The following is a 57083-nucleotide window of genomic DNA, read 5'->3' as shown; positions in this document are numbered from 1 at the left end:
GCTCGCGTACAAAGGCCACTTGCTCGGTAATTTTATCAAGGCGGGTGGTAATCATTACCGCGGTATTTGCCCCTTCGCTGGCACGGCTTTCGATAAACGCCGTTAGCGCTTCTTGCCAGCCTGCGAGTAGCTCTTTGCTAATGGCGTCGGCGTCTTGCTCTGGAGTTTCCATTACGCTAGGCCAGCGCAGTATGTCTACTGGGTTAATTTGCCCGCCCGCTTGCTGCTGTACCCATTCGGCATTTTGAATAAGTTGCTCGGCTAAGGCTTTATTTAACTGCAGTTCGCCGCGGCTGGCTTGGTCGGCCTCGAAGCGTAGGTTACATTCAACTTTACCGCGCTGTAGGGCCTTGCGGATTTTGTCACGCAGCACAGGCTCTAGGGAGCGAAACTGTTCTGGCATGCGCCAGTAAGTTTCTAGGTAACGTTGGTTTACGCTGCGAATTTCCCATGTTGCACTGCCCCAATCGCCTTTAAGTTGGTGGCGTGCGTAGCCTGTCATGCTGTGGATCATAGTTGAATGCCCTTAATAAATTTGCTCGATTATAGCGGCTATTGGGCGCTTAGTCAGTCTAGGCGTGACCAAGTGCGATAAAAGCCTATATAATAGTCGCGAATTTTAAATTACAGGGTTATTACCATGCGTCCGAACGGAAGAGCTGTTGAACAAATGCGTCCAATTACTATTACTCGAAACTACACGGCGCACGCCGAGGGTTCTGTTTTGGTCGAGTTTGGCGATACTAAAGTGCTATGTAATGCCTCGGTAGAAGATGGTGTGCCACGTTTCTTAAAAGGTAAAGGCCAAGGTTGGATTACCGCTGAATATGGTATGTTACCGCGCTCTACCCATAGCCGTATGGGACGCGAAGCTGCTCGTGGTAAGCAAAGTGGTCGCACTCAAGAAATCCAACGTTTAATTGGTCGCTCACTGCGTGCTGCAGTTGATTTAGAAACGCTTGGCGAATACACCATTGTAGTGGATTGTGATGTTATTCAAGCCGATGGCGGCACGCGTACTGCGGCTATTACTGGTGCTTGCGTAGCCTTGCAAGATGCCATTTGGTGGATGATGGAGCAGAAGAAACTAAAAGTTAGCCCTCTTAAGCAGCTTATTGCTGCAGTATCGGTAGGTGTGGTTGATGGCAAAGTAGTGTGTGACCTTGAATACACCGAAGACAGCGTAGCCGAAACCGACATGAACGTTGTTATGTGTGAAGACGGCAACATGATTGAAGTGCAAGGCACTGCAGAGGGTGCACCGTTTAGCCACGAAGAATTATTAGAAATGCTGGCCTTTGCTAAAGAGGGTATTAGCCAAATTAACATTGCCCAGCGCGAAGCCCTAGCTAAGTAATTGAGAGAGAAAAATGAAAGCTTATCAACGAGAGTTTATTGAATTTGCTTTAGCCAAAGGCGTATTAAAGTTTGGCGAATTTACCTTAAAGTCTGGCCGAGCTAGCCCGTACTTCTTTAATGCTGGTTTATTTAACACAGGCCGAGATTTAAACCGTTTAGGCAAGTTTTACGCTGCGGCGCTACAAGACTCAAATATTGATTATGACTTGGTATTTGGCCCAGCTTATAAAGGTATTCCTATCGCAACCACAACAGTTGTAGCTTTAGATGAGCACCACGGTAAAGACGTGCCTTACTGCTTTAATCGCAAAGAAGCTAAAACTCATGGCGAAGGCGGCAGCTTGGTTGGCTCTGAGTTAGCTGGCAAAGTAATGTTGGTGGATGACGTAATTACAGCTGGCACTGCGATTCGTGAATCTATGGACATTATTAATGCTCACAACGCTGAGTTAGCCGGTGTGCTTATTGCCTTAGATCGCCAAGAGAAAGGTAAAGGCGAGCTGTCGGCAATTCAAGAAGTTGAACGCGATTACAGCGCTACGGTTATTTCGATTGTTAAGTTGGCTGATTTAATCACCTACTTAGAAGAACAAGGTGATAATCAAACAGCACTAGAGGCAGTGAGCGCTTATCGCGAGCAATACGGCATTGCTTAGCATTTATAATATCTAAACCTAAGGCGGCTTTGTTAAGTCGCCTTTTTTGTACCTAAAATACGTTAATTATCATTAGCGTATTGATGGTTTTGTTTTTAAAAGATAGAGTAGCGTGGCTTGGGGTTTAATACCTCACTAATTCGGATATTTGCATGTAATTCAGAGAACTAAGGAAGTCTCATGTCTGTTGAACTAAATGCCACCAAAACTCAAATCTCTATCCTCGTGTCAAACGCCTTAACCGCCATTAAAAACCGCAACACCGACGCTCAGTGGGAGCAAAAAGTGAAAGCGGTTGCCGATAAATTAGCGCATTTAAGTAAAACCATTAAAACCTCTAAAAGTAATGTGCAGCACTTTGGTAAGGCTCAACAAAAACAGGCTGCGCCGCAGCATCGTTTTAGCGCTAAGCAATCAACCAATAGCAAATTGGCTAATATGAATGGCTTAGAAGAGGCTGTGAACAGCGCGATGAAGAAGATTGCAAAACAGCTTAAGGATGAGTCGGTTAAATCTCCGTTTAAAGACAAAAAAGCTTATGAGTTGATGGACATGTTAGCCGGTGAGGTTAGCTCTTATGAACAGCTGTTAAGCTCTTTAGAAAGCTTGGCTAAAAGCGCGTCTACTGCAGCTAATACCAGCAATACCATGGTGATTCAAAACAATACCAGCTTGCTTAAAGCGCAGGGGGTAAGCGGGCCTAGCGTTCTTATGCTGGTGGCATTATCGCTACGTGTTGTTGCGATGATGATAGCCACCAAACAAAACTAGCCACTGACTTATTGGCTGCTTAAAGGCTGTTTAGTCTCTGCCTAAGCAGCCTTGGTTTCGCTAATCTCGTTCGCTCTCGCGCTCCGACATTCTTGCGCCTACTAAGCTTGCTACCAATATTGCCATGTAGAACTGGCCAAACACTGCTTCGCTAAAAGTAAAAAAGCGGGAGATAGGCGTATTAGGGGTGATTTCGCCGTACCCTAGGGTAGTTAGCGTAACAAAGCTAAAGTAGATGAAGTCGGTCATTTGGGTGCTCCAATGCTCTTTGGGCACCCCGTTAAATGCGTCATTTAACCAAAAGTTTAAAATGGTATATAAATGCGCCCAGCCTAGGCCTATCAATAAAAAGATACAGATTGCACCCACGATCTTGTTGCTATCTATGTGGCCGGTAAATAGCACCTGTTTCAAAGCTGTCCAGGTAGTTAATACCAAATAACAGAACACAATGGTGAGGTATAAACTCACTAAGCCTTCTGCTTCAAACCAATAACTAAAAAATGCTAGTACCGAGGTGGTGAATAAGAAGCCGATGCCCGTTACATACCATAAGCGTTTGCCTTTGGCCTGCCACACTCCAGCGGCTAGCACCAGTACCATGGCTATTTGTAAAAACCTAAAACCGTCTCCTTGCCAGAATTGATCTAAGCAAGCGGCGAGAAAGATATAACCCACCAAAGCAATGGTAAGAAAGTAGAAGTTGTTCTTTTTGCTCCAATCCATGAGCTTTTTCATGTAGCTAACCTATATCAATGGTTTAGTTAATAATTTAGCAAATTTGCTGACGAACTGCTTAACAATTACTTGCTTGATTAAAGCTTGCGATAACTCTCAACTTTGCGTTTTGGTGGCGGTGCATTTTGATGTAAATCAAGCCAAGATTGCTTAGCTAAAACAGATGAAAAGCTAGCTTCTACACTGTAATTATCACCAGTTACACGGGAGAGCTGATATGCGATTTAATCAACTAAAACTGCTACTGGAGCACTTTGTATCGTGCCGCGAAGCAATGATGGCCTTATATCGGCGCTTGGAGTTAAATAGCGATGCAGAGAGAGTGCGCATGTTACTGGCTTACCTGCAGCATCAAGAGCGAGAAAACGCCGAGCATTTACAGGATTTTATTAGCCTGGCCAAACCTGAGTTGTTAGAGACTTGGACCGACATTCGCGTGGAAAAAGATTTATTGGATTATATGGCTAAACTGAGTCAACCAGCCGATATTAGCAGTGATGATGTAAGCAATTTAGCCTTGGAGCTTAGTGAGCAGTCTTTAAGCTTATTACGCTTAGCTAAAGATGAGTTAACCATGTTAGGGGCGAGGCAGTTTTTAGCTAACTTGATTGAACATCAAGAAAAACGCCAACAGCAAATGGTGCATGCCACCCATCGCTTAGATGATATCTAGGCGAATATAGAATACAAAAAAGCACAGCCTAGGCTGTGCTTTTTATTTGGTATAAAGCAGCCTATTAGCTGGCGACTTTATCCAAGTGAACATCCATTTGTGGGAATGGAATTTCGATGCCAGCATTATCTAGAGCCACTTTGATGTTTTCGTTTAGGTCAAAGTAAGCTCCCCAGTAATCAGCGCTATTTACCCATGGGCGAACGACTAGGTTCACTGAGCTGTCGGCCAATTCGCTTACACCAATAGTGATGTCTGGATCTTTTAATACACGAGAATCTGCTTCACATACTTCGCGCAATATCGCTTTAGTTTTAGCTAAATCGGCGTTGTAGCTAACTCCAACCACCAAGTCTACACGACGGGTAGGATGGGTAGAGTAGTTAACAATGTTACCGCCTAATACCGCGCCATTTGGTACAACAATTTGTTTGTTGTCAGGCGTTTTTAACACGGTGGTGAAGATTTGCACTGATGCTACCGAGCCCGCTGTACCCGCAATCTCTACAAAATCACCGGCTTTGAATGGGCGGAAACCAATAATAAGTACACCTGCTGCAAAGTTAGACAATGACCCTTGCAAGGCCAAACCAACAGCTAAACCAGCGGCACCAATAATGGCAACAAACGAAGCAGTTTGAATACCAATGCGTGATAGCGCAGCAATAATCACAAAGGCAATAATGATGTATTTCACCATTGAGCCAACAAAGTGACTAATGGTTGTGTCTAATTTGCGTGCGTTCATTAGTTTTTCTACGCTTGACGCCATTACGCGCGCAACGATCATACCAACAAACAAAATGGCGATAGCAGCAGCAATGTTGATTGCGTATTGCATTAGCAGGTCTTGGTTGTTCTCAAACCAACTGGTACCTTCGGTAAATACGTCCATGTGTTAAGCCTTCTTATGGAGTGAAATTAGCTACAAATTTAGCAGCTTTTTTAATACAAACAAGTGTCTAGATTTTTTACAGAAAGGTTTAAGGCCTGCCGGGGGATTTAGCAGGCCTATTAAGCGCTTAGCTTTGCACTAGCTGCTGCTTTAAAAAGCCCCAGTGAGTGTCAAATTGGGCGGTAGGTTCTAGCTTAAATTCACTGCGCACGTATTGGCTAATGCGTCCTTCGGTATAGGCCAGTAACAAGGTAGCTAGGCTGTTTTCTTCAATTAAGAAGCCTTGTCCTTCACGTAACCTACGCTCGCGTAATACTTGTTTAAGTTGCACTTCAATTTTGTCGAACAAAATACTGACTCTAGCACGCAAACGCTCGTGCTCACCTTGTAAGGCATCGCCAGTTAAAATGCGGCTTAAGCCTGGGTTACGCTCGGCAAAGCCCAGTAACAGCATGAGTATGTGCTGGCAGCGATTTAAGGTGTCTTTTTGTTCTTCCTGAATCAGATTAATGCGTGATAGCAAGGTTTCTTCGATAAACTCTATTAGCCCTTCAAACATCCTAGCTTTGCTGGGAAAGTGACGATACAAAGCAGCTTCTGATACGCCTACTTCTTTGGCTAGGCTTGCAGTGGTGATGCGTTGTCCGTGGCTGGTCTCTAACATGCGCGCTAGCGCCTGCAGAATTTGTTCGCGGCGATTGCTTTTTGGTTTTCCCGCCATGGTTATGGTAATCCTTTTTATTAGTCTATTAGCGTACTACTTGAGAACCGTTTACTTTGTACCGGAATGGCCAAATCCACCTTCACCACGCTGGCTAGCGGCAAAATCGTCTACTATCTCGAAGCTAGCTTGTACCACAGGCACAAATACTAACTGGGCGATGCGCTCGCCCGGTTCGATGGTAAAAGTAGTTTGTCCGCGGTTCCAACAAGACACCATTAATTGTCCTTGGTAGTCGGAATCGATCAGTCCAACGAGGTTACCCAGAACAATGCCGTGCTTATGGCCAAGGCCAGAGCGCGGTAAAATGGTGGCAGCAAGAGTAGGATCGGCAATATGAATCGCTAAGCCAGTAGGAATTAGCTCGGTTTGGCCCGGGGCTAATGTTATGGCTTGGTCTAAGCAGGCGCGTAAATCCATACCTGCTGAACCTGGTGTCGCGTATTCTGGCATTGGAAAAGTAGTGCCAATTCTTTGGTCTAGTATTTTTAGTGCTATTTGTTTCATTTTTTTGTTTTGATTATTGTGCAGCGTACTGCTTGGCGATTAATGCCATTAATTGTTGTGCCAATTCTGATTTATCAGCGAGGTCTAATTGCTGATGGCCAGTTGGCCAAAATACCGATAAGGCATTTTGCTCACTATTAAAGCCTTGTTCGGGCTTTGATACGTCGTTGGCGGCGATCATGTCTAGGTTTTTTCGCGCCATTTTGTCTTGTGCGTAATGTGCTACGTCTTGTGTTTCAGCAGCAAAACCCACCGTAAAGGGTTTGTTAGCTAAACCAGCAATGGTGGCTACAATATCTGGATTTTTCACTAAACGTAACTGCATTTCGTCGCTGTTGTCGGTTTTCTTGATTTTTTGTTCAGCAACATCGGCTACGCGGTAGTCGGCGACAGCTGCGCAAGCGATAAAAATATCACAGCTTGCGACTTGATTTAGTGTTGCGTCTAGCATTTGCTGGGCAGTATTTACCGCCACCTTATTAACGCCAGCTGGTGTAGTTAAGTTCACTGGGCCTGAGACTACCGTCACCTTGGCGCCAAGTTGTTCGGCAGCAGCGGCTAAAGCAAAACCCATTTTACCGGAGCTGTGATTGCTTATATAACGCACCGGATCAATCGCTTCTCGAGTTGGGCCTGCGGTAATCATCACATTTACGTCTTTTAGTAGCGCAGGGGCTTTGGGAGCAAAAAACTCTTTAATGTGAGTGAGCAATTGAGCGGGCTCAAGCATCCTACCAGGGCCTACATCGCCACAGGCTTGTTCGCCTTGGGCTGGGCCCCATATGTGCACTTGGCGTTGCTTAAGCTGGCTTAAATTAGCCTGAGTAGCAGCTGCTTGGTACATTTGTTGGTTCATTGCTGGCGCAATGGCAATGGGGGCGGCAGTTGCTAGCATCAATGTGCTTACTAACTCGTCGGCCAAACCATGGGTAAACTTAGCAATGCTATTGGCGGTAGCGGGCGCCATCAATACTAAGTCTGGCCATTTGGCGTAGGCGATGTGACCCATCGATGCCTCTTGAGCTGGGTCGACTACTTCCAGGCCTACTGGTTCGCCAGATACTGCCTGTAGCGTTAAGGGAGTAATAAAGTGAGTGGCGTGGTTGGTCATTACCACTTTTACTTCTGCGCCTTGCTCTTTTAGACGACGCACCAACTCTGGCATTTTGTATGCCGCAATCCCGCCTGTAATCGCGAGTAGAATCTTCTTGCCCGTTAACATGCTGATACCGCTTCGATAATCTCAGTTTGATATCGGCAAGCCTATCACAAAACTTAAGATCTCCGCATACACAAGCCAGCAGTTTCGACTACGCTTGTTTTTATTGATTCATTCATTATTTATTAGAATGCATGGCAATTTGTGATTGGCCGGCCGAACAACGGCCAAGAGAAAAGTTATTAAATAGTGGTGCCCAAAGTTTAAGTGATGCTGAGTTACTGGCGATTTTTTTGCGAGTAGGATGTGCCGGACTAGATGCAGTGAGTTTAGCTCAGCATTTACTCGCTCAGTTTGGCTCTTTGCGAGCGGTATTAGCTGCCGATCATCAGCAGTTTTGCGCAGAAAAAGGTTTGGGTAGTGCAAAATTTGCACAATTGCATGCTTCGATAGAAATGAGTCGACGTTATTTGCTGGCCGATATTAGTGAAAATAGTGTGTTAGATAGCGCCGAATCGGCAAAAAACTACCTTTCTATGGAATTATCTCACCAACAACGTGAAGTATTTGCAATATTGCTATTGGATAATCAGCATCGAGTGGTACAATTCGCGCCGCTATTTTTCGGAACGATTGATGCCGCCAGTGTTTACCCACGGGTGGTGGTACAGCGAGTATTAGAAAAAAATGCTGCTGCAGTAATATTTGCCCATAATCACCCCTCGGGTGTGGCAGAGCCAAGTTTGGCTGATAAGCAAATTACTACCAAATTAATCAAGGCCTTAGCACTGATTGATGTGCGAGTTTTAGACCATGTTGTAGTCGGCTGTGGAGAGACTGTGTCTTTCGCCGAGCGCGGTTGGATCTGATCTTTGTTCAATTTTTAGTTGATCTAGGGTTCTATTTCCTGTATAAAATGCGGCCTTTCTGTCGTCCCGGGCGACGGCCTAACGGGGCATGAACAGATGCTCGAGCAGAAGTACATATTTGGAGAAGACTGACATGTCTAGAGTATGCCAAGTTACTGGTAAGAAACCAGCTGTTGGTAACAACGTATCACACGCAAAAAACCGCACTCGTCGTCGTTTTTTGCCTAACCTTCAATCTCACCGTTTTTGGGTTGAGACTGAGAAACGTTTTGTTAAATTACGCGTATCAACTAAAGGTATGCGCATCATCGACAAAAAAGGTATCGACGCTGTTTTAGCTGAGATGCGTGGTCGTGGTGAGAAGGTATAAGGAACTAAGAAATGGCTAAAGGTATTCGCGAAAAAATTCGTTTGAACTCATCAGCTGGCACTGGTCACTTCTACACCACTGATAAGAACAAACGTAACATGCCTGAAAAAATGGAGATCAAAAAATTTGATCCTGTTGTTCGTAAGCACGTTATGTACAAAGAAGGCAAAATCAAATAGATTTTGGCTTTAATGAATCAAGAAGCTCAGCTTAGGCTGGGCTTTTTTTTGCCTGTTTTTTAGTGGCTACAACAACCTAGTGCCCTTTACTCACCAAAGACTTCCCGCTTATGATGCTCCTAATTAAAGGAGAATCTCGATGAAAATGAGCCGCAGAGGCTGGAATAACATCATCATATTTGCTGTTGCCTCGATGATTTTGATTTTCAAATACGTAGAAATGAATGAGCAAACCGCCCCAAGTGAGCAAGCAGCTGTTGGTCAGCTATTGCCGCAAGGAGCCACCATTTTACGAATTGAATTGCCTGAAGTAGTAATAGAGCGGGTTGGCACTCAATGGCGCAGTGAACCGCCTCTAGAGCGTTCGGTAGCTGTTATTGATGCATGGTTACATATTCAACTAGAACCTTGGCAGGATGCTTTAGGTGGCGCAGCAACTAGCCGTAGCATAATGGTTTACCTAGCCAACTCAGCCGTGCCGCTTGAACTAACCTTATTTAGCTTGGGCGAGCAGCATTGGCTTACCAACTGGCAAGGCCAGCTTTTGTCTGTGGATAGCGACAGCTACCATGCTCTTTTCCCAACGATGAGTTCACCCGATGCCTGAGTTACCAGAGGTAGAAACCAGCTGCCGTGGAATTAGCCCGCATATTGAAAAGCAAGTAATTAGCGAAATAGTGGTTCGCCAGCCTAAATTACGTTGGCCAGTGCCAGAGCTCATCCAATGCTGTGTGGGTTTAGTTATTTTGTCGGTAACGCGGCGGGCAAAATATTTGCTGCTGGAAACAGAGGCTGGCCACATCATAATTCACTTGGGCATGTCGGGTAGTTTGCGAATTGTTGAGCAAGGCCTAGCAGCCGAAAAACATGACCATGTAGATATAGTACTGGCAAATAGAAAAGTGCTTAGGCTTAACGATCCTCGTCGTTTTGGCTGTGTCTTGTTTAGTCAGCTACCCATTGAGCAACATAATTTGTTGATTAATTTGGGGCCAGAGCCCTTACATGATGAGTTCTCAGCTAAGTATTTAATTGAGCAAGCCAGCAAGCGCAGTGTGGCGATTAAGCAATTTATTATGGATAACAAAGTGGTAGTGGGCGTAGGTAATATCTACGCCAACGAGGCTTTGTTTAGAACGGGCATCCACCCTAAACGTGCCGCTAACAAAGTGAGCAAAGTGCGCCTAGAGCTGCTTAGCGACAACATTAAACAAGTGTTGGCAGAAGCCATAGAACAAGGCGGCACTAGCCTCAAAGATTTTACCAATGCCGATGGCAAGCCTGGCTACTTTAAACAAACCTTAGCGGTATATGGTAGAGAAGGCGAAGCTTGCGATACTTGCGGGGAGCTGATTAAGGCTTTACGTATTGGCCAGCGCAATACCTTCTTTTGCCCACATTGTCAGCGCTAGCTTTTTTATTTAGCGAGTTTTTCACTAACGGCTTTAGCAACGTGCGGCGCAACAAAGCGTTCTATTTCGCCGCCATGTTTGGCCACTTCTTTAATCAGGGTGGAGGAAATAAAACTCACCCCCTCGCCTGGTGTAAGAAATACGCTTTCTAAGTTGGGATCCAGTTGGCGGTTCATGTCGGCCAGCTGCATCTCATACTCAAAGTCTGAGCCAGTGCGCAGGCCGCGCAACAATACGTTGGCATTTTGTTGTTTGGCTAAATCTACCAATAAGCCGGTAAAACCAATCACTTCTATATTGGTATTGGCACTAATCGTTTGCTCCAGCAACTTAACCCTTTCTTCTAAGCTAAACAGAGGTTGTTTACTGGGGCTGGCGGCAACCGCCACAATTACTGTGTCAAACATACGCGCCGCGCGTTGGATTAAATCGCTATGGCCGTTGGTCACTGGATCAAAGGTGCCAGGATAAATTACCCGAGTTGTCATGAAGCTATGCCAAAAATTAATGTTAGCTGGATTATAACCCCAAGCTTTCAGAAGATGCAGGTATTCACGCTAAATCCTGTTAAAACGCTCGGGAAAATAAATACTTGAGCTGCTTGAGCTAACTAGCTCACAGGCTTGGGGAAAATTCTTGAGCCCGAGTGCAAGATTGGTCACAATGCGCAGGCTTAATGATTGGGACAAACACATGCAAAAACTGTTGGTAGTGCGAAACGATAAAATTGGCGACTTTATGCTGGCGTGGCCTAGCTTTGCGCTGATAAAAGCTTCATTACCTAATTGTGAAATAAGCGCTTTGGTGCCTAGCTACACAGCTCCTCTCGCAGAGCTTTGCCCTTGGATTGACAAGGTGATTATTGATTGCGGAGCGGATGGTGATGCTGGCGAGCAAGCTGCATTACTTAACGAGGTGAAGCAACAGCACTTTGATGGTTATTTGTGCTTGTTCTCGACCATGCGTAACGCTTGGTTAGGTGTACGGGCCGGTATTAAATTACGCTGTGCACCCGCCACTAAGCTTGCTCAGTTTTTGTATAATCACCGTGTAAAGCAACGCCGCTCTCAATCTCGAAAACCTGAATTTGAATACAACTTAGAACTTACTCGCGCTTTTTTAACTAAGTTGCAAGTCAAACCGATAGAGCCTACTGCTCCGTATTTGCAGTTTAGCGCTGAGCAAATTGCTAAACGTAAGCAGGTAGAGTTTGCCGAATTGGATGCTAAATCTTTAGCAATGGTACATATTGGCAGCGGTGGCTCGGCAAATAACTTAAGCATTGAGCAGTATTTTAGTTTGATTGATTGTCTGGCTAAACTTAAGCCCGAGTTACACTTTGTGATTACTGCAGGGCCTGGCGAGTTAATCGCTGCCCAAGAGTTGGTGAATCAGTTAGATACTGCAGAGGTGTCTAGTCAGCTATATTATTCAGAAGAGGGCTTAAAAACCTTTTGTGAAGTATTGGCCTGTGCTGAAGTGTTTATTGCTGGTTCAACCGGGCCGCTGCATATTGCTGGGGCTTTAGATGTGCCAACTGTTGGCTTTTTCCCTAGTCGTCGCAGTGCAACACCTTTGCGTTGGCAGCCTCTTAATAGCCAAGGCCGACATATTTCTTTCTCACCGCCGGCAGGTGAGCTTACTCAAGAAGATATGAGTTTGATTAATGTGAGTGACTCAGCGGTTAAAATTAATTTGTGGTGGCAAAAGCTGCAAACAAAACAAGTAGCAGAATAAAACGATGAGCGTAATAAAAAAGATAAGAACGGCGCTGCGACAGTTTGATGCGAAGCGTCGCAATAATTCGGTGGCTCTAGAGGCTGCATTTTTAAAGCTAATTGGCGGCCGTAAAGGGCGCCAGCAGCAAATGCTTGAGCCGCAAGAGGTGAACCGAGTACTCATTGTGCGAAATAACAAGCGCATTGGTAACATGTTTTTCCTACTGCCTTACGTAAACAAAGTGATAGAAATGTATCCCGATGCGGAAGTGGAGCTATTACTTACCGATCCTTGGCAAGGCCAAGTTTTCGAGAATTTAGGCTTAAGTAAAATTCATTATTCGCAATTTGGTTTAAAAACTATTTCAGGTTTTTTCGCTACTATGCGCCAATTGCGTAAACAAGTTTATGATGTGGTGTTAATACCTTACAGCGGTTCGAGCGATCGCATAGTTACAGCATTAGTGACGGCCAAAAATGTTTATGGGTACGATGATAAAGTTAACGGTGCCGTTTGCAGCCATACCTTCAAGCAAACGCGCCGCTATAAACACTATGCTTTAGGTTGTATGGAGCTTCTAGAGCAATTACATCAGGTGGAGCCTAGTGATTATTATGCTCGTTTGGTGTTAAGTGAGTTTGAACAACAGCACGCTCGTAACGAGCTAAATGGGTTGATAGGCCATAATAATAAACCCTGCCTAGCTTATTTTAGAGGTGCTCGGGGAGCCAAAGTCATTGCTGATAAAGATTGGCAGATCTTGTTAGACAAGTTCAAAAAGCATTATGGTGGAGAGTTAAACGTTATTGAAATTCTGAGCCCTGATGTTGCCAAGCCATTAGCAGACGCGGAGTTCACATACTCAAATAGTGATTTGCGAAAGCTTGCTGCGTTTTTGCAGCAAGTACCCTTGTTTTTCTGTGGTGACACCGGCCCCTTGCACTTAGCAAGCTCTGCTGGCGCTTATTGTGTAGGTTTGTTTACCGTGACCAATGTGGCGCAATATGGCTGCTTAGGAGAACATGCGGTCAACGTGACCGATCTAGCGGCTATAGATGCAGCTAAATTGTTGGAAGAACTTAAACTTCAGTAAGTTTACTTTTTGTAATGGCTGTCGTTTTCTCGTGCCCATAAATCGGCGTACTTAACAAAGGTTGAATGCGCCGACAGTATTGCAATTAAAAAGCCCGCCTTACCATCTAAAAAGCCTCGCTTGAGCAAATACATTTTTGCAAAGCAACCTATAGCGTGTGTTATGCCTTGCCCCAATGTTGCGCGTTTGCCTTTGGCCTCTCGTTGATCGGCCCAAGCTTTGGCATAACCAGCCGATTTTACTAAATAATGATGTATTGAGTCATAAGTGTAATGCAGTAAGTCGCCAGATAGATGTTTAACGTTACTTTTTTCTGGAATAACGAGTTTTTCGTGCACTAAAGCATCGTTGTATCGGGTTAGTTGAGTAGGATGAAGCCGTAATACTTTATCGGGATACCAGCCGCTATGAGACAAAAATCGGCCAAATACCCAGGAGCGTCGGGCGACACTGTAGATGGTTTTGTTATCGCTCTTTATAGCCTTTTGTATCGAACTTGCCAACTCAGGTGTGACCCGCTCATCGGCATCTATCCAGAAACACCAATCAGTACTGATTTTTTGTTGGGCTAGTTGGCGCTGGTTACCAAAACCTTGCCAATCGACATTTTGGTGAAACTCAGCTCCAAGCTGTTCTACAATCTCTTGACTGTTGTCGGTACTGCCAGAGTCAAAGACAATCACTGTGTCTGCCCAGGTTAATGAGTCAATACAGTCTTTAAGGTTTAGCGACTCGTTTTTAGCGATAATGATAGCTGTTACTGTGGCTTGTTGATTCATTTCGCTCATAATTGCTGCTCTGTTTTAATCGTTTCAAACATCTCGATTACGCAATCGAGTGTAATGTGTTGCATGGCATTTGGGTCTTTCACTCTGCTGCGCCAACTAAGCTGAGCTGCGGGTTTGCCTCGTTCTTTTTCAATCAGTGTTTGCCACACGCTCACCACGTAATCTCGATAATGATAAGGACCGGTGCGTAGCGGGTTGTGGTGAGCATACAGTCCTAAAACGGGTGTATTTACCGCTACCGCCATATGAGCTGGGCCAGTATCTGGCGATATTAGCAGATCTGCTTGGGCAATGAGTGCCCAAAGCTGGCTTAAGTTGGTTTTTCCACAAAGGTTGTTCAGTTTACCTTGGCAGGCTTGGTTAATTTGCTCACTTAACGCCACTTCATTGCTAGCCGGGCTGCCGATTAAACTCACTTGGTAGCCCTGTTCGAGCGCGTATTGGGCGATGCCTGCATAACCTTGAAGGGTCCAATTTTTATAGGCCTTGCTAGCCGCTGGGCAGATCACGATATGCTTATCAGAACTGCCTAGCAGTTGTTTTGCGGTATCTTGGTCTGCTTCTGAGAGTGGCACGTGCCAACTTGGGGCTTGAATATCTATTCCCAGTGGCAATAAAAATTGTAGAAAGCCATCTAATACATGGGCCGAATTAGCCGGAGCAATTCTCTCGTTAGTAAATAGCCACTGGCCATCTTTAGCGCGGCTTTTGTCAAAACCAATTTTACGTTTTGCGCGAATGCCGCAACTTAACATGCTGGCGCGCAATGCGGCTTGCATGTGCAGCAATACATCAAATTGCTGGCTTTTAAGCTCACGTTTAATGGCGAGCATGCCTTTTAAGCCATCTTTTTTGTTGTATACAACTAGTTTTATATTGCTATAGGCAGCCAATAACTGTGCTTCAGCTTTGCCACATACCCAGGTGACATCGGCATTTGGGTAACTGTTTTGAAGTTGCTGAACAACAGCCAAAGCATTACAGACGTCGCCGATGGCAGATAGGCGTAAAATACAGACTTTTAAGGTGGTTTGCTGTTTGGTCATTATGGCAAAAGTGGCGGATTTTCTTAAGTATTATGCTTTTTGCAGCTTGCGTTGTAAAATTGCTGAGATTTGTTTCACAAGCGATAACTATGCAGATTGAAAAACAGAAAACCGCTGACGGCTGGCTATTTTATAATCCAGCAGTGTGGCAGCAGGTAAGTGATGCTTATTTTGATCCCCGCCATTGGCAACAAAATAGAGCAGTGGTAGGCCAAGCGATGGGCCGAGGTAAAACCCTGTTTTTTCGTTTTGAACATCGAGAATTTGTATTACGCCATTATCACCGTGGTGGCTTAGTCGCTAAATTGAGCAATGACCGCTATTTGTATTCAAGCCTACAGCGCAGTCGAGTATGGAAAGAGTTCTCGCTGTTGATGAAATTGCAAACCTTGAAGCTTCCTGCACCTGTGCCAATCGCTGGCAGGGTTAAACGCAAAGGTTTGAGCTTCCAGGCTGATTTAATTTTAGAACGCATAAGTGGCGCTAAAGATCTCGCTAAGTTGCTTAGCGAGCGCCGCCTACCCTTAGACCTATGGCAAAAAATCGCCGAAACGATTGCGCAGTTTCATCGGGCTGGGGTTTATCATGCCGACCTCAACTTACGTAACATCATGGTTGATGACCAACAGCAGGTTTGGTTGATTGACTTTGATAATGGCCGTATTTGTCGACCGAGAAAGAAATGGCAGCAAGCTAACCTTGCTCGATTCTACCGCTCTTTAGAAAAAGAACAGGCGAAGCCTGGTTATTGCCATTGGCTAGAGTCTGACTGGCAGTATTTTGTTGCTTGTTATCAACAAGCCCTTTAGTTCAACAGAGCAGCTAGGCTACGCGCTAAAGCGCCTTGGTTCTGCTTTACAATAGACAAGCCAGCGTCCCCCGCTTTGTTGCGCTCTTCAGCATCGCTTAACCACGCTTTCAGCCAATTAGCCAGTTGCTCGGTGTCAGCGCTAAGTTTAAGTGCGCCGCAGGCTTGCAGCTGTTGGCTGATATCTGAGAAGTTAAAGTCATGTTCGCCTGCAACGCAAGGTAAACTTAGCGCAGCTGCTTCTAAGTAATTATGCCCGCCAATGGGCACTAAAGAACCACCGATGAAAGCGGCATCTGAGCATGCATACATCAGCAGCATCTCGCCCATGGTATCGGCTAAATACACTGCATCTTTTACGCTGGGGCTTTGTTGTTGGCTTCGACGAGCGCAATCAAAGCCGCTGTTAGCAATTAATTCGGCTACTTGGTCGAAACGCTCAGGGTGTCGGGGGACCAATATTAGTAAGCTGTCGGGAAGCTGCTTACGAACCTGTTGCATTACCTCAAGCACTTTCTCGTCTTCGCCTTTGTGGGTGCTGGCGGCAATCCATATTAAGCGCTCACCAAATAAACTAGGCCGAAGTTGTTCGGCTTGTTGCTGTATGTTTTTGGTATCGGGTAGATCGTATTTTATGGAACCTGTTACCACCAAGTTGGCTGCTGTAACTCCTAATTGATTAAAGCGCTGAGCATCATCTTGGTGTTGCGCCAATACTTGCCCCAATTGACCATACAAGCGTTGACTAAAGCCTTTAAATCGCAAATAGCGTTGGCAAGAGCGTTGTGACATTCGGGCATTAATAAGCGACACCGCAATGTTTTGGTTTTGACAAAACTGCAGCCAATTTGGCCACAGTTCGGTTTCCATAATCCATAGCTGCTTGGGTTTGTGTAAATGCAGAAACCAGCGAATACAGGGCCATAAATCAAAGGGCGCATAGCGATGAATGACTAAATCCGCCAGTTTTGATTGCGCTTGCTCAGCACCTGTAGCGGTAGTGGTGGTCAGCAAAATATTGCATTGTGGTTGCTGCTGCTTTAATTGAGTAATTAATGGAATGGCCGCCAATACTTCACCAACTGATACAGCATGGAACCATACATCAACCGCTGATACTTTTTTACTCACACCAAAGTGCTCTGGCCAACGCTTGCCTACCGAAGGTTTACCAGCTCTTGGCCAGTACAGTTTGTACATGGCTAAGGGCAAGACCAAAAGTAGCAAGATGTTATAAAAAATACGCATGGTTATTTAGTTACTTTTATTTTCTTCTATTAGGTCTTCTATGCTTAAACCTTGTTTTTCTAGGTAGGCATCAACCTGCTCTTGGTAGCTAATTAGATAAGAGTACTTATTGCTGTCGTGGCTAGCGACGAGGTTTACTACAAGGAAATAAGCTGCAACTATGGTTGTTAACTTTGCTAATTTTTCTGGTCTTTTATTCTGCCAATATTCGGCGTAGTAAAGCACCGGAAGCAAGGCGAAAGCAAAGGCAATGATTAGGTGCCAATAAGAGAAAATAATCGGCGATAACATTGCCGAGATAATAATGCCTAAGAACGCAGAAAACGCGTAATGCATTAGCCATTCAGATGAGGCTAAATTTATTGCTTGTCTGCTTCGCCAATGCGGTTTGACAACCTTCCAAGCTTTTTTGTTAATTACCCAAGCACATATAACGGTAATACCGCCTACCGTAAAGAGTATTGCTTGCCATATATAATCAACAACCATTCTTAGCCACTCTATATCGGTGAGCCAATGAAAATTAGCATCAACAATAATGCGATTGGTAAACAAGAAAGAGCTATAGCGTAGCCAATACAAGGCAGCTTTGAGTACGGGGTAAACATTTACCGCACCCCAGCCAATATATCGTTCGCTATCTTGGCCTTGAATTGAGGAGTTCTGCAATACTTCCATGAAATAGGGGACCAAACTGGCCAATACGGCTAAGCCACCGGCAATTAAACCCCACCAACTTACTTTAATGATACCCCGATAATATAGGTAGGCTGACATCACGGCTAAAATTGGCCATGAGTAATGAATTTGCATGGCTAAGCCAATAGCTACAACATGCAAAAAGCTAGAAATAAAACTGCTTTTTTCTCTCATATTGAATGCTGTCCAGCAATGCAGGGCAGCAAAAAAACATAAATAAGCGGGGTTATAAATGATACTGTCGAATAGGAACCATGGGCTTAGCAGGTATAGTACAGCGAAGCCAATTCTCACTACGGGGCTAAAGCATTGTTTAATAACATGGTCGAAAAGAAAGAATGACATTAAACGAATAAAGGGTAACAACAACATTGGTGACCAAGGAGAGTCCCAAACGAGTAAAGGTAAACCAACCAATAAAGTGGACAATGAACCAGGTACATTGCCCACTACACTGGCTGCATTACCGTAGCTTAACCACGTTCCGTGATAGGCGCCCAAGTAGCCTTTTAATAGCATTTGAGTTTGATCACCGGTGAGGATTTGGTTGCTAGCGTATACGAGTAATAAAGCAACAGAGCTAACAAAAATAGACCAGTAAATTAGTGTGAAATGTTTTTCAATTTGTTGGTTTAAAGACACAATTGAGCTCTGTAGGTTAGTTAAGGTTTATGGATTTCTGCTTGGGAGTATGTCCAGCAGCGATGGATAACAAAGGTAACAAGAGGTAGTAAAACAATCACTACCGCAACTTTAATGATATTCGAAAAATCGTTAAGTAAAGATGATAATAAGATAGATAAGCACAAGGCTGAAGTCTGCACCACAAAAAAGCGCAAGGCATTGTTTAATGAAGGCTGGTTTTGAAATACCCAACAAGTTTGTAATAGGTAGGAGAAAACAAATGCTAAGCTAAAACCAACAAAGTTAGCCAAAGCAAAAGCTTGCGGCCAGTGCTGTAAAACCGCCAAAGCCAAAACAAAGTGAATCGTTGTAGCAATAACCCCAGTAAGACCATATCGCGCGATGCGAAGACTAAATAGCTTAGCTATTAAGTGAGCCATGTTTAGTTGTCTTCTTCGACAATGTAGATAGGTCGGCGTTTTGACTCCATAAATAAACGGCCAATATACTCGCCTAACACACCTAAACCGATTAGTTGTACCCCACCTAAAAATAGCATTATTGTTATTAACGATGCGTAACCAGGGGCATCGATACCAAATAGTAGTGTCTTAATGACAATAGCGCTGCCATAAATAAACGCTAAGGTAGAAATAGCTAAGCCAATGTATAACCAGATTCGCAACGGAGCAGTGCTAAAGCTAGTAATGCCTTCTAGGGCGAAGTTCCACAGCTTCCAGCCATTAAAACTGGTTTCACCCGCGATTCGAGGGTCTCGCTTATATTCTACAGTTTTCGTTTTAAAACCAACCCATGAAAACATACCCTTCATAAAACGTTGGTTTTCGGGCATTTGTTGAATGGCAGACACAACTCTGCGAGTCATTAGCCGGTAATCACCGACATTTTCCGGAATTTTCACATGAGATATTTTATTGTGAAATTTGTAGAACAATTCAGCACTGAGCTTCTTGGCGAAACTGTCACTGGTTCTATCAACACGTTTAGCTACAACAACATCGTAACCATTGTTCCACTCCCGAATGAAGTCATGAATAAGCTCGGGTGGATCTTGTAGATCAACATCAATGGGAACAATCACTTGGCCTTTAGATAAATCTATCCCTGCAGTAAGTGCTGCTTCCTTACCAAAATTGCGGGCAAGATTAATGACTCTTATTCCAGCATATTGTTTTTGCAAATCTTTGAGTGCGGCTAAGGTGTTATCAAGGCTACCGTCGTTTATAAAAATAATTTCGAAACTAAGCTCGGTTTTTTCAAGTTCTGGCAGCATGGTATCGATGAATAAACCCACTGTATCTTGCTCGTTAAAGCAGGGACAAACTATTGATATAACCGGAGGCTTTGTGCTCATAGGGAGTCTCGACAACGTTAAATAAAGTAAGTGTAGTTAAGTCAATAAATCAGCAATAGACGAAATTGCGCGCTCTGGTGCTAGCTCAGTTAAGCATTTTAAGTGGCCGAACTGACAAGTCTTTTTAAAACACGGGCGACAATCGATATCAGTATGCAAGATAGCGGCATTTTCGGTTAGTGGTGGTGTGTATTTTGGTGAAGACGAACCATAAATGGCGATCAACGGTAACTCTAGCGCTGCCGCGATGTGCATTAAACCTGAGTCATTACTTACCGCCAAAGTAGCTAGCGCCATTAAATCGATGGCTTCAGCTAACTTAGTTTTTCCTGCAAGGTTGTGGCAGTATGGTTGCAACTCTTGTGGAACGTGGCTAATGATTTGCGCTCCCACGGTTTGATCTTTATCTGAGCCAAAAATCCATACTTGACCTTTGCGTTCATTAATCCAGTGGGCTGCCACTTGAGCGTAATGTTGCTCTGGCCAGCGCTTTGCTGGGCCAAATTCTGCGCCAGGGCACAAGGCTAATATAGGATGCTGTGTGTCTAACGCTAGCTGAGCCAAAGCCTCTTGCTGATTCGCTTGGTTGGCTTGTAGCTGAGGGTGCAGATAAGTTGGCAGATCAGCTGCTGATTGCATCGACGCTTTAGGGTGAGCCAAGGAAACATAACGCTCCACCATTAATGGGAAGTCGTGTTTGTTGCTGCGCAAATCGTTCAGCAGGCCGTAGCGGCTCTCCCCTTTCCAACCAGTACGTTGCTTAATGCCGGCAAGCCAAGGGATTAATGCTGATTTTAAAGAATTGGGTTGGGTAATAGCCCAATCATAGTGGTTTTGTTTTAGCTCTCGGGCTAACTTCCAACGGGTGGTAAGCTGTAAATCACCGTGGCCTAAGGGCATGCGCAGTGCATTGTCTACTTCGGGCATCCGCTCTAGCATGGGGCGGCACCAATCTGGCGCTAGTACATCCAATTGCGCCTTTGGGTGCAGTTGTTTAAGAGTTTTGTACAAGCTTTGCGACATCACCATGTCGCCTACCCAAGATGGGCCTACCACCAGAATTTTCATTCATAACCTATGTTAAAAAGGGGCCTGTCGCCCCTTGAGTATTTTTTGTTACTTGTTTAGCCAGGCCATGTATTCAGCGACCCCTTGAGCAACATCTTTAAATGGTTCTGCGTAACCGGCTGCGCGCAGCTTGTCGATATTTGCTTGGGTAAAACTTTGATAACGACCTTTTAGGTGATCAGGGAATGGTATGTACTCAATTTCACCTTTTTGGTGATAGTTTATTACCGCTTCAGCCACCGCACGGAAAGGTTCTGCTTGGCCTGTACCTAGGTTGAAAATACCGCTTTGGTCCGGGTTTTTCCAGAACCATAGGTTTACTTTTACCACGTCGCCAACGTAAACAAAATCACGACTTTGTCCGCCATTGCCATAGCCGTCATAACCTTCAAATAATTTAGGGTTTTGCCCGTCATTTACTTGGTTATTTAAGTGGAAAGCTACACTGGCCATGCTGCCTTTGTGTTGCTCGCGAGGACCATATACGTTGAAATAGCGAAAGCCCACAACTTGAGAGTCAATTTCGGGTAACAAACGGCGCACGTAATTATCAAACTGCAGCTTTGAATAACCGTATACATTAAGTGGGCCTTCGTATTGCTTCTCTTCTTTGAAGATCTCTGTGTCACCATAAGTAGCGGCAGATGAGGCATATAAAAACGGAATGCGACGGTCTAAGCAGTAATGCAATAGCTCTTTCGAGTACTCGTAGTTGTTTTCCATCATGTACTTGCCGTCCCACTCAGTGGTGGCAGAGCAAGCGCCTTCATGGAAAATGGCTTCAATTTTTTGGCCGTATTCAGCGCCAATATCTTCGCCAGAAACAATACGGGCTATGAAGTCGTCTTTATCAAGGTAATCAGCGATTTCTAGATCAACCAAATTGACGAATTTGGTACCGTCTTTGAGGTCATCAACCACAATGATGTCATTATGGCCTTGTTCGTTGAGACTTTTTACAATGTTTGCGCCAATAAAGCCCGCGCCACCTGTTACGATAATCATAATACTGCCATTCCAAAAATTGCCGTTAATCTAAGGATTTTATGCTGTGGCGAGGTGAATAGCAATTGTGCTTCCAGTTGAATCTAGTTAATAAAAACTGGATTTTGGCAGCGTTTGCAGGTATCAACGTAATATCATTGAGAACTTTTTAGCCAAATGAAAACTAAAGACAAAATAATTCATACTTCTCTCAAACTCTTCAACGAGCGCGGCGAAAGACAAATCACTACAAATCATATCGCCGCCGAGCTGGGCATTAGTCCTGGGAATCTTTATTACCATTTCAGTAACAAACAAGAAATTATCCGCAGCATTTTCGATTTATACGTGGCTCAGTTAGAAAGCAGCTTTCGTCCTCATGCTGACCAACGTTTAAGCCTAGAACACTTAACGCAGTACTTGGATGCCAGCTTTGAGCTAATGTGGCGATTTCGTTTTATGTACGCCAACTTGTTAGAACTGTTGGCGCGAGATGCTGAACTAGAACAGAAATACCAAGCCTTGCAGCTAGAACTGGCTAATTGGAGCCGAGATATTCTCTTTCAGTTACGCGAGAGTCGCTTTTTAAGTGGTGATGATGCAACAATGGCTGAGTTAGCCGACAGTGTTAAGTTTATTATTGGTGCTTGGATTGGCTACCAAAGTGCTCAACTAAAAGGTGGCGAAATCACCAAACCTCGCTTGTATCAAGGGGTGCTTAAAATCTTGTTTACCTTGCGTCCATACTTTACTGATGAGTCTCAAAACATCTATCAAGATTTGCATCAACATTACGTAAAATGTGCTGAACGCAGTGAATAGTTTTTAATTTAGATTTAAGGCTGTATTTGCCAAATAAAACACTATAATTCAGCTATTATTCTGGATTTAAATAGGGTTTGCCATGACAGCCGCTTTCTCAGCACACATTTCTCAGCTCTTACAACAAGTAAAAGATGACGGTTTATATAAGCATGAGCGAGTAATTAACTCGCAGCAGCAAGCCGCTATCGCTGTAGAACAAGGCCAAGTTGTTAACTTTTGTGCTAACAATTACTTGGGGTTAGCCAATTCTCCTGCTCTTATTGAGGCAGCCAAATCGGGTTTAGATAGCCACGGCTTTGGTGCTGCTTCGGTGCGTTTTATTTGTGGTACTCAAGATATTCACAAACGCTTAGAGCAAGGCTTGAGTGAGTTTCTGGGTATGGAAGATACGATTTTGTATTCTTCTTGCTTTGATGCCAACGCTGGGCTTTTTGAAACCTTATTGGGTCCAGAGGATGCGATTATCTCTGATGCACTAAACCATGCTTCGATTATTGATGGTGTTCGTTTGTGCAAAGCAAAGCGTTTTCGTTATGCCAATAACGACTTAGCAGAGCTGGAGCAATGCTTAAAAGCCGCCGATGAAGCGGGAGTGCGTTTTAAGCTGATTGCCACCGATGGCGTGTTCTCGATGGACGGCGTGATTGCCAACTTGCCAGGAATTTGTGATTTAGCTGATAAGTATGATGCCATGGTGATGGTTGATGATTCTCACGCCGTTGGCTTTGTAGGTGAACATGGCCGTGGCACTCACGAGTATCATCAAGTGATGGAGCGAGTAGACATTATTACCGGCACCTTAGGTAAAGCCATGGGCGGCGCTTCTGGTGGTTTTACTTCAGCCAAAAAAGAAGTGATTGATTGGTTGCGTCAACGTTCGCGTCCTTACCTCTTTTCTAACTCGCTGGCGCCGGCCATTGTTAGTGCGTCTCTTAAAGTATTGGAATTACTCGCTGAAGGAGATGCTCTGCGTAAACACCTGTGGGATAACGTCGAATACTTCAGAACTGAGATGAGCCAAGCGGGCTTTACTTTAGCTGGCGCAGATCATGCCATTATTCCTGTGATGTTAGGTGACGCTAAACTGGCAAGCACCTTTGCCGACAAATTACTTGAACGCGGCATTTACGTGATTGGCTTTTCCTTCCCTGTAGTACCTAAAGGCCAAGCAAGGATCCGTACGCAAATTTCGGCCGCGCATACACGTGAGCAGCTAGAAAATGCCGTTTCAGCCTTTACAGAAGTAGGTAAAGAGTTGGGGGTGATTGAATGAGCATTAAAGCCTTAGCAAAGTTAAAAACAGAGCCTGGAATTTGGATTACCCAGGTTGAGATGCCTGAACTCGGTCACAACGACCTACTCATCAAGATAAACAAAACCGCTATTTGCGGTACCGATGTGCATATTTATAACTGGGATGAGTGGTCACAAAAGACTATTCCAGTGCCAATGGTGATAGGCCATGAATATGCTGGAGAAGTTGTCGATATTGGCCAAGAAGTACGTGGCTTTTCGGTGGGTGATAGAGTTTCTGGCGAAGGGCACATCACCTGTGGCCATTGTCGCAACTGCCGGGGCGGGCGTACTCATTTGTGCCGCAATACTGTTGGAGTTGGCGTAAATCGTACTGGCTGCTTTTCAGAATACTTGGTTATTCCTGCTGTTAACGCTTTTAAACTACCCGACGAGATTAGTGACGACTTAGCTGCTATTTTCGACCCGTTTGGTAACGCAGTGCACAGTGCCTTGTCGTTTGATTTAGTGGGTGAAGATGTTTTGATTACCGGTGCTGGCCCCATTGGGGTGATGGCGGCGGCAATTTGTAAGCACGTTGGTGCGCGCCATGTTGTGGTAACTGATGTAAATGACTACCGCTTGGACCTAGCTCAAAAAATGGGAGCAACTCGGGTAGTTAATGTTGCCAAGCAATCGTTGAAAGATACCATGAACGAACTCAACATGACCGAAGGCTTTGATGTAGGCCTAGAAATGTCCGGTGTGCCCAGCGCTTTTAGTTCTATGTTAGAGCTGATGAATCATGGCGGTAAGGTCGCAATGTTGGGTATTCCCCCTAGCGATATGGGCATTGATTGGAGCCAAGTAATTTTTAAAGGCTTGGTGATTAAAGGAATCTATGGCCGAGAAATGTTTGAAACATGGTATAAAATGGCATCTTTGGTACAATCTGGCCTCGATTTAAGCCCAATAATTACCCATCATTATAGTGTTGACGATTTTCAGCAAGGCTTTGATGCGATGCGCTCAGGACAAAGTGGCAAAGTTATTTTGGATTGGAGCTAAATGCCTAAATGTTTACAAAAGTGACAACTAACTGAACTGTTCCTTAGAGGTAAGTGACAAATATGATATCGACAGTTTGTTGTACTCTTTGCTAAGGTGGTTCAGGCATTAGCTTAGGTAAATATACGGTGTTGCTGTTGTTGTTTTGAAGCGCACTCCACATATAGGTTGTAAAAAGGAATTTCCCTTTGTTTTCAAAAGTTAGTCACTTAAGGCGCTATATTCTGGCGGGATGCCTTGCTTTAATTAGTTTTGGCGGGGTAGCGCAAGTATCCCTGTACCTACCGCTAAATCAAAATCGGATTATAGAATCTGATATAGAAAAACTAATCACTATCACATCAGCACCAGGTATGAAGCGCCCTTACCCAGTTACTCAAGTTAGGCATTATGCGGAGATGATTACTGAGGTTTATCCTGCACTGTATAAGCGTATTGATAGCTATTTAAAGCGTTATGAGCAAAACCTTGCTTTAACCGATGCAAACTTAGAGTTATCTGTAGGTAATGGTGAACAGAGTATCGCCAATGCACGAGGGCAAAAAGTTGAGGACAATATTCAAGGTAGCTTTAGAGGGCACTGGAGAGCAACTGATTGGGCCGCATTGTCCTTAGGCGCTCATTACACCCAAGCTAATCAGCTCAACCCCACTGAAACATTTGTTGCTTTAGGTTTCGATTGGATGCAACTAGATGTAGGGATGCGTGAGCATTGGTATTCCCCTTTTAATGACTCATCGATGTTGATGAGTACACATGCACAAGTATCTCCTTCTATCACTCTTAGTAACTCTAAACCGCTAACATCTTGGCGTTTTCAATATGAAATCTTCTACAGCAAGTTAGAAGAAGTCGATTGTATCAACGTAAAAGGGGAGTGCCGTAAAGACCGTCCTGAGTTGATTAGTTATCAAATTACTGCGATGCCTGTAGATTGGTGGCAGATTGGTTTTAGCCGTAATTTTCAGTATGGCGGTGATGGTGTGAACCGGTCTTTTGGCGATATAGTAGAAGCGCTTTTTTGCCCGACCTGTGTACAGCATAATGAAGCCGGGGAAGACGCTTGGGGTAACCAACAGATGGCTATTCACAGTCGTTTTAATGTCGATGTTGGCCAACCAATGAGCATCTATTTCGAGTATGGCGGCGAAGATATTGCTATTGGGCGAGATAATCGTTTAGGTAATATTACTTTTGGCGCGGGGGTTTACTTACCTTTGCTCACCGAGCAGTCATCTTTACGTCTAGAATGGAATAGCTGGCAATCTCAGTGGTATAACCACTGGATGTATCGAAATGGCTTTACCAATAATGGAAATGTGATGGGGCATTGGGGGGGCGGTAACCGAAAAGATATAAATGAAGCTCCGGGTGCACATGCTTTTTCTTTTCAGTATCAATATACATTAAGTAACCAAGAGCAGTTGTTTTCTACTCTTCGCTTTATCAAGAATGAAGAACACTATTCAGACTATAGCCTTGGTTACGAGTTAGACATGATGTATGGGTTTAAGCTATTTGGTCAAAATGTAACAGCTGGGTTCTTAGCTGGACGTGATACTTCTAAAGATTCTTATGGACGATTGTATGCACAATATCATTTATAAAATTGTACTCGCAGTGCTCTTAAGCGCCACATTCACTGCTAATGCCAAGCCCTTGTCGATAAAAGATACCCAGTTTGTACCGAGCGTACATGTTGGCTTAGGGGTGCATAAAATTGGCGATCACCGAGGTTACGAGAACTTTACTGCGGGTGACTTAGCTGTTGAGTATCACGGTATTCTTTCAGACAAATTTGAGTTAGGATTTGGTGGTGGCTTTGTCGGCGATCTTACTGACTTCGAAGCACAGAACTCTTATTGGTATATTAAAGCCGTTGATGCGCGCTACCGATTTTATGAGCAATTCCACATAGGTGCTTTTGCGGGTGGTTCATACAGTAACCGATTTAATAAAGCTTATGGCATGTTATTAGGTGGGTACATTCGCTACGACTTATCTGACACATGGTCACTCAGCGCTGAATATCGCGAGACTTCAAATGATACCGACAACAACTTAGGTTACCCAGAAGGTGAGTTCAATATTCGAGACTATGACTTGTTGCAGCTGCGTTTGTCGTACAATTTTTAGTTTACTATGTTAGAACGGCTAAACGCTGAGCTTTAGGTCAGTGTTTAGTCTTTAGTTTGTTATAGTTTTCATGTGGTGGGCAACTAAACTTCCTCACTTGAACCGCTCGATTGTTATTCTATAGGATAATGTGTGGCTAATTTAGCTAAAGTTTCAACGGCTACCTTGTTAGCTGAAACTGCGAGAATTGCGTACTTTTTTACCAAACCATTTTTCAAAAAGAAAATTTGGTTGTTATGTGAAACAGAAACTCAGGCTCAAGAAAATGGTTACGAGTTATTTCGTTGGATAAAAAGCAATGCGCCATCTATCGAAGCCTATTATGTGATTCGAGATGATTCGCCTTCTATTAACAAGTTTCAATCGAATGAAGAGTGGCTCGCACTCGACTCGTGGAAGCAGTATTTCTATATGTATCATGCCGAGGCTATTATCTCGACTCATGGCCTTTGGATGATTCCTGATGAGTTAGGCATCTTGAAAAAGCTGACTCGAAAAACCTTAAAAGCTAAGCGAGTGATGCTCAATCATGGGGTTGGGTTTCTAAAAAATGGCAAGCAGTTTTATCACAAGAGCGTATTTCCGCTTAACTCTCAAATTATGGCTTTATCACCGAAGCATAAAGCTATTTTTACTGAAGAATACGGGTATGAAGATAGCGAGGTGGTAATCGCTGGCTATCCTCGCTTTGATGGCATGACTGATTTGAGCGCAGAGGCTAAATGGCCTAATTTGATCGTTTATATGCCAACATTCAGAGATGATGAACAGAATTTAGGCGATGCTTTTCAAGAAACACAACTGTTTAAGCAAACCAAAGCTTTATTACAAAGTGACAGTTTTAAGCAGTACCTAGAAGACAATGATGCCCATATTGCCATCTATCTTCATCAAAACATTCAGCAAAGTTCCAAGTATTTAGACCAATTCTCTTCTGCTCGGATTCATATTCTTAGGCAAGGTCAGTATTCTGTGACTGAGCTGTTAAGGATGGGTAAGTTGTTGATAACTGACTATTCAAGCGTGTTTTTTGACTTTGTTTATATGAATAAGCCGTTTATTTCTTATCAGTTTGATTATGAGAAGTTTATTGGGGCTAGGAAACACAAAGCGTTTATCGATATACGACGTGACCTTCCAGGTTATGTGGCAGATACGCCAGCAGAGTTAGAAGAGAAAATTAGAATGGTGTTTGCTAACCAGTTTGTTCCTCAAGATGATCATCTGTTAAAAATAAAAGAATACTTTAGTTTTCAGGACCAAAAAAACTGTGAACGTGTGTTTAATGCGATTAACCAGCGCGACTAGTCTCGCTGGTTAATCTTAGCTTTGCTCTTTATACATGTTTTCTAATACTTTTCTTAAGATTGAGCTTGATGTGTGCTCTGTATAAGAAAAGTAAACAATTTCCACGCCTATTTCTTTGAAAGAGGTTTCGAGTTTTGTCCACTTCTCGGTGCCTTTCCAATCATCACCAACAAACATTCTATCGAACTTTAAGTTGTTCCACGCTTCCATTTTGTCGTAGTTTACTTGTGGAGCAACTTCATCAACAAACTTAATCGACTCAACGATTTTTAGTCGCTCTTGAAACGGAATAATGGGTTTCTTACCTTTTGCTTGTATCGACAGTTCGTCAGTAGTTACACCAACGATAAGATAGTCACATTCTAGCTTAGCGCGTTGTAATACATTGAGGTGACCAATATGGAACATATCGAACACACCTGTGGTGTAACCAATCTTTTTCATGCTTCACTCTGCTTATTAAAAGAAACTGTTTAAGTTTTTAGTGCTCATTCTGAGGCTTAAGGAGTTCTTGTGCGATATAATACAACGATTAATTAAAGTTTGCGCTATTAGAGAAGGTTAACTACTTGCTTAAGGATAATACGTTTGGCCGTTTACTCAAATGGAGAGAGCGACTCAGCTTTTTCATTGGAAAATGGTTATTTGATAAACCAATAGCGAAATTAGAAGCAGCTCGTTCCATTCAAAGCATTTTGGTAGTGCGAGGTGATGGCAAGATCGGTGATAGCGTTGTGTCATCTTTTCTATATCGAGAGTTAAAGAGCAACAATCAACATTTAAACATCGGCGTGCTTTGCACACCAAACTCTCGGCATTTGTTCGACGCAGATCCGCATATCGATAAGGTTCACTGTTATCCCAAACGTGCTAAGTTGTGGCAGGTCCGTAGCTTGCTCTCTGAATTGCCAAACTATGATGCGGTTGTTTTTTTAGCAGAGGTATTTAAACCCCGAGATTTCTTGATGTTACGTTGCTTAAATGCAAAAGCGAATGTTGGTGTAGCGGATAACGTGGCGCTAATAAATTGTAATATAGCAAGCAAGGTAGCTGGTCAGCATAGCCAGCAATATTTTGTTGAAGCCGCAAAGAGCTTAGGCTTTGCCGTGAATGACTTTAGCTATCATTTTAATCTACCCGACGTAATCGACGAGCAAGTGCTTTCGTTTTTGGGTGACAAACAAGATCGTTTTATAGCGATCAATGCATTTGGTAACACTTCTAAGCGTTCATTTTCGGAAGCAAGGTTGAGGGAAGTTCTGTTAGCGCTTAAGGCTCGCTTCTCTTATCCTATTGTGGCTTTGGCTTCCCCTGTTACTCAACAACTAGTTAGTAGCATTTCTGCTTCCATTGATGGAGTATTTTGTTTAGATGGAACAGAGTCAATCGAACAAAATGCTGCACTCATCAAACATAGTAAGTTGTTTATTAGTGTAGATACAGCCACTGTACACCTCGCACATTGTTTTAAAACCCCGATGGTAGCTATTTACCGTCAAGACCCAGCTAACTTTGCTATGTGGTCACCTAATTATCAGCCTACAAAGGCTATATTTACTCGAGCAGCGAAAACCCGTTCAGAGGAAGTTAGTATCGAGGAGTTTGATCTCGATGAGCTGCTGGATGCAGCGGCTAAGCTTTTGCATAATTAACTCAAGGTTTGTAGATGAAAATATTTGTAATTAGTTTATCCCGCTCTACAGGACGTAGAGATCTAATCACTAGGGAGCTGGCTAAGACGGAGTTGGATTTTGAGTTCTTTGATGCGGTCGATGGCGTTAAAGGAGAGCACCCGCTATTTCAAAAATATGATGAAGCAAGAGCTAAGTGGCAGGGCGGTGCTGGCCTTAATGCTGGTGAGTTAGGTTGCTTTGCTAGTCATTATTTGATGTGGCAAAAGTGCATCGAGCTTGATGAGTCCATATTTGTTTTCGAAGATGATGTGCTTATTCCCGATAATTTTTACGATGTATTTACCCTGCTAGATGAGGTTTTACCACGCTATGAATACATTAAACTGGGCCGAGGTCGATTACGCTCTTTGTGGCCTGTTGGTGAGTTTGTAGAGGAAGAGCCGCTTGGACCTCTGCAGATAGTAAAATATATGCGACAAACTGATTGTGCTCATGCGTATGCGCTTACTCCCTCCGCCGCTAAACGTTTCGTAAAAAATGCCAGCTCTTGGATACATCCGGTGGATGATTACATGGATAAAGAGCAGCTGAGTGAGGTCTTACAATTTGGAGTTGAACCACGCTATGTGTTTCAGCGTGGTGAAGACTCAGATATCAAGCAAACAATAGATGAGAATACGAAGAAAAAAAAGCTGAGCACTATCAAACGTATTCGTCGAGAATATTATAGATATAGAGACAAATATGCCTGCAATTGGATTAACTATTGCTATTGGTTTAAGCATAAAACAGGTTTGTTTAAATAGAGAATTTAAGTCTTAGTTTTTTAGCTAAGTAGCGGAGTATTTTTGAAGAAATATTGGATTGAGCGTGGTGGTTATGCGAAAGCTAGTGCCAAACAACAAATAGCGCGAGTAGATTTTAATAAAGTAGAACGTATCGCTATCATTCGCTATGCCGCTTTAGGCGATTTAATTCTGGTAAGGGCTTTTATTGTTGAAGCGAAGCGCCTTTTTCCAAACGCGAAAATTGTGTTGTCGTTGTTATCTCACTACAAAATTGGCATGCCCGATGATCTTGTTGATGATATCCATGTTGTAGAAACGGCAAGAGAAAAGAAACTGAGCCTATTAAAAACGCGGAAAGATATTCAAGGTTTAGGTCAATTCGATTTTGTTTTTGATCTTTCGTGTACCGCCCGCTCTCGAGCATTTCTAATGTTTGCGCAATGTCGGTTCAAAGTAGGCTTTCCTTATAGTGTTATTGAGCAACGGGTGTTTCATGACTTTTGTGTTCTCCGCAGTGACCTTAGTACAGAGTTAAATTGTTGTATTGACCAGCTCAGAGTCTTTGGTCATAAACCCTTAGCTACTCCTAATTTTGCTTTGGAGGTTAACGAAGTGCCTAGGTTGGGTGCCAAGCAGGCCAAGATAGGTTGGTTTGTGGGTGCGTCTACGGTAAAAAAACAGTTTGACCGTGCAACCTGTCTCTCGTCAATTAAACTGGTTAATCAGCGTTACCCAGATGCCGAGATCATTTTTTATGAGGGTGTCGGTAAAGAAGAGAAAGCGGACTTTTTGAGCTCAGAAGGTATTAAAAACCTGCGAGTAGTGGAAGCTGGTTCATTAGAGTCGCTGCGTAAAGAGCTAGTGAACCTTGATGTGCTTGTTTCACCAGATACCGGAGTTAGAAACTTAGCCATTACTACGCACACACCCACTTTGGGTATTTTTATGTGTACGCCTGTCCATCGCTATTGGCCACAGATAAACGGCTTACATCAAGTCGTTTATCAGCTTGATGGAGAACACCCTTCGGCTGAGTTGATAGTAGATGGTTTGATAGACCATCTACAAGAGCTAGCTAAGTAAGCTTCAGTTGTTCTTATTTATGGCTTTTCGGTAGGTATAGTTCCCTCTTATTTTGCGCCATAAGCCAAACTTAGTGGTGCTGGGGAACATTACAATTCGGCGAATTTGCTGTAAATCTTGGTGCAGGCCTATTGGACCGGAATCCGTGGCTACTGTATAAGCATAGCCAGCTTGTTTAGCTAATTGCTTTGTCTGCTGGCTATGATTGCCATAGGGGTAAGCAAAGGTAGTGAGCTCACGTCCTAGCAAGCTCTCTAAGTCTTTTTTGTTTTGCTCTATTTGGTGCTGTTGCTCAGGCTCGCTCAGTTCCGCGAGTTTGGGGTGATTCAGGGTGTGCCCACCAATCTCTACAAATCCACTTCGGTCTATGTCGCGCATAGTTTCTGGGCTCATCAACTCAAAGCGTTGATCTGGTTTTGTGGGGTGGCTTGCGTCCCATTGGTTATGGTCGGTGCCACTTACCGCATAAATTACTGCTTTAAATTGGTATTTTTTGAGTAAGGGTAATAGCAGGTCATAATTGTCTTGGTAGCCATCATCAAAGGTGAGAATGATATAGCGTTTTCCGTGATCGAAGCGATGTTCCAATCCTATTTTAGCTAACTCTTTGAAAGTAATTGGAGTCAATCCCATAGCTTTAATGGTTTGAAAATGCTCTTCTAAGCGCTCTTCAGTAACGTAAGTGCCATACACCCCGTGTTGGCTGTCATCATTTATTACCCGGTGATACATGATGATAGGTATTTCACGCTTTTTGGTGTAAACATAGGCACTTTGGTAAACGTTTAATAGCTTCTTACATACTTCATCTAAATCGTATTCAGCTTTAATATTTGTGACTAATTCGTCGCTAACGCTGGCACTAACTATCGCTCGCTTAAGCTGGTTTGCGACTGATTCATAATCTATATCAAGTTCCGTTTTACCTTCTAAAGCAATATCGCCAAAGTTACTCTCAAGTGCTGTAGGTAGGTTATCCAAGTTGATTAATCCAACAGATTTTGCCTCGCCCACCGCAAACACCGGCTTTTGGCACAACAAGGCTTCCATGGCTACCCGCCCGGCACCAATAACCAAATCCGCTTGGCTAATTGTCGAGCGAATGTTGTCGCTGTATCCACAAAACTCTACTTTGTTTTCAAACTCAGCAAAGCGTGGCTCCACTTTACTACCGCTAATCACCTGTACTTGGTTAGCGTCTAAATCAATGCATTGTTTAAGCAATTGATAAACTAACTCGCCTTTGGGGCCGGTTAAACGCCCGATGATTTGAATAATGGGTTTATCGTTGTTGGCAGCTGGGAGCGGAGAAAATTGTTGGCTATCAACGCCATTGCGAACCACACTTACTTGTTCGCTAGGCACCCCTAAGTCACGAATAATTTGCTGAGCGATGTTTTCACATACTGCGACAGCATGATAACCGAGTGCGTGAAATTTTTTGCGTGAGCGGTGCACTGGTTGGCGACCATGCACACTGGTAACCATTGGCGTGTTAGTTAGCTTACAGGCGATATAAGAAGACCACCCAGAAGCACGGCTATGTGCATGTACCAGTTGAATTTTATATCGAAGAATTAGATAGATAAGATACAATACGTGCCATACTCTGCGAGGAAGACTGCGTTTGTTAAAGCGCAAGCTAAAGTGCTGGCCCTTATGTGGACAATTTAAGGTATCTGATACGTAAAATACTTGATGACCCCGTTGAGTGAGTCGATCGCCAACTTGGGTAGCGTAGACTTCGGCTCCGGTCACTTCGAGTTGTGATAGAGCCATCAAAATATTCATAAATATGATAGACCTTGCTGCAATTTGGTAACATATTCTACAGAAGTGACTTGGCTACGCCTAGTGATAGTGTCAAGGTCGATAAAGGCTTAATAATTGGTGATAAATGTGAAGGGTGGCCGTTTATTTTTGTGAGTAATTCATTAATAAGAGTCTATTCACTGAATCAGGTGATTAAGCCAATTTTGTTGCTGGTGTTGCTTAGTTTAGCGCTATTGTCGTTAAAGGCAGAAGCGCGCACCGCTCGGGTGTTAATGCTTAACTCTTATCCTGCAGGTTTACAGTGGGATGCCAGCTTTGACAGAGGTTTGCGTCAACAAGTGGGTAATCGTTCAGTGTGGTTATTTAATCACCGAATAGAGCCAAGCCCTTCGCAAGACCCTAGTTATCGTTTAGCCCAATTCGATTTGCTTAATGAAATCATTCTTTACTACCAATTTGATTTAGTGGTGACTGTGGGCGAGCAAGCCCTACACACTGCTTTAGCTCTGCAAGATGAAGCGATACTTCAAGCGCCAATTGTGGCTGCTGGAGCCGACCTGTCGGCTTATATGGGACCTAGGGAGCGGCGTATAACGGGGATTCACGAACAGCTGCCAATGCGTGAAAATCTGTTGCTGATCCGTCAACTAATCCCAGATTTAGAAGCAATTTACTTACTAGTAGACGATAGCGAAGCTAGCAGTGAAATCACCAAAGAGTTTGTACAGCTGGCTGAGCAATTTGCTATTCCTTATACCCTTTGGCAAGACCAAGATTATGAAGAGGTAAAAGCAAAAACCTCGCTGCTAAGTGCCAAGCAAGCAGTATTGTTGGGGGCTCTACAGCAATCGCAAATTGGTAATACCCAGCTTACAGAACAAGCTGTTCAGTCTTTATCTATGGTGTCTAGAGCACCTATTTATAGCCTATGGCAGCATGCGATAGGTAATGGTGCGGTGGGTGGTTTTGTTAGTTTGCCGCAACCATTGGGTCAGGCACTTGGTGACACCGTGTTACAAGTACTGCAAGGCACTGATGTACGCGACATTGCCATTAGTGCCCGTGGACCTCAAACCTATTTGTTTGATAATAAGCAGCTAGTCCGCTGGAAAGTATCGCGCGGTAACTTGGCCGAGAATAGTCATTTTCTTAATCAGCAAGCTTATAAAACCTTGCCACAGCGTTATCAAGGCGCCTTGTTAGTGGGCATTACTTTGCTACTTGCTAGTTTGGCTATTTACGGAGTTTGGCGAGCTTTAACCCGCACCCAACGAGAGTTGGCGGAGCATGAACAAAATCTTCAGTCAGTATTTACTTTTACCGAGCAAGCCAGCGCTCTGTTAGACGAAAATGGTCACGTACAGTTGTTAAACCAAGCTTTGATGGAGTTACTCGGCGAGCGAGCAAATTACATCGTGGGTAATTCCTTGCTTGATAGCCATGTGTGGCAACATCAAGTGCCTTTAAAACAGCAGCTGCGAGATGCCATTGCTAAAAGTTTAGCCGGTGAAAAAGTCAGGTTTCAAGCGGAGCTAAACCTTGAAAACCGCAATGTACTTTATGATTTTGCGCTAACTCCACAGAGCGCCACCAACGGTATTGTTGAACAAGTATTGCTCGAGTTGCGAGATTTAGAGTTAATTCAGTTAGAGCATCGTCAGCTTAAACAAAGTGAGCAACACTATCGTTTGTTGTTTGAGCAAAGCCCAGCACTGTTAATGTTGGTGAACCGCTTGGGGGTAATTGTTTGCTGTAATCAAGTGGCTGCTAAACATCTTGGCATGTCTAAAAAACAATTGGAGTTATCTCAGCTTCGTAGTTTGTATGCCGAGCAGTCTCAGCAAGTATCCTTGTTAGAATATCTTGAAGGGATTGGCAGTAATAAAGTTACCCGACAGATCGCCTATAACAATGGTGATAATAAGCAGCTTTGGTTTAAAGAATCTTTTGTGCGAATGGCAGAAGAAGACCTATTCATGTTGGTATGTGAAGACATTACTGCTACCCGTAGCTTGGCAGAAGAGCTTGATTTTCATGCCAATTTTGACCTGCTCACTGGCATCTATAATCGAGGATTCTTCGAGCGACGTTTAGAGCTGTTACTTAACTCTTCGCTATCTGGTGAGCAGCAGCACGCCTTGCTCTTTATCGATTTAGCTCAGTTTAAAGTGATTAACGATACCTTTGGTCATGGTTCGGGCGATCAGGCCTTGAAGCAAGTCGCCGGAGTATTGGAACAAATGATCCCAGAGTCTGCCGTGGTGGCTCGTTTGGGCAGTGATGAATTTGCCATTTTACTTGAAGATAGCTCGCAACAAGGCAGCTTAGATTTCGCTAACTTGGTGATTGACCGACTAAACGATACTCATTACGTTCGTGATGAGCGGATGTTCAGTTTTGGTTGCAGTATCGGAGTAACCCTATTCCAGCAGCAGCAGGGGTCTTCTCAAGAGGTATTGGCACAAGCTGATAACGCATGTTTCACTGCAAAATCTTTAGGCCGAAGCCGCGTTTATTTATATCAAATGGACGACCAGATGCTGCTTGAGCGCCAAGGGCAGATGGAATGGGTAACCCGTATTCAAAAAGCGCTGCGTGAAGAAAGATTCTTATTGTACGCGCAAGCTATTGTGCCGGTTAAACCGAGTGAGAATGATTACCTCCACTACGAAGTTCTATTAAGAATGATCGACGAAGAAGGCCGAGTTGTGCCTCCTGGGGCGTTTTTACCCGCGGCAGAAAACTACAACCTCGCCGATCAAATTGACCGAGTTGTCATTCAAAAAACATTGCAGTGGCTATCGGAAAACCCTGGGCATTTAACCCGTCTTAATATGTGCTCAATGAACCTCTCTGGGCAGTCTTTAGGCAGCGCAGAGTTTGTTGCTTGGCTGCTGCAAACGCTGGAAGATAGTGCGCTGCCAATGAACAAGCTCTGTTTCGAGACCACTGAAACAGTGGCCATTGCTAATTTGGATGTTGCCACCGAGTTCTTTAACAAGGTGCGTAAATTAGGCTGTAAAATTGCGCTTGATGATTTTGGCTCTGGTTTATCATCTTTTGGCTATTTGAAAAACTTGCCCATCGATTACCTCAAAATCGATGGTATTTTCATTCGTGATTTAGAAAACGACCATATGGATGCCGCCATTGTAAAAAGCATTAATCAGATGTCTCATGTGATGGGTAAGAAGACCATTGCAGAGTTTGTTGAGAATGAGGCTATCAACAAGGTGCTGGCCGACATCGGAGTCGATTTTGCGCAGGGTTATCATTTTGGCAAGCCCGTTCCTATTGAGATGTTGGTCCTGAACTAAGCATCATCTGTTAAACTTGTTTTATTTCTTTATGGAGCCCTGCCTTGGACAGCCAGCAGCCACGTTTGTATTGTGAGCAATCCGCCGACACTGACTACGCCAATAGCTTAATAGAGCGCTTTGCTATGCAGCGATGTGAACAGCTGCCAGAAACCGGTTTTTGCTTGGTGCTAGATGGTGAGAGCTTAGCCTTGCGCTACTGCGATGAGGCTAAATTGGGCGACGTTAAAGTTGACTTTCTAGCGGGCCGAGTTGCCCATCGCCGTCAATATGGTGGTGCGGAAGCGGTGAGTAAAGCGGTTGGCGTTAAAAAAGGTCAACGCCCCAGTGTTATCGATGGTACAGCGGGTTTAGGCAGAGATGCTTTTGTATTGGCCAACCTCGGTTGTAAGGTCACCATGTTAGAGCGCTCCCCTTGGGTGGCAGCCTTACTTGATGACGGATTACGACGGGCTAAAGCAGACGCCGACATTGGCTCTTGGGTTACGGAGCGAATGCGCTTGATATACGCAAGCAGTATTGATGATCTTACTCATCAGCAATTACAGGCCGACGTGGTTTATTTAGACCCCATGTATCCTCACCGGAAAAAATCTGCACAAGTTAAAAAAGAGATGCGAGTTTTTCAGCTACTGGTAGGTGCCGACTTAGATGCAGACTTGTTGTTGGAGCAAGCTTTGAAAGTTGCACAAAAACGAGTAGTGGTAAAAAGGCCCAGCTATGCAGAGCCTCTAGCAGGTAAAGTTGCCCATAACCATTTAAGTACTAAAACCCACCGCTTCGATATTTATTCACTGATTTAGTCGCTTGCTCACTGACTGTGACTCTGTTGCGCTGATGAGTGCCAAAGCCGCTTAAATAATCGTTTTATCCCTTGATATTGCTCAATTTTTTGCACGCAATTAGCTGCTTTTTTCAACTTGAAATAATCGAGAAGAAATAGCAATTATTTATTAAAAACAGTTGCTTAGGGTTGGTGTGTAATCAAATGAAACGATTCTTTGATCTAGATCACGGATGCCTCTAATTTAAGTGAGCTCGATCTAGTTTCTTGTGATTGACTGGGAAAATGCTTGCATCAAGAAAACGCTATCATTACTCTATTTCCATCGTTCCAAGGATTGGCGCGATATCGAAAGAAATAAGATCTGACCTTTGTTGACCGACAGAAAAATTGGAGAAGCCATTGCTTCTCCTTTTTTTTCGCCTGTAATTTGTAGGGAGGTTGTTACTAGCGTCTGTTGATCTTTGCTGATGGTTTTTGCAGTAATTTATTAGCCATTTAGGCAAGGCAGTGAGTGAGTAGTTAAGTGGGCTTAATAATCACTCGCTAACGCTGAATAAATGGCTAAGAAATGCTGCCCGAAGGGTTCGGGTAAGCGAAGTTTACTCTTTGTTAAGCACTTCTTGCTTAGCCAACTAGGCTTCTAAGTGCTCGCCGCGATTAAAGCCCGCTTATCTCGAACAAAATTTCAACACCAAAGATCAACAGACCCTAAAGTGCTTTTGCCATTTTTACATAGGCAACGCCATGTTTATCAAACACTTCACTCGTCACTAAAAAGCCTAAACGTTGATAAAAACCAATGGCGCTGCAACGTGCGTCAAACCAAAAACTAGTTAATGGCTTACCCGCTTGTTGTTCAACCATGTAATTGAGCATTTTGCTTCCATATCCTTTCGCTTGGTGCTCCGGCAAACAGGCAAATTTACGCAGCCGAATCTCGTTTCCACTAGTAAATAACGAAGCCACCATGATGAGTTTGCCATTAAGGTAAGCACCATAGTGCTCACCAGTGTCATCTTCAGGTACTCGACAAAAAGCTAAATCATGGCTTGGCCATAGCACTTGTTGGCGAATTGCTAGGGTTTGTTCAGCGCTAATTATGTGAATGTCTATCATGGTTTGAGCTGGCTTAAAGCCTCAATATCACAAGGTTGCTGATAGTCTACCCCAGCTACTGCAAAGCCATTTAGGCGTAAAAACGCTGTTTTGTAACCGTCAAAATCGGTGGTTTGTTTGAAGTTATCCGCTGTGACCGTGGGGTATCGTAAGTCTATTTGCTGTTGCACCTGTGGGCTTAGCTCTAGGTCGTCAATACGAAGCTGATTTAGCGTGTCTAATCGAACTTGACCATCTTGTGGATAGAGGTGTTGGCTAAATAGTCGATAAGCTTGCTCAATGCATTCTTCGTGGCTACCTTGCTCTTTCATTACTTTGTAGAGTAAAGATATATAGGGTGACATTACTGGGATGTAGACACTGGCTTTTGTTACCAAGGCTTTACATACACAAGCGTAGGCATGGCCGCCTACCTGCGTTTGCAGCTGTTTATCCAGCTCTTGTGCAGTGACATGTAGGTGCTGTTTAGCTCGGCCAATGGTGCCATCGCGATAAATCGCGGCGGTGCGTTCTGGCCCTACGTAGGAATAAGCAATGGTATTGCAGCCTTGGGCTAGTACATCGGCTTGTTGCAGTGCATCTATCCAGTTTCGCCATTCATCGCCGCCCATGACTTTAGTGGTGGCTTCTACTTCTGCAGCATTGGCCAATTCTACAGTTTGCGGTTCTAGCTGTTCGGTTTCTAGGTTAATGCTTAAGCCATGTAGTGGCGCGTCGGTGGTTTTTAGTACCGAGTGCCATTGTCCTGATTCGGTTTTGCGCTTACCCGTAGCCAAGCTGTAAATCACCAAATCAGCTTTGCCGCCAAACTCTTGCTTAATGTACTCAATGACTTGGCTACGCATGGCTGGATCAAAAGCATCACCGATAAAGTTTTTTACCAGTAAACCCTGTTTCTCGGCGAGTTCTTTGCAGAAAATATTATTGTACCAGCCGGCACTGCCCAAGCCTTTTTCATTAGGGCCGCGCTCGAAGGATACGCCAATGGTATCGGCTCCTCCTGCTAAGGCTAAAGTTAAGCGAGAGGCTAAACCAAAGCCAGAAGAGGCTCCCAAAATCAGCACCTTTTTTGCGCCGCTTATGGTCGCTTGTTGTTGAATATAATCTGCTTGTTGTTGCAAATAGGCTTTACAGCCTGGCGGATGACAATTGCGAGCGATATTGCCCGTTAATTGTGGGGAAATAAGCATGGTCAACTCCATGAGAAAAGTTATGCAACAAGTGTAGTGGATGTCTTAGACCAGTAAGTTACACCATATCAAGCTATTGCTCGACTCCTATTGCAGCAAAAGTAAGCTCGAAAGATAAACAGCTCTAGGATTGTTGATTAAGCGCAACTAGCTTGGATTTGCGTTTGCGCTGGGCTTTTTGTTGGTACATGGTCATATCAGCTCGGTAAAATAACTGCTCCGCGTCTTGGCAATCGTCGGTGCTGGCGCTGCCAAAGCTAATGCCACTTTGCGCAGTGCCATTTAGTTGGATGATTTTGTCGGCAATGGCCAGTTTCTCGTCAATCTCACTGCAAGATAAGGTGTCGGAAAAGGCCGCAAACTCATCGCCGCCAATGCGGTAAAGTTTAACTTGGTCGCTGAGCACCATGTTGAGCGCTTCAGCCACCAACTTGATTAACTTATCGCCTTCTTGGTGGCCGGCATGGTCATTAATGCTTTTCAGATAATCAATGTCGACCAAGGCGAGACTGGTGTGATGCTCTTCATCAAATTCAATATTGCTTACATACTCGTTAAAGGCATAGCGGTTTTTTAAGCCAGTTAGGGCATCTAAACGAGCAGCATCGCGTTCTTCACTCAACTGCTTAGCGACTAATAAGGACTCTAAGGTGAGTCGCTTAAATTTGTAATGCAACGCCAGTGACATGAACAAGGTGCTAAAAATACAGCTAAGTAGAATGGATAAGTCGGCTGCCAACAAGGTGGTGGTGTTTTTAGGCACAACGGCCATTGCTAACAGTAACGCGGGTATTAGTAATAGTAGGGTTGATAGGATGAAAAGCTGCGCCTGTTTTGAGCCTTGACGCCAGCATTGTAAAGCACTAGAAAGCGCTAAAACTACCCACAGTAAGATCACGCAGTAGACCAAAATTACCGCCCAATTTACCCAAATAACCGCAACCGGAATACTGAGTAAGCATAGTGCAATTAGGTAGCGACTTGCTAGCCACAGCTTCGGTGCATATTGCTGCAAACTGAGAAAACGGCAGTAAAACAACACACTAAAGATTGGAATCAACAGCACTGGTAATAGGTGTAATTGGGTAATGCGTAGATGCAATAAGTGCGCAGCAACATGGAAAACCAAGGCCAAAGCAAGAGTAATGGAAAATAAATAGCCGCTGAAGTAAGCAAATACGCGATCTTGTTGCACTAGGCCAACTGCGCCATTGTAGATAGCTAAAATCAGTAAACCGCCTAAGCACAGGGTAATCACACTCGCTCGCCAGTGGTAAAGCTGGCTCAAGTCTGACTTGTGACCAAAGCTGAGCTGCGGTTGTTCGGTATAATATTGACTAGAAATGCGGGTAATCAGCCAGTATCCGCCTAAACTGGGCGTATCAATGTGGCGGGCATAGCTAAATAAGTACTCATAAGGGTGTAGGTAACCACTGCTAAGATGGCGCATTTGGTTACCTTCTGAATAAAGGTAGTAATCAATGTTTTCGATAATTGGGCCGTCTACGCTAGCTATCCATTGATTAGGTTGCGATATGTTGATTTTTTTTACTAGCCAATAGCTTCCGCCACTAAGTTTTACCCGATCAACTTGGCTCAGTTTATTTAGCCAGCTAGGTATGTCACTGTAGCGGTGCGGTAATACTTGTTGGTCTTCTGCTAAGTAGATTTGCTGTGAACTGGCATTCAAATCGGCAGCAATTGCAGGCTTATAACAGGCCAAATATAAAGTTAGAGCTAAGCTAATAAAAAATCTAAAAGCAGACATAAGCGTTTGTATCGTTCATCCTTGTTTCAACAAAGCTGCAAATAGCATAGAGCAAACTATCCGTAATGATAAGCTTTGTTGGCAATAGTTGGATGCTAACATATTTATTGATTTTTTAGTCACTTAAATGAAAAAAGCCCCATGGCGTTTAACCACAGGGCTTGTTTTGTAGCGTTTTCGAGGGTTTAGCTACCCACTCCACACTCCATGCAGGCATCAATCATTTCTGGACCAAGGTGCAACTTAGCATTTAGGTCGCGTAATGCTGTGCGCACGCCTTCTTCGATCACTGGGTGATAAAACGGCATATCCAGCATTTGTGAAACCGTCATTTTAGCTTGATGCGCCCAAGCCAATAAGTGAGCTAAGTGTTCGGCATTTGGACCGATAATTTCTGCTCCCAAAAAGCGGCCTGTGCCTTGTTCACCATATAAGTGAGCAATGCCTTTGTTTACTAACATCACTCGACTGCGGCCTTGATTTTCAAAGCTTACTTCGCCAACTTCAAAGCAACCACAAGAGCCTAAGCGTTTTTCAATATCGCGGTAGCTTTCGCCCACCATAGCAATTTGCGGATCGCTAAATACTGCTGCTATTGGCGTGCGACGTAAACCAGCGCGCACTTCTTTACAACGTCCGGCGTTATCACCTGCAATTTTGCCTTGGTCGGCGGCCTCGTGCAGTAGAGGGATCTGGTTGCTAGCGTCACCAGCAATAAAAATATGGCTTATCGATGTTTGCAAAGTGTAGTGGTCGGCAACCGGCACACCGCGTTCATCAAGCTGAATATCCAGCTTATCTAAACCCAGTTTATCGGTATTAGGTCTACGCCCAGTGGCAGCAACTAGGTAATCAACCTCAGTTTCAACTGTTGCACCTTGTTTATCGATATAGCGAAGCTTGACCCCATTTTCACTGCGCTCAATTAACTCAACCTTAGCGTCTGAATCTAAATAAAACTCTTCGGCGTAAGTGGTATTGGCATAATCAGTTAAGGTTGGGTCGGTAAGTGGGCCTACTGCGCCACCCACACCAAACATCAGTACTTTTACACCTAAACGACGTAAGGCTTGACCAAGCTCTAGGCCAATTACGCCTGGGCCAAATACCGCAATCGATTCTGGTAAGGTATCCCATTCAAAAATATCGTCATTTACCAACAAGCGGTCACCTAGCTCGGCCCAAGGTGCTGGAAAAGCTGGGCGTGAGCCGCTAGCAATAACAATGCGCTTAGCTTCAACTTGAGTGCTTGAGCCATCGCTATGTTTAACGCTAAGTTGATTCTCAGTAACAAATTCGGCGTAGCCATCTAGCTTGTGCTGAGCATCGATGCCTTCTACAGACTCCAATACAAAACCCACAAAGCGGTCGCGTTCAGATTTTACCCGTTGCATCACGGCGTGGCCGTCAATCTGCGGCTTACCCAAGTTAACCCCAAATTGGGCCGACTTTTCATATTGATGGGCATTCTCAGCAGCTGCAATTAGCAATTTACTTGGCATACAGCCTACCCGTGCACAGGTAGTGCCATAGGGGCCTGCTTCAATCATTAATACCGAATCGGTATGCTCTTTTGCGGCGCGGTATGCGGCTAAACCTGCGGTTCCGCCACCAATAATGGCTACATCTACAGATTGCTTAACTTCTGAATTTGACATGATAACTACCTTTGAAACCTGCGAATTGGGTTGTTCAGGCGAGTAGACCGTCTCGCCTGAATTTTAATTGCTTAAGCTAAGTAAGCTTCTAGCTCTTCACTACCGCCAATGTGTTTACCGTCTACAAATACTTGTGGAACAGTGCTGCGGCCGCTAATCGCTTTAAGGCTTACGCTGGTGGCGTCGGTGCCAAGTATTACTTCTTCAAAAGCCATGCCTTTGTCGTGTAGTAATTGCTTAGCTTTGGCACAGAAAGGACAACCTGGCTTGCTAAATACACTAATTGCAGAAGGCTTTTTAGCGTCGGCATTAATGTAGTTAAGCATGGTGTCGGCATCTGATACTTCAAACGGGTCGCCTGCAACATCTGGCTCAATAAACATTTTTTCGATTACGCCGTTTTTCACCAACATAGAGTAGCGCCAGCTGCGTTTGCCAAAACCTAAGTCGTTTTTGCCCACTAGCATGCCCATGCCTTCGCTGAATTCGCCGTTTCCATCTGGAATTACAGTAATGTTTTCAGCTTCTTGGTCGGCTAACCATGCGTTCATTACAAACGTATCGTTAACGCTTAAACATACAATTTCATCAACGCCATTTTCTTTTAGAACATCAGCTAGCTCGTTGTAGCGTGGTAAGTGTGTTGATGAACAAGTTGGTGTAAATGCACCAGGTAGGGCAAAAACAACCACGGTTTTATCTTTGAATAACTGCTCTGTTGTAATGTCTACCCAAGCGTCGTTTTGACGAGTATGAAAAGTAACACTTGGTACATTTTGGCCTTCGCGATTCTCTAACATATCTTTCTCCGTAAACTCTAATAAGGTGTGTTCGTTTGATGGGTCTAGTATCAATTTTTCGCAGTGATTTGTAAAAGCAATTGAATCTATCTTTACGATAGGCAATTGCTATTGAAATTAAATTCAAAGGATTAGCACAGCAATAATAGGTGTTAAAACGTGAATATAGGGAGTTAGATTAGAGGATAGTCGTGAATTGCTTGTTTATGATCAATTTATATCTGTGAAATAATCAAGATAAAACAAACGCATGTAAGTTGTTGTAATAAATAGCTTAGCTATCTAGTTCTCCACTTTGAATTCGCTCGCTACGGGCGCGCAGATACTCAATGGTAAATAGCAGCATGGCAGAAATTACGATCAATAAAGTGGCTACTGCCAAAATGGTGGGGTTAATTTGCTCACGTAAACCAGAGAACATTTGTCGCGGAATGGTTCGCTGTTCTGGTCCAGCTAAAAACAGTACTACCACCACTTCATCAAATGAAGTGATGAAAGCAAACAGGGCGCCGGATATTACACCAGGGCGGATAAGCGGCATTATAACTCTAAAAAAGGTAGTGAGAGGGCGTGCGCCAAGGCCTAGTGATGCGTTAACTAAGGAATAATCAAAGCCAGACAATGCTGCGTTTACGGTGATTAAAACAAAAGGTGTGCCCAAGGCAGCATGCGCTAAAATTACGCCTAGGTAAGATCCTGCCAAGTTTAGCTGGCTATAGAAAAAGTACATTCCTGCTGCTGTGATAATAAGTGGCACAATCATCGGCGACAATAAGATTGCCATCCAAAGCTTTTGCCAAGGCATCGCTGGGTTGCTTAAACCAATTGCCGCCAAGGTGCCTAATACGGTAGCTATTAAGGTGGCGCATATGCCAATAAAAAAGCTGTTTTTAATTGCTAATAACCACTTATCGTCGTGCCAGATTTCGGCATACCATTTCAAAGAGTAGGCCTCGGGCTCTAGCGCTAACATACCCTCGGTAAAACTAAAAAAGGGCTCTACGTTGAACGAGAGTGGAATTATCACCATGATTGGCAACATCAAAAATGCCAGCACCAATAACGAGCAAAAGCGCAGGCCGTAGTGGGCTAAGATATGCCAGAAGGTGAAATACTTAGGATAACTTTTCATGCTTAGCCCAACTTAATATTGTTTACGCCAACAAAGCGATCGTAAACCCAGTACAGAGCGATGATTAAGGCTAGCAATAACGAGCCCAGTGCTGCTGCGAGTTCCCAGTTATTGGAAGACTGCATATGGAAGGCAATAATATTAGAAATCATCTGCCCTTCGGTACCGCCGACTATGGCTGGGGTAATGTAGTAGCCAATTGAAATAATAAATACCAATAAAGCGCCGGCACTTACCCCTGGGATGGTCATTGGTAGGTAGATTTTGATAAAAGCCGGCACTGGCCTTGCCCCTAAAGACAGCGCTGCGCGAAAATAACTCGGGTCGATATTTTTCATCACGCTATACAAAGGCAAAATCATAAATGGCAGCAAAATATGGGTCATAGCAATGATGGTGGCAAATTGGGTATAGAGCATTTCAAAGGGCTCATCAATCAAGCCTAAGGCTTGCAGGGTTGAGTTGACCACGCCATTGGTTTGCAAAATGGCTATCCAAGAGGTGGTGCGAACCAGTAGTGAGGTCCAAAAAGGCAATAAAACCAACACCATTAAACGATTGGCAATTTTACTGGGCGCATTGGCCAAGTAGTAGGCCAAAGGATAGGCTAACAAAGCGGTTAAAAAGGTAATAATTAGCGCTATTTTTAAGCTTTTCCAATATAGCTTTAAATAGATTTGAGTATCGCGCTGCTCGATCTCTCCAGCGGGATTACGCTTTAAATCAAAGGTTGTAAGGTAGTAGCTGTCGGTAAAGGCTTGCCCAGAGCGTTTTACCGCACGCCATAAATTGATGTCTTGCCATTTTTTGGAGTAACCAAGCAACAAGGTGTCGCCACTTTGCTGTAATTCTTCGAGAGATTTTTTCTTAAGTTTTCTGGCACTCGATTTTATTAAACTAGAGCTACCAGGTTTAAGCCGATTCACTTCTTCGGCTAGCTTGCCCGATAAGCGCTCTTTAGAGAGCCCTTGTAGCTCAATGGCAAATTGCTTGAGGGCTTGGCTATTAGGAAGCTGATCGCCAGCTTCGTCCCAAGTGCTTAGTTCTGCCAAACTTAAAGGAATTAACTGGCTAACCGTAGGGTGGTAAACACTGCGGTATAGCATGGTGGCAATGGGGGAAATAAAGGTGATGAAGACAAATATCAACAGCGGCATGGTAAATGCCAGCAGCATACGCTTTTTGCGCTTGAGCAGCCGTTTACTCTCGAGTATTTCTTCAACGCTAAGGCTGTTGTTATCCATCTTCACCTCTAACTACGTTGCTGTTATTTCAGCAGCCACTCGTTAAATTTCTCACCTAAGGACTCGCCATAATCAGCCCAAAACTCACCAGATGCTTTAACGCCTTTATCTAGGTGTGAAGATGGCAGTTTTGGAATAACCGCTTTATCTACATAAGCGTAAGATGAGTTACGAGTAGGGCCGTAAGCCACTTCAGGCATGCCGCTCAATGGTTTTGAGCTGGTGGCAAAACGGATAAACTCCATGGCTAAGTCTTTTTTCTTGGTGCCTTTTACAATGGCCCAAACGTCTAAGTCATATAAGTGAGCATCCCACACCATCTCAAAAGGTTTTCCCTCGCTTTGAATGGCGTCGAAGATCCGCCCGTTGGCCGATTGAACCATCACGGCACCACCATCATTGAGCAATTGCGGCGCTTGTGACCAGCTGTCGAACCAAACGATGTCGTCGGCAATGGTGGCTAACTTGGCAAAGGCGCGAGCTTGGCCTTCGTCGGTTTCTAATACTTCATAAACCTGCTCTTTTGGTACACCATCGGCAATTAATGCCCATTCTAAATTTACCTGTGGGCGCTTACGTAAAGCACGTTTCCCAGGGTAAGTTTTGGTATCGAAAAAGTCGGCTATAGAGCTGGGTTGGCCACCTTTAATGGTGTCGTTGTTGTAGGCATAAAGCACCGTCCAAACAATGTTACCCACGCCACATTCATTGGCGAGTGCTGCTTCGCTAAAGTCTTCTGCTGCAGGCACGCCGTCATCACCCGGTGGTAGGCTGGCGTGGTCAATCACTTCTAATAGGCCTTCTGAACAGGCGCGTTCGAGATCAATCACCTCTACGTCGATCACGTCCCAAAGAATGTTACCACTCTCTACTTGGGCTTTAATTTCGGCAATACCACCGGAGTAGTTTTCAAATAAAATCTTGTGGCCGGTTTCTTTCATGAAGGGGTCTAGCATATGTTTTTGCTGGGCTGCGCCATACGCACCACCAAAGGATACGGCGGTGAGTTGGTCGGCATTGGCAATGCTACAGACCGAGGCGAGAGCAAGAACTGGAAGTAAACGTTTCATAGGTACCATCCTTTACCATTAAGAGCTTGGGGGTGGATTAAAAGCTAACCCGTCATTAACGGACCACGTTAGTTTAGTGATTGTGCCAGCGGCAATTTGTGGTGCATCGTGATCGTTGAGAACTTTTACCATGAGCTCGGTTTTGTCACGAAGCTTAAAGAAGTAGCGAATAAAGTCGCCCACATAGAGGCGCGTAATAAACTCTGCTTCAATTCGGTTATCAAAACGATGTTTGTCGCTTTCTATAAATAGGTTTTCTGGGCGAACAGCCAGCACACAAGCATTACCAGACTCTGGGCAATCCATGGCTTGGCCACTAACCACACTGCCATCGCTTAACTCTACTTTGGCTAAGCCTTGAGCGCGATTGAGTACCTTGCCTTTGAGGTGATTGTTTTCACCGATAAAGTCGGCGACAAAGGCGTTTTCGGGGCGCTCATAAAGCACGTCTGGTGCGGCGCATTGTTGCACAACGCCATCGTTAAATACGGCGATGCGATCTGACATGGTGAGCGCTTCAGTTTGGTCGTGGGTGACATAAATAGCAGTAAAGCCGATGGCTTCGTGCAGCCGCTTAATTTCCAGCTGCATTTGTTCGCGAAGGTTTTTATCTAATGCGCCTAGCGGTTCATCCATTAATACAATCGAAGGCTCAAAGATAAGTGAGCGCGCTAAGGCAACCCGTTGTTTCTGGCCGCCAGATAAATGCCCAGGGTAGCGTTTGCCAAAGCTTTCTAGTTCTACCAAGGCTAAAGAGTCGGCCACTCTGCGGCTAATTTCTTCTTTGGGAAGTTTACGTACCGCTAAGGGATAAGCGAGATTTTCGGCTACGGTCATGTGGGGAAATAATGCGTAGTGTTGGAACACCATGCCGATATTGCGATTGTAAGGAGCTACGTTGGTAATCGCTTGGCCATTTACTAGAATTTGACCACTGGTGACATCTTCAAAGCCGGCGAGCATCATTAAACAAGTGGTTTTGCCAGAGCCTGAAGGACCTAGCAAGGTAACAAACTCACCCTTGCGAATATCAAGATTAAAGTTTTTTACCACTAAGCTGCGTTGATCGTAGCTTTTTTTAACGTCAACAAAGCGCACATATTGTTGGTCACTGACCGGCTCGCCCATAAACAGTTCCTTTTGCTAAGAGCTTGTTGCTAAAAGTAGACCAAGTAATCAAGAATCGAACGTAACATTATCTTAACAAACAAGTTTGCAGAGAAAAGTGCAAAGTTTGAACAGCTTAGTGGAAACATCAGCATAATATGCTGAATAGTTAAACACGCAGGGTTTAACTGTTGGCTGCTTTGTTTGTTAGCCTAAGTATTCACTAGGCTGCTGCATTAGTTGCGATACGATAAAGTCTACCGCTACCTTTACCTTAGGAATTTGATACTTAAGCCCTTGGTACAAAAGATAAATGCCAGTAGTTTCAGCAGGCGATACTCGAATATCTTGGCCTACTGAAAAACGCACTAAACTGCCTTCGGCAAGTTGTTGGCTAATTCCCCACTCTGGCAGTAAAGCAATGCCATCACCACTTTTTGCTGCGTTGACTAAGCTTGTACCATGATTGCTAATTAAGCGAATAGGTGGATGTAATTCTTGCCATTTTTGTTGTTCTTTATATAGCCAAGGCAGTACTTTTTCTGGGCTTCGATAGCGTAAGCTGGGGTGTTGATTAAGCTCGAGAGGGCTTTGTGGTTGGCCATTGCGCGCTAAATATTCTGGCGAAGCACACAAAACAAAATGATTATTCGAGAGCTTTTTGGCAACAATGCGTTCGTCGGGTGCTGTGCCGCCACGAATTGCGATATCTATTTGGTCGCGGCGCAAGTTACTTAACTGATCACTAAAGTGAAGATCTAACACGATGTCTGGGTAACGTTTTGAAAATTCGCTCAAAATAGGCGTTAAACATAGCTCCCCGTAGCTTGGCATCGCACTAATTGACAGTAAACCACTGGGGTGATGTTGCTGTTGTTTTAGCAGGTCTTCCGCATCACTTAAGCTGTGTAAGGCCGGTAATATCTGCTGATAGTATAAATCGCCTAACTCGGTAAGTTTTACCTGACGAGTGCTGCGGTGCAGCAATTGTTGTTTGAGTAAGGCTTCTAAATCGGCAATCCGTCGTGATACCGAGGAGGGCGGCACATCAAAGGCATTGGCAGTATTGGTGAAGCTGCCAGATTCAGCAAGGTGAGCAAAATATTGCAGGGCGCGTAACTTATCCATCAGGGTCACTTTTGTCTAAAAGGCAATAAAGTTTAGCTTAAAGGGCTATTTATTCCTATTTGTAAAGCTATTTACAATGAAAGCGTAAATAATGATGAATACTATTCACTTAAGGAAGCCTGCATGTCGAGCTATCAGTCAATTCATTTGGTAAAGCGCCCTGTTACTAACATTGAAGCCAGTTGCTTTGAAAGCCGCAGCCACGCTGTAGAGGCTTTGCAAGATGGCGAGTTTAGGGTTAAGCAAACACATATGTCGTTAGACCCAGCAATGCGTGGCTGGATGAGCGCTGATACCGAGAGTTACATTCCTCCGGTCGCTTTAGGTGATGTAATGCGCGCTAGCGGTATTGCTGAGGTGATTGAATCTCGCAATGCGCAGTTTCCGGTAGGTGCTACGGTAATGGGCATGTTTGGCTGGACCGAACAAGCCGTCAGTAATGGTGCTGGGATAAACATTATTCCTGCTGGCTTACCTGCGGAAGCGGTGTTAGCAGTATTAGCCCTACCAGGCATGACCGCCGCTCAAGGCTTGTTAGAGATTGCTAAACCAAAAACAGGGGAAACCTTATTGGTAAGCGGAGCTGCTGGCTCGGTAGGTTCTTTGGTTGGGCAAATTGCCAAGGCTGAAGGTTTGCACGTAGTGGGAGTGGCTGGTAGCGACGAAAAATGTCGCTGGCTAGTAGAAGAATTAGGCTTTGATGGTGCTGTTAATTATAAAACCGATAACATTGCCGAAAAGGTCGCTGAGCTAACATCCAAAGGTATTGATATTTATTTCGAAAATACCGGCGGTGAGATCCAGCAAGTGGCCATTGATAATATGAATACTTTTGGTCGCATCGTAGTGTGTGGAATGATTGCCGATTACAACACCGAGCAGCCTTCGGCTGGCCCTAACTGGATCCCCATTGTTAAAAAGCGTTTGTCGATTCAAGGCTTTACCATGCCTGACCACTTTGATAAGGCTCCACAGTTAATGCAGCAAGTAAGCAGCTACTTGCAAGCGGGCAAGCTAAAGTATCGCGTTCATGTTTTAGAAGGCTTAGATTCAGCCATCGAAGGCATCAATTTGCTGTTTAGCGGCGAAAACCAAGGAAAGCTACTAGTTAGATTGTAAGCGTTTGGCCAAGCCGATTGTCGGCTTGGTCTTTTTTTACTGCTCTAGCTTACTCGTGCCGAATCATCGTTAATGCTGACATAGTTGTTTACTTGAGCCACTCTCTCCAACCAAGCCAAAACGGCTGGGAATTTCTGTAAATCAAATCCGCCTTCTTCTGCTACGTGGGTATAGGCATACAAGGCAATATCAGCAATAGTAAGAGTGTTCGCCACAAAATAATCATGTTGGCTAAGGTGCTGCTCCATCACCGCTAATGCAGCGTAGCCTTGCTGTTGTTTATCGGCTAACTGAGCCTGACGCTCTGCTGTTACCCCAGCGTGGGTAAGCCAAAATCGTGGGCTGGCAATGTTTGGCTCATGGCTATATTGCTCGAAACTCATCCATTTTATAACTTGAGCTTGTTGCCAAACATCTTGTGGCCAAAACGGTGTTCCTTGGGCTAGATAAAACAAAACAGCATTAGACTCTGCCAAGCAGCGTCCATCGTCAAATTCAAGCACAGGTATTTTGCCGTTAGGGTTTAATGCTAAAAACTCCGCGGTGCGTGATTCTCCCTTCACGATGTCATAGCTTTTAAGTTGATAGCTTTGGCCTAGTAGGCTAAGCAATAAGCGAATTTTGTAGCCGTTTCCAGAGGGTAAGTAGTCGTGCAAAATCATAGCGAATCCTTGTGCTTAGGTAATGCGGCTAGTGTGACAAGTTGCTTGTAGTTTGAATAACGATTATTTTTGATGGCAACTATTAACGATGGTGATGGGTTGAAATGGACATTGATGCTTTACGCAGCTTAGTGGCTTTTGTAGAAAGCGGTAGTTTTACCCGAGCGGCTAGCCAAACCTTTCGCACCCAGTCTGCGATTAGTGCGCAAATGAAAAAATTGCAGCAAGAAAGTGTTAGCCCTTTGTTTGAAAAAGAAGGCCGTAGTTTAGTGCTAACCCCTGCTGGTCAAGCCTTAGCGAGCTATGCGCGGCGCATTATCAGCTTGCACGACCAAGCTGTCACAGAGCTGAAGCACAGCCACGATAGAGTGAACTTACGCATTGGCTGCCCAGACGATTATAGTGTGTCGGTGTTACCTTTATTGTGCGAATTATTGCAGCAAACTATTCCCAATTTGTGTTTACGCTTGTCTGCTGCGCCCAGTGTGAAATTAAGAGAAAGCTTGGATCAAGGCGAACTTGATTTGGCCATTCTTACTCGCAGCCCAGATAGTGACGAAGGTTATTTGTTGCGCCATGACCAAGGCGTTTGGGTAAGCCATAAAGAACGCGATTTAAGTCAATTACGGCCTATGCCATTAGCCTTATATGAAACTGATTGTAAGTTTCACGCCAGCGCGATTGATGGGTTAGACAAGGCAGACATACCTTATCGTTTGCTCGCAACCAGTGCCAATCATAGTGGTCTACATGGTTTGGTCTCGCAAGGATTAGCCGTAGCCGCTCTGGCGCGATCTAGCAAGGGCGAATTGCAAGAATTGTGCGCTAAAACAATGCCTCCCTTGCCAGCAATTGATATTGTAGTTGTTGCTGCCACCCAGCCACACGCGGCGTGTAGTAGTGAAACAGTTAAACAAATTTGTCAGCGGTTTCGCCAGCAAGATGCCTATTTATTAGACACGCCAGCTGAAGCGGTATAACGTTGAAAGTTATTTAAATAGAGTAAGGATGCTTCATGAGTAGCGCCACTAGTCAAACCCAAGGTTTATTGCACTTTAGGCTGTCCCTAAATCAGCTATTTGCAATTGGCACCTTAAAGGTGCGTGAAATTGTGCCTTATACACGACTTACTGCCCTACCGCATTCTCACCAATATGTACTGGGTTCCGCCTCGCTGCGTGGCCAAACAATTTCGGTGATCGACATGGCTGCCGCCGTGGGCTACCGACCTATTGCCGAAGAAGAGCTTGAATCTTGCTCGATCATTATTACTGATGTTAGTCGCCAAACTGTCGGCTTCTTAGTGCGCGGCATCGAAAAAATAACCGAATGTCGTTGGCGCGATATTGATCCACCACCGGGCTCTTTAGGCAAAGACGCTTATGTAACCGGAGTGACTCGGGTTGATGACAAACTGGTGCAATTATTGGATATTGAAAAGCTAATTGCCACGGTTTTCCCCGATGATGAAGAGCGAGTACGTGTGTCGGTAAGTTTGCCAGACCAAGCGATTCTTGCGCAGCTTAAAATTTTGCTGGTGGACGATTCGGCCACCGCCCGTAAGCAATTAGCCAGTGCCCTAGATAGCATAGAAATTGACTATCAAATGGCCAGCGATGGCGCTACTGCATTTAAGATGATGCAGCAAGCTGCTGCTCAAGGTAAGCCAATTGATGTGCTGGTGAGTGATATTGAAATGCCGGGCTTAGATGGTTACGAACTCACTTTTGAAGTTCGCAGTGACCCTGGTGTTGCTAATGCCTACATTATTTTACATACCTCGTTATCTAGCGAAATTAGTGTTGATAGGGCTAGCCAAGTGGGGGCTGATGAAGCCTTAACCAAGTTTGATGCGGGTGAATTGATCGACGCTATGTTACGTGGGGCCGAGCGGGTATCTGATGACATTACTAAGGTTGGTTTAGCAAAAAAGACCGGAATCCTTGAGGGGATGTTTTAGTAAAAACTAACATTTTCTGCACCCTTTGGTGCCGATATACTATGCTTAAAAGGTGAACCACTTTTAGGGTTTAGCCTAATGAATGGCCTTCGTTGCTTTTTGTTACTCTGCCTTCATTGTTCTGCTTTTGCTGACAGCAATAGTATTAAAGTAGCCACCGATGAGTGGCTAAATTATTCCAACAAAGACCAAAGCGGTTATTACTTTGGTTTGTTGCAACGGGTTTTCCCCAATTACTCCTACAACGTTCAGTTTATGCCCTATTTGCGCAGTATTGCCATGCTGGATCAGCAGCAGGTAGATATTGTGTTTGGCGGGGCGGCTGACGATTTTGCTCGCGCTAACTGTTCAACTTTCCCGATAGAAATAGATCGTAGCGACATGTTAATTAGCCCCGAATTGGCTAGGCACTATCACTCTCCGCAAGATCTCATTGGCAAGCAAGTGGTCTCGCAGCTTGGTTACGATTGGCAAGATCTTTTGCCGGAAGGAGTGAATTACCGTGAGTACGCAAGCTTAGAGCAAATGATAAAGCTTTTGCACCATAAGCGCGTGGATGCAGTATTAAATTATCAGGAAGACATTAATTATCTGCTAGAGCAAAAGCCAGAATTGGCTGGTGACTATGTGCTGGTGAAAAACGTATTGCATTACAGCTCTACTTTTTGCTTTTCTGCCAATCCAAGAGGGCGTTATCTACAAACGCGTTTTGATAAAACTATACCTATGCTGGTGAGCAGTGGCGAGTTAAAACAGTTAATGCTGCTAGAGCTGGGCAGCGACGATAACTATCCCTATTGATGCTAGGGCTTCTGAGGGCTTGGACAGTTACCCGCTTTGCTTTACACTGCTCAGCCATAATAAGACTTCAGAGAGTGGCGGACCGTGCAGGGACATCTATCAAAAATGCGAGCAGAACTGGGCGAACAAGTTCAGTACTATTTGCCTATTGGCGAGCAAGAGTTACATCTTAATCCACTAATCGGTGAATCTTTAGCTTTCGAATTTACCGGTAAAATAAACTGCCGAAGCTGTGGTAAAGCCACCAAGAAAAGTTACTCGCAAGGCCATTGTTTTGTGTGTATGCGTAAGCTGGCCAGTTGCGATATGTGCATTATGAAGCCTGAAAGTTGCCACTATGCCCAAGGCACCTGTCGTGAGCCAGAATGGGGAGAAGCAAATTGCATGATTCCTCATTATGTTTACTTGGCAAACACGTCTGGCTTAAAGGTGGGCATAACTCGCCATACCCAAATACCAACACGTTGGATTGACCAAGGTGCTACTCAAGCCCTACCAATATTTAAAGTTGCCACGCGCCAGCTTTCTGGTTTGGTAGAAATAGAATTAGCTAAGCTGGTGGCAGACAAAACCAATTGGCGAGCTATGTTGAAAGGCGATGCGATAGAGTTAGATTTGATAGCCGAGCGTGAACGTTTGTTGCCTCAAATTGGTGAGGCCTTGGCCGATCTAGCAGAGCGCTTCGGCTTAGAAGCCATAAGTGAGTTGCCCGATGAGCAAGTGATTGATTTAAATTTTCCTGTTGCTCAATATCCAAGCAAAATAAGCAGTTTTAACTTAGATAAAAATCCCTTGGTAGAAGGGCAGCTGCAAGGAATTAAAGGCCAGTATTTAATCTTTAACAATGGTGTGATAAACATTCGCAAGTTTGGCTCTTACGAAATAAAACTATTGTCTGAATAAGCCAATTTACCAGCAGTATCGGAAATAGAATGATCTTACAGACTTGGCAAAAGAGACTTACATGCATACTGATTTTATCAGTGTCTTGGTTTGTCTTGGCTTGGGCTGAACATCAAGTTGAACGGCTTGATCCAGAGCACTCCGAGCTACATTGCCAACTCTGTTTTAATTTGGAAAAACTGGCAACAGCGATAGTCAGCAGCGTACCGCTGATTGTATTGCTTAAACGTCGCCAAGTTTTTGTTAGAACAGTTTACTTATACACCAGCCAGCATGCGCTCGCTGCTAGTGCCCGCTCTCCACCGTCCATGAGCTGCTAATTTAGCTAAACAAGGTTTGAATCTCGCAATACAGCTGAGTATGGTTAGCGTTAAGCAAACACGCTTGCTCCTTGCTGTTAGCCAGTTTAGTTAGATTGGTATTGATTGATTTAGTCACTTACTTTTTAAAAATCATGGATACTTATAATGAAGTTAACGCCTATATATGCGGCCGTTTTTGGCCTGTTTTCTTGCGCAGCTAGCGCCCAGTCTGCTCACCAACATGGTGTTGCCGAGCTCTTTTTTGCCGCCAGTGGTGAAGAGCTAGAGATTGAAATCCATTCTCCGGCCGATAATTTTCTTGGTTTTGAGCATGCACCAGTCAACGAGCAACAACACAAGATATTGGATGACGCAAAAAAACAAGCAGCTCAAGGCATGAGTTTGTTTAGCTTTGCCGGTGGCGAATGTGAGCTTGAAGAAGTTACTCAGCATTGGGGAAGCTTAGACCACGCGGATGCAGAGCATGAAGACCACGATCACCATGACCACGCTGCGCACGACGAGCATAAAGGCCATGATGATCATGACCATGCTGCGCACGATGAGCATAAAGACCACGACGATCATGACCATGCTGCCCACGATGAGCACAAAGACCATGATGATCATGACCACGCTGCACACGATGAGCATAAAGACCATGACGATCATGACCATGCTGCACACGACGAGCACAAAGGCCATGACGATCATGACCACGCTGCACACGACGAGCATAAAGGCCATGACGATCATGACCACGCTGCACACGATGAGCACAAAGGTCACGACGATCATGACCACGCTGCTCATGCTAGCCACGAGGATGTGCGCTTAACTTACCATTTCCACTGTCATCACTTAGATGAACTGAAAAGTTTCGACCTAGAGTTGTTTAAGCTTTTCCCTCGTATGGAAAAAATCCAAGTACAAGGTGCTAGTGAGCGTGGCCAAGTAGCGTTTGATGTTACGCCAGCGCAAAACAAGGTGAACTTATAATATGAGCCAGTCTGCTTCTCTATTAGCCTTAGAAGAAGTGGTATTTGCGTGGCCGGGTGAAACACACCCGGCCATTCATATTCCTCATTTAACTATTGCTGCGGCTAGCCATACCTTTATTCATGGGCCAAGCGGCTGTGGTAAATCTACGCTACTCAGCTTGATTGCTGGGGTGATTAGCCCGCAACAGGGCAAGTTAAGTTTCATGGGACAAGACTGTGCCAGCTTAAAAGCAGCGCAACGTGACCAACTGCGAGCCGATCATATTGGCTACGTATTTCAGCAGTTCAACCTGTTGCCCTACTTGTCGGTACTCGAAAATGTCGCTTTGGCTTGTCAGTTCTCTAAGTTACGTCGACAGCGAGCTTTAAGCCGCTCATCGTCGGTATTGGATGAAGCGCGTCGATTATT

59 protein-coding genes (2 of these 59 running past the window's edge) are annotated in these 57083 nt (G+C 44.3%); 31 read left to right on the top strand and 28 right to left on the bottom strand.

Annotated elements, in window-relative coordinates; genetic code table 11:
- Window positions 1-514: the 5' portion of a YicC/YloC family endoribonuclease gene (locus K5620_RS21140; RefSeq protein WP_016400162.1), read on the bottom strand. It extends 347 nt beyond the left edge of the window; 514 of the gene's 861 nt are visible here — the first part of the coding sequence; it begins with the start codon at window positions 512-514; its stop codon lies beyond the left edge, outside the window.
- A 126-nt stretch (window positions 515-640) separates the two neighbouring features.
- Between K5620_RS21140 and rph the strand changes: the two genes are divergently transcribed.
- The 3 genes from rph (at window position 641) to K5620_RS21125 (ending at window position 2786) form a co-directional block, all read left to right on the top strand.
- Window positions 641-1357 carry a ribonuclease PH gene (gene rph / locus K5620_RS21135; protein ID WP_016400161.1) on the top strand — a complete coding sequence of 239 codons (717 nt, stop codon included), beginning with the start codon at window positions 641-643 and terminating at the stop codon, window positions 1355-1357.
- Between the two features lie 13 nt (window positions 1358-1370).
- Window positions 1371-2015 carry an orotate phosphoribosyltransferase gene (pyrE, locus tag K5620_RS21130; protein ID WP_016400160.1) on the top strand — a complete coding sequence of 215 codons (645 nt, stop codon included), beginning with the start codon at window positions 1371-1373 and terminating at the stop codon, window positions 2013-2015.
- A 180-nt stretch (window positions 2016-2195) separates the two neighbouring features.
- Window positions 2196-2786: a hypothetical protein gene (locus K5620_RS21125; protein ID WP_016400159.1), complete on the top strand. Its 591-nt coding sequence runs from the start codon at window positions 2196-2198 to the stop codon at window positions 2784-2786.
- A 60-nt stretch (window positions 2787-2846) separates the two neighbouring features.
- Here the strand turns inward: K5620_RS21125 and K5620_RS21120 are convergent, their stop codons facing one another.
- Window positions 2847-3524 (bottom strand): potassium channel family protein, encoded by a 678-nt coding sequence (locus K5620_RS21120; protein WP_016400158.1) that lies wholly within the window; start codon window positions 3522-3524, stop codon window positions 2847-2849.
- A gap of 217 nt (window positions 3525-3741) precedes the next feature.
- Here K5620_RS21120 and K5620_RS21115 point away from each other — a divergent pair, with 217 nt between their 5' ends.
- The gene (locus tag K5620_RS21115) at window positions 3742-4197 is read left to right on the top strand and encodes a hypothetical protein (RefSeq protein ID WP_016400157.1); all 456 of its coding nucleotides are present in this window, start codon (window positions 3742-3744) and stop codon (window positions 4195-4197) included.
- Between the two features lie 64 nt (window positions 4198-4261).
- Here K5620_RS21115 and mscS read toward each other — a convergent pair whose 3' ends face one another.
- The 4 genes from mscS to coaBC all read right to left on the bottom strand — a co-directional run bounded on the left by mscS (window position 4262) and on the right by coaBC (window position 7542).
- Window positions 4262-5092, bottom strand: coding sequence for a small-conductance mechanosensitive channel MscS (mscS, locus tag K5620_RS21110; RefSeq protein ID WP_016400156.1), 831 nt, complete (start codon window positions 5090-5092; stop codon window positions 4262-4264).
- 127 nt (window positions 5093-5219) lie between these two features.
- The gene (slmA, locus tag K5620_RS21105) at window positions 5220-5813 is read right to left on the bottom strand and encodes a nucleoid occlusion factor SlmA (RefSeq protein ID WP_016400155.1); all 594 of its coding nucleotides are present in this window, start codon (window positions 5811-5813) and stop codon (window positions 5220-5222) included.
- A 51-nt stretch (window positions 5814-5864) separates the two neighbouring features.
- On the bottom strand, window positions 5865-6320 hold the full coding sequence (gene dut, locus K5620_RS21100; RefSeq protein WP_016400154.1) for a dUTP diphosphatase: 456 nt from the start codon (window positions 6318-6320) through the stop codon (window positions 5865-5867).
- 13 nt (window positions 6321-6333) lie between these two features.
- The gene (coaBC, locus tag K5620_RS21095) at window positions 6334-7542 is read right to left on the bottom strand and encodes a bifunctional phosphopantothenoylcysteine decarboxylase/phosphopantothenate--cysteine ligase CoaBC (RefSeq protein WP_016400153.1); all 1209 of its coding nucleotides are present in this window, start codon (window positions 7540-7542) and stop codon (window positions 6334-6336) included.
- 131 nt (window positions 7543-7673) lie between these two features.
- Here coaBC and radC point away from each other — a divergent pair, with 131 nt between their 5' ends.
- The 5 genes from radC (at window position 7674) to mutM (ending at window position 10309) form a co-directional block, all read left to right on the top strand.
- Window positions 7674-8348 carry a RadC family protein gene (gene radC, locus K5620_RS21090; RefSeq protein ID WP_221075328.1) on the top strand — a complete coding sequence of 225 codons (675 nt, stop codon included), beginning with the start codon at window positions 7674-7676 and terminating at the stop codon, window positions 8346-8348.
- Between the two features lie 133 nt (window positions 8349-8481).
- Window positions 8482-8718, top strand: a complete 237-nt coding sequence (gene rpmB, locus K5620_RS21085) for a 50S ribosomal protein L28 (protein WP_016400150.1) — start codon at window positions 8482-8484, stop codon at window positions 8716-8718.
- 23 nt (window positions 8719-8741) lie between these two features.
- Window positions 8742-8897, top strand: a complete 156-nt coding sequence (gene rpmG, locus K5620_RS21080) for a 50S ribosomal protein L33 (RefSeq protein WP_285762680.1) — start codon at window positions 8742-8744, stop codon at window positions 8895-8897.
- A 139-nt stretch (window positions 8898-9036) separates the two neighbouring features.
- Window positions 9037-9504, top strand: a complete 468-nt coding sequence (locus K5620_RS21075) for a hypothetical protein (protein ID WP_016400148.1) — start codon at window positions 9037-9039, stop codon at window positions 9502-9504.
- Window positions 9497-10309 carry a bifunctional DNA-formamidopyrimidine glycosylase/DNA-(apurinic or apyrimidinic site) lyase gene (mutM, locus tag K5620_RS21070; protein WP_016400147.1) on the top strand — a complete coding sequence of 271 codons (813 nt, stop codon included), beginning with the start codon at window positions 9497-9499 and terminating at the stop codon, window positions 10307-10309. The genes K5620_RS21075 and mutM overlap by 8 nt, the downstream gene beginning before the upstream one ends.
- 5 nt (window positions 10310-10314) lie before the next feature.
- Here mutM and coaD read toward each other — a convergent pair whose 3' ends face one another.
- Window positions 10315-10797 (bottom strand): pantetheine-phosphate adenylyltransferase, encoded by a 483-nt coding sequence (gene coaD / locus K5620_RS21065; protein ID WP_016400146.1) that lies wholly within the window; start codon window positions 10795-10797, stop codon window positions 10315-10317.
- Between the two features lie 205 nt (window positions 10798-11002).
- Between coaD and K5620_RS21060 the strand changes: the two genes are divergently transcribed.
- Together K5620_RS21060 and K5620_RS21055 are read left to right on the top strand one after the other, a co-directional pair.
- Window positions 11003-12046, top strand: a complete 1044-nt coding sequence (locus K5620_RS21060) for a glycosyltransferase family 9 protein (protein ID WP_040306744.1) — start codon at window positions 11003-11005, stop codon at window positions 12044-12046.
- Window positions 12047-12050: 4 nt separating this feature from the next.
- A complete protein-coding gene (locus tag K5620_RS21055) occupies window positions 12051-13121 on the top strand; it encodes a glycosyltransferase family 9 protein (RefSeq protein WP_016400144.1) in 1071 nt (356 codons plus the stop codon).
- A gap of 2 nt (window positions 13122-13123) precedes the next feature.
- Here K5620_RS21055 and K5620_RS21050 read toward each other — a convergent pair whose 3' ends face one another.
- Window positions 13124-13909 (bottom strand): glycosyltransferase family 2 protein, encoded by a 786-nt coding sequence (locus K5620_RS21050; RefSeq protein WP_016400143.1) that lies wholly within the window; start codon window positions 13907-13909, stop codon window positions 13124-13126.
- A complete protein-coding gene (locus K5620_RS21045) occupies window positions 13906-14955 on the bottom strand; it encodes a glycosyltransferase family 9 protein (protein WP_016400142.1) in 1050 nt (349 codons plus the stop codon). The genes K5620_RS21050 and K5620_RS21045 overlap by 4 nt, the downstream gene beginning before the upstream one ends.
- An 89-nt stretch (window positions 14956-15044) precedes the next feature.
- Between K5620_RS21045 and K5620_RS21040 the strand changes: the two genes are divergently transcribed.
- The gene (locus tag K5620_RS21040) at window positions 15045-15764 is read left to right on the top strand and encodes a 3-deoxy-D-manno-octulosonic acid kinase (RefSeq protein ID WP_016400141.1); all 720 of its coding nucleotides are present in this window, start codon (window positions 15045-15047) and stop codon (window positions 15762-15764) included.
- On the opposite strand, the gene waaA is transcribed toward K5620_RS21040, so the two are convergent.
- Genes waaA through rfaD form a run of 6 tightly spaced genes read right to left on the bottom strand, consistent with a single transcriptional unit; the run spans window position 15761 to window position 21782 of the window.
- Complete coding sequence (waaA, locus tag K5620_RS21035) at window positions 15761-17011, bottom strand: lipid IV(A) 3-deoxy-D-manno-octulosonic acid transferase (RefSeq protein ID WP_016400140.1); 1251 nt, start codon at window positions 17009-17011, stop codon at window positions 15761-15763. The two genes, K5620_RS21040 and waaA, sit on opposite strands and share 4 nt — an antisense overlap.
- 6 nt (window positions 17012-17017) lie before the next feature.
- Entirely contained in the window at window positions 17018-18352 is a 1335-nt protein-coding gene (locus tag K5620_RS21030) for a hypothetical protein (protein ID WP_016400139.1), read from the bottom strand.
- A 20-nt stretch (window positions 18353-18372) separates the two neighbouring features.
- Window positions 18373-18774, bottom strand: a complete 402-nt coding sequence (locus K5620_RS21025; protein WP_016400138.1) for a GtrA family protein — start codon at window positions 18772-18774, stop codon at window positions 18373-18375.
- A 2-nt stretch (window positions 18775-18776) separates the two neighbouring features.
- The gene (locus K5620_RS21020; RefSeq protein ID WP_084681691.1) at window positions 18777-19709 is read right to left on the bottom strand and encodes a glycosyltransferase family 2 protein; all 933 of its coding nucleotides are present in this window, start codon (window positions 19707-19709) and stop codon (window positions 18777-18779) included.
- A gap of 36 nt (window positions 19710-19745) precedes the next feature.
- Complete coding sequence (waaF, locus tag K5620_RS21015) at window positions 19746-20777, bottom strand: lipopolysaccharide heptosyltransferase II (protein ID WP_016400136.1); 1032 nt, start codon at window positions 20775-20777, stop codon at window positions 19746-19748.
- Window positions 20778-20825: 48 nt separating this feature from the next.
- Window positions 20826-21782: an ADP-glyceromanno-heptose 6-epimerase gene (rfaD, locus tag K5620_RS21010; protein ID WP_016400135.1), complete on the bottom strand. Its 957-nt coding sequence runs from the start codon at window positions 21780-21782 to the stop codon at window positions 20826-20828.
- 156 nt (window positions 21783-21938) lie between these two features.
- Between rfaD and K5620_RS21005 the strand changes: the two genes are divergently transcribed.
- From K5620_RS21005 to K5620_RS20980, 6 genes are all read left to right on the top strand, one after another.
- Window positions 21939-22583, top strand: a complete 645-nt coding sequence (locus K5620_RS21005) for a TetR/AcrR family transcriptional regulator (protein ID WP_016400134.1) — start codon at window positions 21939-21941, stop codon at window positions 22581-22583.
- A gap of 82 nt (window positions 22584-22665) precedes the next feature.
- A complete protein-coding gene (locus tag K5620_RS21000) occupies window positions 22666-23859 on the top strand; it encodes a glycine C-acetyltransferase (RefSeq protein ID WP_016400133.1) in 1194 nt (397 codons plus the stop codon).
- 2 nt (window positions 23860-23861) lie between these two features.
- Window positions 23862-24887, top strand: coding sequence for an L-threonine 3-dehydrogenase (gene tdh / locus K5620_RS20995; RefSeq protein ID WP_215426329.1), 1026 nt, complete (start codon window positions 23862-23864; stop codon window positions 24885-24887).
- A 188-nt stretch (window positions 24888-25075) separates the two neighbouring features.
- Window positions 25076-26494 carry a capsule assembly Wzi family protein gene (locus tag K5620_RS20990; RefSeq protein ID WP_016400131.1) on the top strand — a complete coding sequence of 473 codons (1419 nt, stop codon included), beginning with the start codon at window positions 25076-25078 and terminating at the stop codon, window positions 26492-26494.
- Window positions 26475-27023: a hypothetical protein gene (locus K5620_RS20985; protein ID WP_016400130.1), complete on the top strand. Its 549-nt coding sequence runs from the start codon at window positions 26475-26477 to the stop codon at window positions 27021-27023. The genes K5620_RS20990 and K5620_RS20985 overlap by 20 nt, the downstream gene beginning before the upstream one ends.
- A gap of 132 nt (window positions 27024-27155) precedes the next feature.
- The gene (locus K5620_RS20980; protein ID WP_016400129.1) at window positions 27156-28331 is read left to right on the top strand and encodes a CDP-glycerol glycerophosphotransferase family protein; all 1176 of its coding nucleotides are present in this window, start codon (window positions 27156-27158) and stop codon (window positions 28329-28331) included.
- Window positions 28332-28346: 15 nt separating this feature from the next.
- Here K5620_RS20980 and K5620_RS20975 read toward each other — a convergent pair whose 3' ends face one another.
- Window positions 28347-28775, bottom strand: coding sequence for an FAD synthase family protein (locus K5620_RS20975; RefSeq protein WP_016400128.1), 429 nt, complete (start codon window positions 28773-28775; stop codon window positions 28347-28349).
- Between the two features lie 125 nt (window positions 28776-28900).
- Here K5620_RS20975 and K5620_RS20970 point away from each other — a divergent pair, with 125 nt between their 5' ends.
- The 3 genes from K5620_RS20970 to K5620_RS20960 are packed head-to-tail and all read left to right on the top strand — an operon-like array spanning window position 28901 to window position 31836.
- A complete protein-coding gene (locus K5620_RS20970) occupies window positions 28901-29983 on the top strand; it encodes a glycosyltransferase family 9 protein (protein ID WP_016400127.1) in 1083 nt (360 codons plus the stop codon).
- A gap of 14 nt (window positions 29984-29997) precedes the next feature.
- On the top strand, window positions 29998-30771 hold the full coding sequence (locus K5620_RS20965; protein ID WP_221077429.1) for a glycosyltransferase family 25 protein: 774 nt from the start codon (window positions 29998-30000) through the stop codon (window positions 30769-30771).
- A 42-nt stretch (window positions 30772-30813) separates the two neighbouring features.
- Window positions 30814-31836, top strand: a complete 1023-nt coding sequence (locus K5620_RS20960) for a glycosyltransferase family 9 protein (RefSeq protein WP_016400125.1) — start codon at window positions 30814-30816, stop codon at window positions 31834-31836.
- A gap of 3 nt (window positions 31837-31839) precedes the next feature.
- Here the strand turns inward: K5620_RS20960 and K5620_RS20955 are convergent, their stop codons facing one another.
- Entirely contained in the window at window positions 31840-33627 is a 1788-nt protein-coding gene (locus K5620_RS20955; protein WP_016400124.1) for a bifunctional glycosyltransferase family 4 protein/polysaccharide deacetylase, read from the bottom strand.
- A 131-nt stretch (window positions 33628-33758) separates the two neighbouring features.
- On the opposite strand from K5620_RS20955, the gene K5620_RS20950 reads away from it, so the two are divergent.
- Together K5620_RS20950 and K5620_RS20945 are read left to right on the top strand one after the other, a co-directional pair.
- Window positions 33759-36926 carry an ABC transporter substrate binding protein gene (locus K5620_RS20950; RefSeq protein ID WP_215426323.1) on the top strand — a complete coding sequence of 1056 codons (3168 nt, stop codon included), beginning with the start codon at window positions 33759-33761 and terminating at the stop codon, window positions 36924-36926.
- A 125-nt stretch (window positions 36927-37051) separates the two neighbouring features.
- Window positions 37052-37729 (top strand): class I SAM-dependent methyltransferase, encoded by a 678-nt coding sequence (locus tag K5620_RS20945; RefSeq protein WP_221077493.1) that lies wholly within the window; start codon window positions 37052-37054, stop codon window positions 37727-37729.
- Window positions 37730-38421: 692 nt separating this feature from the next.
- Here K5620_RS20945 and K5620_RS20940 read toward each other — a convergent pair.
- The 10 genes from K5620_RS20940 to K5620_RS20895 form a co-directional block, all read right to left on the bottom strand.
- On the bottom strand, window positions 38422-38829 hold the full coding sequence (locus K5620_RS20940; protein WP_016400121.1) for a GNAT family N-acetyltransferase: 408 nt from the start codon (window positions 38827-38829) through the stop codon (window positions 38422-38424).
- On the bottom strand, window positions 38826-40019 hold the full coding sequence (fabV, locus tag K5620_RS20935) for an enoyl-ACP reductase FabV (protein ID WP_016400120.1): 1194 nt from the start codon (window positions 40017-40019) through the stop codon (window positions 38826-38828). Before fabV ends, K5620_RS20940 begins: the two co-directional genes overlap by 4 nt.
- Window positions 40020-40143: 124 nt before the next feature.
- Window positions 40144-41787 (bottom strand): GGDEF domain-containing protein, encoded by a 1644-nt coding sequence (locus tag K5620_RS20930; protein WP_016400119.1) that lies wholly within the window; start codon window positions 41785-41787, stop codon window positions 40144-40146.
- 185 nt (window positions 41788-41972) lie between these two features.
- Window positions 41973-43445 carry a dihydrolipoyl dehydrogenase gene (locus K5620_RS20925; RefSeq protein ID WP_016400118.1) on the bottom strand — a complete coding sequence of 491 codons (1473 nt, stop codon included), beginning with the start codon at window positions 43443-43445 and terminating at the stop codon, window positions 41973-41975.
- Between the two features lie 71 nt (window positions 43446-43516).
- Complete coding sequence (locus K5620_RS20920; RefSeq protein ID WP_016400117.1) at window positions 43517-44245, bottom strand: glutathione peroxidase; 729 nt, start codon at window positions 44243-44245, stop codon at window positions 43517-43519.
- Window positions 44246-44519: 274 nt separating this feature from the next.
- Window positions 44520-45377: an ABC transporter permease gene (locus K5620_RS20915; protein ID WP_016400116.1), complete on the bottom strand. Its 858-nt coding sequence runs from the start codon at window positions 45375-45377 to the stop codon at window positions 44520-44522.
- A gap of 2 nt (window positions 45378-45379) precedes the next feature.
- Complete coding sequence (locus K5620_RS20910) at window positions 45380-46621, bottom strand: ABC transporter permease (protein WP_016400115.1); 1242 nt, start codon at window positions 46619-46621, stop codon at window positions 45380-45382.
- Window positions 46622-46644: 23 nt separating this feature from the next.
- Window positions 46645-47691: an ABC transporter substrate-binding protein gene (locus tag K5620_RS20905; protein WP_016400114.1), complete on the bottom strand. Its 1047-nt coding sequence runs from the start codon at window positions 47689-47691 to the stop codon at window positions 46645-46647.
- An 18-nt stretch (window positions 47692-47709) separates the two neighbouring features.
- The gene (locus tag K5620_RS20900) at window positions 47710-48819 is read right to left on the bottom strand and encodes an ABC transporter ATP-binding protein (protein WP_016400113.1); all 1110 of its coding nucleotides are present in this window, start codon (window positions 48817-48819) and stop codon (window positions 47710-47712) included.
- 186 nt (window positions 48820-49005) lie between these two features.
- Window positions 49006-49926, bottom strand: a complete 921-nt coding sequence (locus K5620_RS20895; RefSeq protein ID WP_016400112.1) for a LysR family transcriptional regulator — start codon at window positions 49924-49926, stop codon at window positions 49006-49008.
- A 123-nt stretch (window positions 49927-50049) separates the two neighbouring features.
- Here K5620_RS20895 and K5620_RS20890 point away from each other — a divergent pair, with 123 nt between their 5' ends.
- Window positions 50050-51045 carry an NADP-dependent oxidoreductase gene (locus tag K5620_RS20890; RefSeq protein ID WP_016400111.1) on the top strand — a complete coding sequence of 332 codons (996 nt, stop codon included), beginning with the start codon at window positions 50050-50052 and terminating at the stop codon, window positions 51043-51045.
- A 44-nt stretch (window positions 51046-51089) separates the two neighbouring features.
- Here K5620_RS20890 and K5620_RS20885 read toward each other — a convergent pair whose 3' ends face one another.
- Window positions 51090-51707 carry a glutathione S-transferase family protein gene (locus K5620_RS20885; protein ID WP_016400110.1) on the bottom strand — a complete coding sequence of 206 codons (618 nt, stop codon included), beginning with the start codon at window positions 51705-51707 and terminating at the stop codon, window positions 51090-51092.
- Window positions 51708-51811: 104 nt separating this feature from the next.
- Between K5620_RS20885 and K5620_RS20880 the strand changes: the two genes are divergently transcribed.
- The 7 genes from K5620_RS20880 to K5620_RS20850 form a co-directional block, all read left to right on the top strand.
- Window positions 51812-52687 carry a LysR substrate-binding domain-containing protein gene (locus K5620_RS20880; RefSeq protein WP_016400109.1) on the top strand — a complete coding sequence of 292 codons (876 nt, stop codon included), beginning with the start codon at window positions 51812-51814 and terminating at the stop codon, window positions 52685-52687.
- A gap of 35 nt (window positions 52688-52722) precedes the next feature.
- A complete protein-coding gene (locus tag K5620_RS20875) occupies window positions 52723-53667 on the top strand; it encodes a chemotaxis protein (RefSeq protein ID WP_016400108.1) in 945 nt (314 codons plus the stop codon).
- A 78-nt stretch (window positions 53668-53745) separates the two neighbouring features.
- Window positions 53746-54468 (top strand): substrate-binding periplasmic protein, encoded by a 723-nt coding sequence (locus K5620_RS20870; protein ID WP_016400107.1) that lies wholly within the window; start codon window positions 53746-53748, stop codon window positions 54466-54468.
- Window positions 54469-54552: 84 nt separating this feature from the next.
- Complete coding sequence (locus K5620_RS20865; RefSeq protein ID WP_040306738.1) at window positions 54553-55371, top strand: DUF2797 domain-containing protein; 819 nt, start codon at window positions 54553-54555, stop codon at window positions 55369-55371.
- Between the two features lie 80 nt (window positions 55372-55451).
- A complete protein-coding gene (locus K5620_RS20860) occupies window positions 55452-55691 on the top strand; it encodes a DUF2607 family protein (protein ID WP_215426322.1) in 240 nt (79 codons plus the stop codon).
- Between the two features lie 147 nt (window positions 55692-55838).
- Window positions 55839-56672 carry a ZrgA family zinc uptake protein gene (locus K5620_RS20855; RefSeq protein WP_016400103.1) on the top strand — a complete coding sequence of 278 codons (834 nt, stop codon included), beginning with the start codon at window positions 55839-55841 and terminating at the stop codon, window positions 56670-56672.
- Window position 56673: 1 nt separating this feature from the next.
- On the top strand, window positions 56674-57083 hold the 5' portion of the coding sequence (locus K5620_RS20850; RefSeq protein ID WP_016400102.1) for an ABC transporter ATP-binding protein. Its footprint extends 307 nt past the window's final position; the window shows 410 of its 717 coding nt (coding positions 1-410); the start codon lies at window positions 56674-56676; the stop codon falls past the right edge of the window.

Source organism: Agarivorans albus (assembly GCF_019670105.1).
In the GTDB taxonomy this organism is placed as follows: Bacteria; Pseudomonadota; Gammaproteobacteria; order Enterobacterales; family Celerinatantimonadaceae; genus Agarivorans; species Agarivorans albus.
The sequence above is the reverse complement of the archived record's forward strand: the minus strand, read 5'-3'. Positions and strand labels throughout refer to the sequence as shown.

Bases quoted from the DNA above. Each gene is read 5' to 3' on its own strand.
- rph (WP_016400161.1), top strand. From the start codon at position 641: ATGCGTCCGAACGGAAGAGCTGTTGAACAAATGCGTCCAATTACTATT.
- pyrE (WP_016400160.1), top strand. From the start codon at position 1,371: ATGAAAGCTTATCAACGAGAGTTTATTGAATTTGCTTTAGCCAAAGGC.
- K5620_RS21125 (WP_016400159.1), top strand. From the start codon at position 2,196: ATGTCTGTTGAACTAAATGCCACCAAAACTCAAATCTCTATCCTCGTG.
- K5620_RS21120 (WP_016400158.1), bottom strand. From the start codon at position 3,524: ATGAAAAAGCTCATGGATTGGAGCAAAAAGAACAACTTCTACTTTCTT.
- K5620_RS21115 (WP_016400157.1), top strand. From the start codon at position 3,742: ATGCGATTTAATCAACTAAAACTGCTACTGGAGCACTTTGTATCGTGC.
- mscS (WP_016400156.1), bottom strand. From the start codon at position 5,092: ATGGACGTATTTACCGAAGGTACCAGTTGGTTTGAGAACAACCAAGAC.
- slmA (WP_016400155.1), bottom strand. From the start codon at position 5,813: ATGGCGGGAAAACCAAAAAGCAATCGCCGCGAACAAATTCTGCAGGCG.
- dut (WP_016400154.1), bottom strand. From the start codon at position 6,320: ATGAAACAAATAGCACTAAAAATACTAGACCAAAGAATTGGCACTACT.
- coaBC (WP_016400153.1), bottom strand. From the start codon at position 7,542: ATGTTAACGGGCAAGAAGATTCTACTCGCGATTACAGGCGGGATTGCG.
- radC (WP_221075328.1), top strand. From the start codon at position 7,674: ATGGCAATTTGTGATTGGCCGGCCGAACAACGGCCAAGAGAAAAGTTA.
- rpmB (WP_016400150.1), top strand. From the start codon at position 8,482: ATGTCTAGAGTATGCCAAGTTACTGGTAAGAAACCAGCTGTTGGTAAC.
- K5620_RS21075 (WP_016400148.1), top strand. From the start codon at position 9,037: ATGAAAATGAGCCGCAGAGGCTGGAATAACATCATCATATTTGCTGTT.
- mutM (WP_016400147.1), top strand. From the start codon at position 9,497: ATGCCTGAGTTACCAGAGGTAGAAACCAGCTGCCGTGGAATTAGCCCG.
- coaD (WP_016400146.1), bottom strand. From the start codon at position 10,797: ATGACAACTCGGGTAATTTATCCTGGCACCTTTGATCCAGTGACCAAC.
- K5620_RS21060 (WP_040306744.1), top strand. From the start codon at position 11,003: ATGCAAAAACTGTTGGTAGTGCGAAACGATAAAATTGGCGACTTTATG.
- K5620_RS21055 (WP_016400144.1), top strand. From the start codon at position 12,051: ATGAGCGTAATAAAAAAGATAAGAACGGCGCTGCGACAGTTTGATGCG.
- K5620_RS21050 (WP_016400143.1), bottom strand. From the start codon at position 13,909: ATGAGCGAAATGAATCAACAAGCCACAGTAACAGCTATCATTATCGCT.
- K5620_RS21045 (WP_016400142.1), bottom strand. From the start codon at position 14,955: ATGACCAAACAGCAAACCACCTTAAAAGTCTGTATTTTACGCCTATCT.
- K5620_RS21040 (WP_016400141.1), top strand. From the start codon at position 15,045: ATGCAGATTGAAAAACAGAAAACCGCTGACGGCTGGCTATTTTATAAT.
- waaA (WP_016400140.1), bottom strand. From the start codon at position 17,011: ATGCGTATTTTTTATAACATCTTGCTACTTTTGGTCTTGCCCTTAGCC.
- K5620_RS21025 (WP_016400138.1), bottom strand. From the start codon at position 18,774: ATGGCTCACTTAATAGCTAAGCTATTTAGTCTTCGCATCGCGCGATAT.
- K5620_RS21020 (WP_084681691.1), bottom strand. From the start codon at position 19,709: ATGAGCACAAAGCCTCCGGTTATATCAATAGTTTGTCCCTGCTTTAAC.
- waaF (WP_016400136.1), bottom strand. From the start codon at position 20,777: ATGAAAATTCTGGTGGTAGGCCCATCTTGGGTAGGCGACATGGTGATG.
- rfaD (WP_016400135.1), bottom strand. From the start codon at position 21,782: ATGATTATCGTAACAGGTGGCGCGGGCTTTATTGGCGCAAACATTGTA.
- K5620_RS21005 (WP_016400134.1), top strand. From the start codon at position 21,939: ATGAAAACTAAAGACAAAATAATTCATACTTCTCTCAAACTCTTCAAC.
- K5620_RS21000 (WP_016400133.1), top strand. From the start codon at position 22,666: ATGACAGCCGCTTTCTCAGCACACATTTCTCAGCTCTTACAACAAGTA.
- K5620_RS20985 (WP_016400130.1), top strand. From the start codon at position 26,475: ATGCACAATATCATTTATAAAATTGTACTCGCAGTGCTCTTAAGCGCC.
- K5620_RS20975 (WP_016400128.1), bottom strand. From the start codon at position 28,775: ATGAAAAAGATTGGTTACACCACAGGTGTGTTCGATATGTTCCATATT.
- K5620_RS20965 (WP_221077429.1), top strand. From the start codon at position 29,998: ATGAAAATATTTGTAATTAGTTTATCCCGCTCTACAGGACGTAGAGAT.
- K5620_RS20955 (WP_016400124.1), bottom strand. From the start codon at position 33,627: ATGAATATTTTGATGGCTCTATCACAACTCGAAGTGACCGGAGCCGAA.
- K5620_RS20945 (WP_221077493.1), top strand. From the start codon at position 37,052: ATGCAGCGATGTGAACAGCTGCCAGAAACCGGTTTTTGCTTGGTGCTA.
- K5620_RS20940 (WP_016400121.1), bottom strand. From the start codon at position 38,829: ATGATAGACATTCACATAATTAGCGCTGAACAAACCCTAGCAATTCGC.
- fabV (WP_016400120.1), bottom strand. From the start codon at position 40,019: ATGCTTATTTCCCCACAATTAACGGGCAATATCGCTCGCAATTGTCAT.
- K5620_RS20930 (WP_016400119.1), bottom strand. From the start codon at position 41,787: ATGTCTGCTTTTAGATTTTTTATTAGCTTAGCTCTAACTTTATATTTG.
- K5620_RS20925 (WP_016400118.1), bottom strand. From the start codon at position 43,445: ATGTCAAATTCAGAAGTTAAGCAATCTGTAGATGTAGCCATTATTGGT.
- K5620_RS20920 (WP_016400117.1), bottom strand. From the start codon at position 44,245: ATGTTAGAGAATCGCGAAGGCCAAAATGTACCAAGTGTTACTTTTCAT.
- K5620_RS20915 (WP_016400116.1), bottom strand. From the start codon at position 45,377: ATGAAAAGTTATCCTAAGTATTTCACCTTCTGGCATATCTTAGCCCAC.
- K5620_RS20910 (WP_016400115.1), bottom strand. From the start codon at position 46,621: ATGGATAACAACAGCCTTAGCGTTGAAGAAATACTCGAGAGTAAACGG.
- K5620_RS20905 (WP_016400114.1), bottom strand. From the start codon at position 47,691: ATGAAACGTTTACTTCCAGTTCTTGCTCTCGCCTCGGTCTGTAGCATT.
- K5620_RS20900 (WP_016400113.1), bottom strand. From the start codon at position 48,819: ATGGGCGAGCCGGTCAGTGACCAACAATATGTGCGCTTTGTTGACGTT.
- K5620_RS20895 (WP_016400112.1), bottom strand. From the start codon at position 49,926: ATGGATAAGTTACGCGCCCTGCAATATTTTGCTCACCTTGCTGAATCT.
- K5620_RS20890 (WP_016400111.1), top strand. From the start codon at position 50,050: ATGTCGAGCTATCAGTCAATTCATTTGGTAAAGCGCCCTGTTACTAAC.
- K5620_RS20885 (WP_016400110.1), bottom strand. From the start codon at position 51,707: ATGATTTTGCACGACTACTTACCCTCTGGAAACGGCTACAAAATTCGC.
- K5620_RS20880 (WP_016400109.1), top strand. From the start codon at position 51,812: ATGGACATTGATGCTTTACGCAGCTTAGTGGCTTTTGTAGAAAGCGGT.
- K5620_RS20875 (WP_016400108.1), top strand. From the start codon at position 52,723: ATGAGTAGCGCCACTAGTCAAACCCAAGGTTTATTGCACTTTAGGCTG.
- K5620_RS20870 (WP_016400107.1), top strand. From the start codon at position 53,746: ATGAATGGCCTTCGTTGCTTTTTGTTACTCTGCCTTCATTGTTCTGCT.
- K5620_RS20855 (WP_016400103.1), top strand. From the start codon at position 55,839: ATGAAGTTAACGCCTATATATGCGGCCGTTTTTGGCCTGTTTTCTTGC.